Here is a 41,517-nt window from a genome sequence, read left to right on the forward strand (position 1 = left end):
AGATTAGACTCAAAATGTTCTTCTTTTGCAAGGTTGGGAATTAGAAAACATGTAATATTAAATAAATAAGTGTTGAAATTATTCTCAACGAATTTCATTCCTGCAAAAGCATCTCTTGCACAATCCTCACAAATTGCAAAAGATTGATAAGACTTTTTGTTATCTAAATCATTAAAAAAGAGAAAATTAGTTGTTCCAAAAAATTTCATTGGTAAGGGATAGCTGGATTTTAATACAGTTGTTTTTTTATTGCAAACATGGCAGATTTTATTTTCTAATTTATCTTTTGTAAAATGGCTTCCAAGTAAAGCGTAGTATATAATATTAACGTATGATTGAGCAAATTTATTTTCTTTGTGTTCAAGTATATATTGATTATTTATAAGCAGTTTGGTTACATTTGGAAAGCTATTAGTATTTTTGGAGTCCCTATCAAAATAAAGACTGTTTAATAAATATTTATAAATAATTTCATTATTTTTTTCCTGCTTTTCTTCTTTTATTTTATAAAACTTTTCTTTGTTTTTATCACTTAACTTTTCTGGGTTTAAAATATATTTTTTTGTATGTTGATCATAATAATAAAATTTCTTCATTAACTGTTTTAATAAGTTAATATAATCGCTATCTACATTGTTTTTACTCCAGTTTTTCCAATCTTCTGTTAGTGCTTTAATTGAATCAGAAGCTGTACTTGTAATGAGTGTTATAATGGAACTTGTATTAAGAAAAATATTTTTAGTATTGCCTTTTTGGGAATGAGCAAAAAATTTAGATTTATTTTCTGAAGATAAATCGTCATCAGATAAAATAAATTCAGCACAATCTTTATTTAAGTTAAAATTTAAACATATGGCTTTTCCTAAAGCATTTTTGTCATTTTTTATATATGGTGTGATGGCAACCTGCTCTAAAAATCTTTTTTTAGCTTCATATTCTGATGAAGTTTTTTGATTGGTTAATAAAGATTTTCCAATATTCGCAAAACTATTTATCACGAATTCCTCCTTTGATTTACAACCATCTCCACCATACCGTAGCCCTGGGAGTTTCGGTCGCCGAGGCCGGCGTCCAGTGCAAACTGCAAAAGTTGAGGATCTCCTTCGATTTCGAACATTCCCGTCCAACCTTTTATAAGTGTTCCCTTGAAATATCGTATTTTTTCTTTTCTGTTTGTTGCGAACATTGGTTTTATGGAAAAATGATTATATGGACAGTCTTCTCTGTACAGCGACTGCCATTTTTTCTGCAGATTTATTTTTAAAAGCTCTTGGAAATCATCTTCAAACGGACTGTAATAATGAGTTACTTTTTTTCCATCAGGTTTTTCAAAAGTGGAGTGCATTGTGATCGGGGAAAGTGTTTTTACTCTTATTTTATCTGAAGTAATTTTATCTTGCCTTAGAACACTGACTGATGAAATGTATGCATCATTACTGCCGAATCGTATTTTTTCAGATGTTATAAGATTTTGAGCAGATTGCTGAAGTATCCAGTCAACAGGAGATGCCACATAAAAGCTTACTTGTCCGTTTGGAAATGTAAGCCTTTTTTCTTTATGATTTGGAAATCCTCTTTCAATAATGTCGGAAAAAGTAAGCATTTTAAAAGAACGTTTTTCGTACTCGAAACCTTGATTGTGCAGCCACTCGGCGGCTTCTTTTTCCAGAAAATTGTATATCAATCCCTGCTGGACAGGGCTATGGGAAAATGGCAACACAATTTTGTCAGTACTTACAATTTCAAATTTTACCCGCATAATCACCCTATTGATTTAGTTCCAGTTACTTCGGTAGTTACGCTGTTTCAGGGAGGAGACCCCCGCCTCCTTAAAAAATACATCAATATAATTTTACCGGGTGGAATCAGCGGATGCAAGTGAAATGTATGAAAAAATATTATTAAAAGAATTTTGGAATTGGTTGAGTTGTGTATTGGTGATTTTGTTTAGTTGTGTATTAGTTGAGATGGTTTAATTGGTTGATTTTTTATAAAATGGTATGTTTAACGACTCCAGTTCTTTTAATAAAATATTTTCAACTTCTTTCAAGCAGTTTTTCAGCGTTTTACTCAGTGAATCTCCGATAGTCATTGATTCCGGAACGACGCTGATAAGTTTCAGATTTTCAGGAGAGACACCCCTGATATCGCACATGAGAAGCATTTCCTGGACGCCGATTTGATGAGGGGAGAGCTTGGCAGGCATTTTATTCAGCCTTATATCATCGTAGTCATAAATCAAAATTGTACCGGGTTTATCCTTTATCTCGACCACATCGATAATAAAAACATAGTCATAATTTTCAATAAAACCGGATGCAAGCATTCCCATTGTACCTGCATCCACCACATCAATATTTTCCGGGAAGTTGTATCTGCTCTGCAAATATCTTACAAAATGAACACCGAAGCCCTCATCTGAGAGGAGTGTGTTTCCGGCTCCGAATATGCTTATTTTCATAAAACTTTAACTTTTACAATATCTCCGCCATCCGGATCTACGGCATGAACGGCGCATGCAATACAGGGGTCATAAGAGTGTATAGTCCTTAGGATTTCCAGAGGTTTTTCTGTTTCAGCAAGTTGTGTATTGATAAGGGAGTTTTCATAGGGGCCCATTACTCCGTTTTCATCTCTCGGGGAGGCATTCCAGGTTGACGGAACAACGGCCTGATAATTTTCAATCTTTTTGTCCTTTATATGTATAAAGTGGCTCAGCATACCCCTCGGCGCCTCATGAAATCCGACTCCCTTGTATTCTCCCGAGGGAATTTCCGTAGGGTTGGCGTAATCGCTGTCGCCTGCTGCAATATTTTCTATCAGCTTGTCAAGGAAATGTTCGGCAGTCTCAGCTGAAAATTTAGCTCTGTATCCTCTGGCCAGTAATCTGCCCATGGTGGAGTTGTATTTGCTGTTGTCTATGGAGAGAGTTGAGTTGTAAAAATCAATCTCTCTTTTAATAAACTCATTGCCTGTGTGGTATCCGGCTAGAATCTGTGCTACCGGCCCTGTTTCTATCGCTTTTTCTTTAAATCTAGGCGCTTTGCACCATGTGTATTTTGAGTCATAGTCATACCCTGTAAACCGGGGATCTGAACTGCCATCCCATGGATGAAGCGGGGCAGGATTGTTATACCATGCAAACTCGGATGATTCGGTGATATTGTTAATAAGGTAATCGTCTGAATGATCCAGTATTCTGTGGTGAATATTCTGCTCACCGTTAAAAAAGATACCGCCCTGTATGAGAAATTCTTTGCTGTTTGTATCCAAAGGGTATTCCGGAACCGCAATATAATTACCGACGCTCCGTCCGATATCGAACCATTCTCTGTATCTGTTGGCAAGAAGAACAAGATCATTCATATATACTTTGTCTATGAACTTTTTGACTTCTCCCAGTTTTTTCCTGATAAGACTGAGACGCTCCACATTGAGAGTTGCCATATTGTCCATATTAACTGCAGTGGCAACTCCGCCCACAACAAGATTCTGGATATGAGGATTCTTGCCTCCAATTACAGCAACAGCCTGGGCTGCTTTTTTCTGGTAATCCAGTGCTGTAAGATAGTGTGAAAATAACAAAAGATTTTCTTCCGGACTGAGCTTCATCGCCTGATGTCCCCAGTAACCGGATGCGAAAATTCCCAGCCTGCCGCTGTCCACAAAGTGTTTCAGTTTTTCCTGAACATTCTTAAAATCATCGACGCCGTGTCCGCCGAAATCTGACATACTTTCTGCCAGCAGTGAGGTTTTTTTGGGATCAGCCTTCAGACATGATGTGATGTCCACCCAATCAAGTGCTGAGAGATGATAAAAATGAACTATATGATCCTGCATAGAATGCATGGCAATCATGAGATTTCTCAGATACTGCCCATTTAAAGGAACCTGGACATTCAACGCATTTTCAACGGAACGGATGGAGGCTATGGCGTGAACAGTTGTGCAGACACCGCAAAAACGCTGAGCATATGACCAGGCGTCTTCCGGTCTTTTGCCTTTTAATATTGTTTCTATGCCACGGAACATCTGCGCTGAAGACCAGGCGTTTGTAACCCTGTCATTGTCCACTTCAACATCGATTCTCAGATGCCCCTCTATTCTCGTGACCGGATCTATGGTAATTTTTTTAGACATTGCTTCCTCCTATTGCTTTGCTTTTGTGAACTGCCGGCAGTACCGGAAAAATCTTAACAAAAATGCTGTATAAAAGAATTTCAAAGGAAACGATTCCCACTGTTATCATGAACTCACCGAAAGCCGGGAAATAAGAAAATCCCACACCCGGATCAAAACCTATGATGTAAGTATTGAAGCGATACAGCCCGCCTCCAAGAACAATCAGAGAAGCGCTGATGAACAGCTTACGGGGAGAATTAAGGTTGTGTCCGGACATCAGTATTACTGAGCCTAAAATTATCAGAGCGGATTCTATGAGAAACATAACAGAATAGAAGTCGAAACTGAAAGCTTCCATCAGCTGGTTTCTTACAAAGAGGTCTGTAAATCTTATTGCAATCCACCCAAGAGCCAGAAATAGGGCTATTCTGCCGAGTCCCGCAAGTTGGCTGGTTTCGTAAGGTCTGCCAAATTTAAATGATGATGTGATGGATTCAAAAATTACAATTGAATATCCGATGAAAATGCAGTTTATCAGAAATAAAAGCGGCAGAATAGGTGTATGCCAGTTCGGGTGCAGTTTGAATGCGGCGATTATCATCATTGAGCCCAGAGATGACTGATGCATTGTTGGCAGTGTAATTCCCAGAATTATAAAATATATAAGATATTTATCGAGGAATTTTGAGAATTTTTCGGAAAGTCTGGCCATCCCGTAATTTTCCGATTCCTGCAGTTTTTCGAAGATGGCCGGACTGAATTCTAAAAATAATACAAAAGTATATATCATAACACACATTGCAACTTCGAACATAATAGAATTCAGCTGCCAGAACTGCGGTTTTAAAAGGTTAAACATATTCCAGAATCTTCCCAAATCTATAACCACTGAAAAACCGGCCAACCCGTATCCGAAAAGGCTCGTCAGCATAGCTGAGCGCATCAGCGGGTGATAATGATTATTATTCAGGATATATACCAGGATAGCTACTGCATATCCCCCGCAGGCTATGGCAGTTCCTGTGGCTACATCATAAGCAATCCAAATCCCCCAGGGATAAGCATCGCTGAGGTTTGTCACTGCGCCTATTCCTTCGAAAAACCTTACCCCTATAAAATAAAAGCCTATCGCTGTAAGAACAGACAATATTACAAAAGAGGGGGTTAAAATCTTTCTGTTTAAGATTTCATATTCTTTATGACTGCTCATTATCACCATCCTTTTTTGACTTTCTGTTGCGGAAAGCTACAAAGCAGAGTGTTCCGTACAAGGCAACAGGTGCTATAAACCCTTTGTAAATGGTGTGCTGAATATTTTCCGAAAGTGCAGCTGCAGAAGGATTAGGCAGGTTTGGAAAGGAAAGTTTATTGAAATCCACACCGGCCAGGTAAATGCAGTTTGCTCCTCCTACTTCGTGCTCACCGTAAATATGATGTATGTAAATATCCGGATGATCTTTAATACGCTTTTTTGCAATTTTAATCAGATCACCGCGTTTACCGAAAAGAATTGCATCTGTTGGGCAGACTTCCGCACATGCCGTGATTCCTTTCTGTTTAAAGTTCGTGAATTTGCACATATCGCATTTAACAATTTTTGGTATAGGTTTTTCCCATTCAAATTTTGGAATATTGTAAGGGCATGCTATAAGACAGTAACGGCAGCCTATACAAATGTCTTTGTCGTAAAACACTATACCGTTGTCTGATTTTTGCATTGCGGATACCGGACAAGCGGAAACGCAGGATGGCTTTGCACAATGCATGCACTGCTTTTTAACAAAAGCATATTTTTCCGGTGATTCCTTATAGAGTTTGATTATTGTCCGTGTGTTACTGTCCAGTTTCTCAGGGGAATCCCATAAATTGTTCTTATCAAATTTTCCCTGTTCTGTGGCAAGATCGTTAACCTGCTTGCAAGTCGTAACACAGGCTTTGCAGCCCACACATATTGTGGAATCATAAAGCATGGAGAAATCTTTGTTATCTGTGAAAACCTTCGCGCTTGAAGCGTCTGCGGCTGCAGGAACAGCTGTGCCCAAAGCAGCAGCGCCGCAAATTTTAAGAAAATCCCTTCTACTTTTCTTCATTGTCATCTCCCTCGTCGGGAAGCTTTTTTATCATGACTGCTCCTGCTCCGAGAGCGACCCCGGCAAGTCCACTTACAGCTGCAACCGCTCTTAAATCCACCGGTTTATCTTTTTTCTTGGGCGCAACGGATGGGTAAAAGTTGGGAGGTGTTTGATTATGGATTCTGATATGATCAGCAATGTCCCTTTTGAACAGGATGTCTTTTTCAGTGCACCCGATACATGGATGACCTATGGAAACCGGCCAAACTCCAACATCGTTAAACCGCTGGACAGAACAGTTTGCAAATGTTGCAGGACCTTTACAGCCGAGTTTATACAGACAGTATCCCAGTCTGTGACCTTTGTCTCCATATTCTTCTGCAAATCTTCCGGAGTCAAAGTGAGGCCTTCTTTCGCAATGCTCATGTATAACCCTTCCGTATGCGAAAAGAGGGCGCTTTTTATCATCCAGCTTTGGAAGTTTTTCAAACGAGAGCAGATACAGTATTGTGGACAAAAAGTTATAAGGATTGGGGGGACAGCCGGGTATATTTACGATAGGTTTGTCTTTTATAATATCTTCCACACTTTTGGCATTTGTCAGTTCCGGCATAACAGCCGGTATTCCGCCGAAAGAGGAACAGGAGCCTATGGCAATAACAGCTGATGCATATTTGGAAGCCTCTTTAAGTAATTTATAAGCTTCTTTGCCCCCGATTTTGCAGAATCCTTCATTATCAGAAGGTATTGAGCCTTCGATAACCAGCAGATACTCTCCTTTATATTTCTCAAATGCGTGATGCAAAGTTTCTTCAGCCTGGATTCCTGAGGCGGGCATAAGAGTTTCGTGATATTCAAGTGAAATCATTTCAAAAAGGAGTGAGACAACATCAGGATGGGTGGATCTTAAAATACTTTCCGAGCATCCTGTGCATTCCTGAAAGTGCAGCCATATCACAGGTGGTCTTTTTTTATGCTCGGCGGCTTCAGCCATTTTAACACCGCTGGCGTAGGGAAGCCCCATTAATGATGCTGCTGAAACAGAAAATTTGAGGAAACTTCTTCTGGATAACCCTCCGAGTTGTAATGAAAACATATTCATTCCTCCGTAAATAAAAATCCTAATTAAATGATTGAACCGGAGAATCATATTAAAATTACAGAAGTTGTAAATATTTTTTTATTGTATTTTCAATGGTTTGCAGATTAATAACAGGGTTTTGGTAACGGCGGATTTGTGAACAGTGCTGAGCAGAGAATCAATGAAAATAAACTTGTTTTTGAATAGAACAATATTAATTTATGTTATATTTCTTATTGGTATATATGAATATTTATATAATATGATCGTAATATTTTGCAATTCCGGATTAAGGTTGTAGGGTTTTCATCCGGAATTTTTCGTTTATATACTGCATGCTGCGGGATTGTTTTTCCTGCTTGCCATGCATGATATTACATTATCAAGAGAATTCACGCTGGCTTTGTCCGTAAATATCATCGGAATATTGTTTTTTTTGCATGTTTGTTTGGCACTCTGTACCATCTTATGGCTGGCGTTATCCACCATAAAAATTACTGCGTCGCTGTCTTTCAGGCATTTATTGCAGTTTGTGCAGTGGGTGTTCAGCACACGGGTCTTGCATCCGTGTTTTCTGCCTACTTTTTTGTATTCCTTTTCAAGTCTTTTTAAACCGCCCAATATGTATACATTCATAAGAATCCCCCTTGTTAATTATTTAAGACTATTTAAATCTTATTAAGTATGATATTTTATATCATGAAAATGTCAATAAAAAAATTAGGAGAATCTAACTTTTTTATTATTGTTAAAATAATGATTAGAAAATTCATGAAATTGTGTTAATATAAAGTAATTTACGAAAATATTGTTTTTTTGTATACTTATTTTGCGGAGGATTTTTATGAAGAAACTTGGTGAAATCCTGGTGGAAAAGGGACTCATTAGCCATGAGCAGCTTAATAAAGCGCTGAAAAGACAGTCTGAAACCGGTGACAGACTGGGGAAACTTCTCATTAAGATGGATATTGTATCCGAAGAACAGCTTTTCACGTTTTTGTCAAAACAGTATGGTGTTGTAATGTTTAACGAGCAGGAGCTGACAATACCCGCCGATGTGCAAAAGCTGGTTAAATATGATCTGGTGTATAATTACGGAATCATACCCTTCAAAGTGACCGACAAAGGTGTCCATATTGGATTTTCTGATTTCAGGGTTTTGAACGATATAGATGAGATTTCTTTTAAAACCGGAAAAAATGTTATTCCGGTACTATTTCCCGACTCTATGTATGAAAAGATTCTGAGCGATATAAAAGAAATAGATTACGGCGAAGAAGACTATTATTTTCAGTCGTTTAAAAAGAAGATTGAAACAGAGTTCAATAAAAGTGCAGGTGTTGAGGCTCTTTTATCTGCTATAGTATCTTTTGAGCCGAACCTTACAAAGGTTTTCTTTGCGGAAGGCTCTGCCCCGGCAATCAGAAAAATCGGAAGATTTTATAAACTGAACACCGATCCGATGAAGAAAGAGGATATTCTCAATTATATTAAATCGTTAACGGATGAGGCAACGAGAAAGACTTTACTTCACAAGAAAACGGTACGTTTTTATAAAACAATTGCCGGTAAAAACTTTTTCATAAATATAGTGAGACAGAAGAGCAGCTATCTGATCGTTTTAACGATTACATCCAGTGAAATTCCTAAATTTAATAATCTCGGTTTCAAAGATGATGTTTCCAAGTATATACTGGAGCCTACGAAAGGCTTTTATTTTTTCATTGCACCTTTAGGGCATGGCAAAGCCACAACAATGGCTTCTATAGTAAACCATTTTAACAAGTCCAAAACACGGAATATACTTTACCTGGAAAAGAAAGGCATGTACGAGATTGCCTCTGACAAAAGCGTTGTTACTCAGCTTGATTTGGGTATGCGTACTTATAATAAAGAAAACTTTTTCAAAATAATATATGATATCGATCCGGAAATTATATTTCTTATGGATATTGACAGTCTGGAAATACTGGACATGGCTCTGAAATTTGTGGAGTCGGGGAGAACCGTTTATGCATGTTATGAAGCGGGAAGCATCTCCGGAGCTCTGGAAAAACTTTTCCTGCTGGACAACAGTGAGAATAAATATTATGTGAATAAATTCGCAAGCCTCTTGCGGCTTGTTGTGAATTTCAGGCTGGTGCCGGTGGAAACAATAGAAAGGAAGGCTATGATTTATGAGTATATGTACAATTCATTTAAACTCAGAAAAGCCCTTATGGAATCAAATTTTATGTATATAGATACTCAGCTGAGAGGAACAGCGGATTATATGCCTTTTGAAAAAATACTGGCAGAGTTTTACGTAAAAAAACTGATTGATCTGGATACTGCTGAAAACTACTCGCTTAATTTTGAGCTTTTTAAGAACTATGCGGGTATTAAAGAGAGCTGATGGATATAAGAAAATATTTCCTGGAAAGTGAATATTTGCAGCGGTTTATTCCGAACTTTTCATTCAGAGATTACCAGGCTGATTTGGCTGAATATATTATGAATGCACTGGCTGACTATAATACGACTGTCATTGAGGCTCCCACCGGCTCCGGAAAAACACTGGCGTACCTGCTGCCGGTTTTTGAGCTTGGTCGTAAAACGATTGTGTCCACTAAAACCAAGCAGCTGATGAGTCAGATATTGAATAAAGATATTCCGACAGTATCCGCTCTTTTCCCTGAGAAAGATACCGAGGTTGTGTCACTGAAGGGAAGGAAAAATTATTTTTGTTATTACAGGTATTTTAAGTTTATATCCCCTGATGCCGATATGTATCCGGATGTAATACGCTGGTATGAAAGCAATACCCCGGAAATCAGCGAGGTTCCGCAGCATCTTTTTGGTTTCAGCACTACTGAAAAGATGACAGCTGACAGTATGCAGTGTATAGGTGGCAAATGTCCGTATTTTGAAGTCTGTCCTTTTTATCTGAAAAAAGCTGAAGCAGCTGATGCGGATATTGTTGTTACAAATCATTTCATGCTGCTCAGTGATATGGGGATGCGGTATAAAAATGATATGATGTATAATTTTGAGTTTGCTGATAATATTATTTTTGATGAGGCACATTCCTTGCCGGATATTTTTCCTCAGTTTATCGGAGATGATGTTAATTTCGGCTCATTGATGACTTTTCTGAAAGAAAACCGGGTTTTGATGAGTGAATCGACATACTCATTTTTTCAGAATAAGTTTGCAGGGATAAAAGGGGAGCTGGAATCGAAAAAGGTTATCAATGATAGAATACAGGATGAACTTGAAATATTTTTCAGTGAATTGAAAAGTCTTGCGGAATCAGATTTTGATGATGAAAATTATGAGTTGTACAAAAAATACAGGGATAAGTTTAAAAATATTTTCAATACCGAAGGGTTAAGGTTAATTGAGCCTCACAAAAACAGCTTCAGCTTGAAGAACCTCCCCTTAAGTGTTTCTGATTCATTTGGTGAGTCATTGGGAAAGATTTGTGTCAGTTCAATCTTTATAAGTGCAACGTTGTCGGTGAACGGCTCTTTTGATTATTTTTGCAACGAACTGGGTCTGTCTGATGTTGCCACCAAAAAGGTTGAGGGCGGGGGCGATTTTTTGAAAAACGGTGTATGCTGTATCCCCGAAAAAGAGTTTTACGGAGAAAAGAAACTTGAGGCTTATTTTTCCATTATTAAAAAGTTAGAGGGCGGATGCCTGATTATTTTTAACAGCCTGGAGATGATGAATAAGGTGTATAATTATCTGCGCATGAAAAAAACAGGAAGGCAGCTGATACTGCAGACCGAAGTTGATTTGTCACAAATTGACATAACAGCTGAAACTGTTGTTTTGGGGTGTTCGATTGTGCGTGAAGGTATTGATTTTTCGGGAAATAACCTTAAATATGTTATCCTTGATAAGCTCCCATTTGAAAATATTTCTGATGTTTATCTTAATGCACGTAAAGAAGCCTTTGAAAAAGAATATGGGAACGCATTTATGAATTTCTATTTGCCACGTGCAGTAATTTACTTTAAACAGGCTGTGGGAAGATTAATAAGGCATGAAGATGATAACGGTGCCTGGATAATCCTCGATAACAGGGTATTGACAAAAGCCTACGGTAAATATTTTATGGACGTACTAAAAGATGTGCAGGTATGTCACAGATTAAGCGATTTGCCGTCTTTTGCAGGAGGTAACAATGAGTTACATTAAACTGGACTATAATTACACTATGTCTGAGTTTCTGGAAAACGGACTCACGGATGAGGAGCTGGAAGAATCCAAAGATGCTGCTAAAAAAGGGCTGTCGGATTTTATTACCCTTAGTGAAGAAAGCGAAGTGGGGTTTTCTCACCTGCCAGAGTTTGATCTGTCTCAGATAAAGGAGACGGTTAAAGCTTCCAAAGGACAATATAACGATCTGATAATAGTGGGTATAGGCGGTTCATCCCTTGGAGTGGAAGCTGTGACCAATGCACTTCTGCCGCATGGATACAACGCTCTTTCTTTCGGAGAGAGGGGGTGTCTGCCCAGGGTATGGTTTGCCGATAATGTTGATCCTCATAAACTTTACTGGATATTAAAAAAGTGTGAGGCTGAAGATACACTTGTGTGTGTTATTACCAAATCGGGCAGTACAGTTGAGACAATTTCCAATTTTTCAATAATTTACAAGTGGCTTAATGAAAATCTAAAAGACCCTTTTTCCCATATTTATGTTATTACCGACCCTGAAAAAGGCCCTCTGAGAGAATTTGCTGAAATGCATAATATAAAAACATTTTCCATCCCGTCCAATGTTGGGGGGAGATTTTCAGTACTAAGTCCGGTGGGAATTGTGCCGGCGGCGTTGCTCGGTCTTGATATTGACCGTATGATGGAAGGGGCTGAGGAAATTGTTAAGTCGGAAAAGGAAAAAATACTCCATTTATCTGCAATTTATCTCAGTTTTATCAAAAGAGGGTTAAACATAAACGTTATGATGCCTTATACTTCGAGACTGAAATCTTTCTGTGAATGGTTTTCCCAGCTGTGGTCTGAAAGTCTGGGGAAACGATACACTAAAGACGGCTCAGAAATTAATGCAGGTACAACGCCGGTGGGGGCAGTTGGAGCAAATGACCAGCATTCCCAGCTTCAGCTGTATAAAGAAGGACCTTCGGACAAACTGATTACATTTGTGGAGTTGGGCAGTCATGATTTTGATGCAGAAATTCAGGCTGGATTTCATCCTGAATTTTCCTATCTTACGGGTCACTCACTGGGGCAGCTGATGAATTATGAACTTCATGCTACTGAACTGTCTTTACGTAAAGCCGGTAAACCTTCACTAAAACTTGTGATGGACGGTGTCGATGAATGTTCTGTGGGTAAGCTTTTTATGCTTATGCAGTATGTAGTGGCTGTGACCGGGCTTTCTATGGATATAAATCCGTTTGACCAGCCGGGAGTGGAGGAAGGAAAACACTTTGCCTATGGTATGCTTGGCAGAGAAGGTTTTGAAGAAAAGAAAAAAGAGTTTGATGATCAGTATATAAAATCAGATGAATACATCCTTTGAAAGAAAACTGTATGAAAGGCTGAGTGAGTTCAGGAACAAAAAATTTGTTGTTGGTTTTTCCGGCGGCAGAGATTCATCTGCTTTGCTTCATTTTCTGAACCGCTTCAGGGATGAATTTTCTTTTGAACTGTATCCTTGTCATGTAAACCACCGACTCAGAAAGAATGCCGGTGAGGATGAAGGATTTGCGTTAAAAGTGTGCAGAGAGCATTCTCTGAAGCTTGAAGTTATAAGCGGGGACGTGAAGAATATTGCAGAAACACAGGGCATAAGTGCAGAGCAGGCTGCCAGGAAGTTCAGAATCGAAAGTTTTACAAAGCTAAAGGAAAAGTATAATGCCGATTATATAATTACAGCTCACCACATGGATGATTTGATTGAAACGTTCTTTCTGAAAATTTTTCAGGGTACGACTGTGTATAATCTTAAAGGTTTTAACCTTGAAAGCGGAACTTTTCTCAGGCCAATGCTGGAAATCAGCGGAGATGAGATAGATGAATATATTGATAAATACAGGATAATGTATGTTAATGATCCTACAAACAAAGATATAAATATACCAAGGAACTGGATCAGACATAAAATTATTCCGGAAATTAAAGAATATAACCCCGGGTACCTTAAAAATATTCTGAAACTGCAGAATGAGTCGAGTGTACTGGACGGATATCTGAGCTCGAAAGTTGAAAAGGTTCAGGTGAGGAAAAACGGAGCGGTATACACAATCAATCTGAATGATTTTAATACGCTCAGTGAATATGAAAAACGATATCTTGTCAGTGCTGTTATCGCTGATTTTTGCAGACCGGGAAAGCAGATTATAGAGAATATTCTGGGCATTAGTAACAAAAGAGAGTCGAGAAGGATAAATCTTCCGAACGATTTTATATTTGAAAAATCGTATAGTTATATTTACTTTTTTCCTTCATCCGCTGTGGAAAGTTATGAATATTTAAAAAAACCTTCCGAAAAGGTTGTAATTTTGTCAAAAATAGGTAAAATCATAACTTTTGGTAATGATTTAAAAAATAAAAGTCTGAGAGTGCGTAACAGAAGAAAAGGAGACCGTTTCGGAAGAAAAAAATTAAAAGATCTTTTCATAGATGCAGGCAAAGATCTTTTTGTAAGAGACACTTCTGTTATTGTTGAGAAAGAAGGGGAAATTATTTTTGTGGAAGGCTTATCAGACAGTAAAAATATACGAATTGATAAAATCAGTCAGGGGTAAACATGAAGGCAGAAGGTCTTGATATTTTTCTTGGAGAAAAAGAGATAAGAGAAAAAGTGAAAGAACTCGGGCAGAAGATAACAGAAGATTTTAAGGGTGAAGACGTACTTCTCGTTGGGGTTTTAAAAGGCTCGTGGATTTTTTTAGCCGACCTTGCAAGAGAAATTGATACAAATGTTGAAATCAGTTTTATTTCGGTATCCAGTTATGCCGGAAAAAAGACTGTCAGCAGCGGCGTTGTAAGGCTTTTATGCGATATAGACAGGCCGCTGGATAGCCGCAATGTTATTTTGGTGGAGGATATTGTTGATACCGGTCTTACTCTGAGCTATCTGAAAAAGCTTTTATATGTTCGTAATCCCAGCACCATAAAAATCTGTACGCTTCTTGATAAACCGTCCAGAAGGCTTGCTGATATTAATCCTGATTATGCAGGGTTTGAAATACCGGACGAATTTGTTGTGGGGTACGGTCTGGATTATGACGGAAAATATCGGAATTTAAAAAATGTATGCAAATTAAAGGTTAAATAATTGAGGAGGAATGATGAAAAATAACTTTTTCAAAAATATTACACTGTGGTTCGTCATCGCCCTTTTAATGGTGATGATGTTCAACTTTTTTAATACAGGACAGGGGGTCAGGGAAAAGATATCCTATACGGCTTTCCTTGAAAAGGTTCAGAAGGGGAATATAAAAACCGTTGTTATAAAGGAACAACATGTAACAGGTGAATTTGCAGATGGAACTCAGTTTGAGACCTATACTCCCAAAGATTCCGGAATGGTTAGTATTCTCAGGGAAAACAATGTCCAGATTTTTGCCAAACCGCCGGAGCAAAACCCGTGGTATGTTCAGGTTCTTATATCCTGGCTTCCTTTTATACTGCTGATCGGCATATGGATATTTTTTATGCGGCAGATGCAGGGTGGAAGTGGAAAGGCTTTTAATTTCGGCAAAAGCAAAGCAAAGCTTCTGACCAAAGATCAGCAGAAAGTTACTTTTAAAGATGTAGCCGGCGCTGATGAGGCTAAGGAGGAGCTTGAAGAGATAATAGAATTTCTCAAAGAGCCTCAGAAATTTCAGAAACTCGGAGGCAGGATTCCCAAGGGTGTTTTATTGGTGGGGCCTCCCGGAACCGGGAAAACACTGCTTGCAAAAGCTGTGGCCGGTGAGGCGGGTGTTCCTTATTTCAGTATAAGTGGTTCTGATTTTGTGGAAATGTTTGTCGGTGTGGGAGCATCGAGAGTAAGGGATTTGTTCGAGCAGGGAAAGAAAAATGCTCCCTGCATTATTTTCATGGATGAGCTGGATGCCGTTGGCAGGCACAGAGGTGCCGGTCTTGGAGGCGGGCATGATGAAAGGGAACAGACCCTTAATCAGCTTCTTGTTGAAATGGACGGATTTGAGTCCACCGAAGGTGTGATTTTGATAGCGGCAACAAACAGACCGGATGTTCTCGACCCGGCTTTACTGCGTCCGGGACGATTTGACAGACAGGTTGTTGTTCCGCCGCCGGACAGAAAAGGTAGACTGGAAATTCTTCAGGTTCATGCTAAAAAAATACCTTTGTCCGATGATGTTGATCTTGATATTGTGGCAAAAGGTACACCGGGATTTGCAGGTGCGGAACTGGCTAATCTTGTTAACGAAGCTTCCCTGCTTGCTGCACGACAAAACAGAGATAAAGTCACGATGGATGATTTCGAAGAAGCTAAAGACAAGGTAATGATGGGTAAGGAGCGCAGAAGTATTGTGATCTCAGATGAGGAGAAGAAAAATACGGCATATCATGAGGCCGGTCATGCTATTGTGGCAATACTGACCCCGGGAGCGGATCCTTTGCATAAAGTCAGTATTATTCCCAGAGGAATGGCACTTGGTGTTACCCAGCAGCTGCCAGAGGACGACAGATATATGCACACCAAAGAGTATCTTCTCGGAAGGCTGGCTGTTCTTATGGGCGGAAGAGCTGCGGAAGAGCTTGTTTTCGACAGACTTACCACCGGGGCAGGCAATGATATAAGCAGAGCAACGGATATTGCCAGAAAGATGGTTTGTTCCTGGGGGATGAGCAGTAAAATCGGGCCACTGTTTTTCGGCAAAAAAGATGACGCTGTGTTTCTCGGTAAAGAGATTTCATCTTCAAAGGATTACAGTGAAAAAACAGCTGTAATGATAGACGAAGAGATAAAAACTATAGTATCCAACAGTTACAAGAGAGCCACAAATATATTGAAAGAAAATTTTAATCTGCTTGAACAAACTGCTCAGCTTCTTTTGGAAAAAGAAACCATTGAAAATAAAGATATTCAGGATTTAATCAAAAAACTGAATGAAGATGAAGAGGAAAATAAGGAAGCTGAAGACGAGAATGAAGAGAAAAAAGAAGATAGTCAGAAAGGTGGAAATGTAGAAGATGAGCCGGTTCCTCCAACTGATCAGCAATGATGCTGAGCGGTTAAAATATGAATTTAAGCGTATAGGTGTAGATGAATACGCCTTTAAAATGGCAGGAAAGGGGAAATCTCTGAATATAAAAGTCAGGGATCTCATCCCTGCTCAGGCCAATATTATCAAGCAGGAATCGCTGGCTGCAGGTATGGATGCTGCTGTCAGCAGGGGAACCGTTGGTTGTAATGTAAACAAAACAGACCTTCTTTTGATGGGTAACGCAATACAGTATAAACGTTTGATTGACAGACTTAAAGTTCAGCCGTATTCTTTAAAGTTACTTGCTGAAGAACTGTTTAACTTTTTGGGCAAGAAGAAAAATAGGATGTTGATTATTCCATCAGGCGAGTTGGCTCTCGATGAGCCTGAGATTATGGGAATCCTTAATGTTACCCCGGACTCATTCAGTGACGGCGGTGAGTATTTATTGCATACCGACTATAAGCGCCGTATAGATGAAATAAATGCCGCTGGTGTTAAGGTTATCGATATTGGCGGAGAATCATCCCGACCGGGCTCGACCCCTGTGGATGCGGAAACGGAAAAAGAGAGGATTGCCGGTGCTGTTGAATATGCTTTGAGCATCGGTTTAAAGGTATCTGTTGATACGTATAAGTCGGCAGTTGCCGAGGACGTGCTGAAAAAAGGCGCAGATATAATTAACGATATCAGCGGTTTTAAATTTGACCGGGATATGCCGAAAGTTTGCGCGGATTATGGTGCAGCCGTGTGCCTTATGCATACAAGCAGTACACCTGATAAAATGCAGCAAAAAACGGATTATGCTAATTTTCTGGAAGAAGTAAAAGCCTATTTATTCGACTCTGCAGAAATGGCTCTAAAAGCCGGGATAAAGGAAGAGAGTATAATTTTGGATCCAGGGTTCGGATTTGGCAAGAAACTTAATGATAATTATCTTTTGTTGAAATATCTTGATGAGTTTACATCTACGGGGCTGCCGATATTGATTGGTGTTTCCAGAAAATCTATGATAAACAGGGTTGTGGATAAATCTCCCGGTGAAACTGCACTGGCATCAAAAATTGCTGAAACCATTGCTTTGGTTAAGGGTGCAGATATTGTGAGAACCCATGATATATCGGAAACTTTGGATATGGTTAAAATAATACGCGAATACAGGAAGGCAGATCCTGATGGTTGATATATTTTCCGTTGTTTCTTTGATTGACGTTCTGGATATAGCCATTATCAGCTATATTATTTACAGACTTCTTCTCCTTATTAAAGGCACCAGAGCCTTTAATATGTTGTTCGGCATAATTTTTCTGATATTCATGTCTTTTGTTGCGAAGTATCTTGGATTGAAAACCACCAGCTGGGTTTTGAGTAATTTCTCCGGTTATCTGTTTCTGACAATAATAATCCTGTTTCAGCCTGAAATAAGACGGGCGCTTGCCTTTATCGGTGAGACGAAAATGTTCGGTTACCAGGGAGAAAACATTGCCCAAACTATAGATGAGATAGTTAAGGCCGCAACAATTCTTGCTAACAGGCAGATAGGGGCTTTAATTGTTTTACAGCGTGATACAGAGTTGTCACATTATATACAGGCCGGCACAGTGCTGGATTCAGTTGTGGGAAAAGACCTTCTCATAAGTCTTTTTATTCCATATTCGCCGCTGCATGACGGAGCAGTTATTATCTCGGAAGGTAAAATAAAATATGCCGGTTCAATTTTACCTCTCACCAAACATGAAGATATAGACAAAAAATTCGGCACAAGGCACAGAGCGGCCTTGGGAATAACGGAAGAGACAGATGCTGTAAGTATTGTTGTAAGTGAAGAAAGGGGCACAATATCTGTAGCGTATAAAGGCAATATTACCTCAGAACTGGACGCAGATATGCTTAGGGATACATTGTATAATATTTACCAACATCCGGGTAAATCGAAGAGTAAAAAAAATGCTGCTGAATAATATTTTTTTGAAAATTTTGAGTGTACTTTTGGCAATTTCCCTTTGGCTTATTGTTGCTACATCAGACTATGATCAGGTGCAGTTCAATGTACCTGTAAAACTTATTAATGTTCCTGACAAAAAAGTTGCCGTTACTGACGAAAGTTTGATAAATGTTACACTCAACGGGCCGAGACTTGTACTGAATTCCCTTTCTTATAATGATGTGAGTGTTGAAGTAAATGTAAGAAATTTTTCCGCATACCAAACGGATTACCGGATAAAACCTTCCGACGTAAAAGTACCGTCCAGTGTTAATGTTGTCAGAATACAGCCGGCTGAAATTACTGTTACTATAGATAAAATTGTTCATAAAAATATTGAGGTGACTCCAGCTTTTATCGGTGAGCCTGCTGAAGGGTTTAAAGTGGGGAGTCTTCAGATAACACCTTCGGAAGTGGAAGTCACCGGAGCCGCTTCCACATTGAACGACATTGATTATATAGAAACTCTTCCCATTAATTTATCAGGTAAATCGGAGAAGATGAGCTACTCTGTAGGACTGAAAAAATTCAGCGGAATAAAAAGCATTGATCCCTCTCAGGTGGAGGTAACTGTTATTTTTAGTGAAAATATGGTCAAGCGAAAGCTCAGCAATATAGCTGTAACGGTTGTTAAAAAAAATAAGGATTACAATTATAAACTTCTGACAAATGAGGTTGATGCTCAAATTGATGTCAGGAGCGATATTGCTGATAGTAAAGATTTGAAAAAGAGGATAAATATTTACGTTGATGTTTCACAGCTGACCCCGGGTCAGTATTTGCGTAATATTGAATATTCTTCAGGCGAAAATATTAAAATTATTGAAATTATTCCTGGTAAGGCACGTGTGGAGGTAACAAAGTGAGAAAATATTTCGGTACGGACGGAGTCAGAGGGAAGGCCAATGTTTTTCCGATGACTTCTGAATTTGCGCTTTTGCTGGGTAAAGCAGTGGCACAGACATTTAAAAACGGTAACAAAAAACATAAAATTGTTGTGGGAAAAGATACAAGAATCTCCAGTTATATGTTTGAAAATGCAATTGTCTCAGGTATTTGTTCAATGGGTGTTGATGCCATAATGCTTGGAGTTCTTCCCACTCCGGCTATTGCGTTTATTACCAGAAGCCTGCGGGCTGACTCCGGTGTTGTGATTTCTGCATCACATAACCCTTATGAAGATAACGGAATTAAATTTTTCTCCAATACCGGTTTCAAACTGAATGATGATATTGAAGCGAAAATAGAGAATATAATAGACACTGAGGACTTTAATGAAAGTTCAAAAGAAGTGGGAAAAGCTTATCGTATAGAAACGGCAATCGGCCGTTATGTGGAGTATACCAAAGGAACGTTTGATAAAAATTATGATTTAAAAGGCCTGAAAATTGTACTTGATTGTGCCAATGGAGCCACATATAGGGTTGCTCCTATGGCTTTTGAAGAACTGGGTGCCGAGGTTTATGTAATAGGTGACGAGCCGGACGGTTATAATATTAACGATAACTGCGGCGCTGTCCACCCTGAAAGGGTTGCCGAAAAAGTTGTTGAACTCGGGGCTGATTTGGGTATTTCGTTTGACGGCGACGGAGACAGAGTGATTTTTGCCGATGAAAAGGGAAATATAGTCAACGGAGACCATATCCTTGGAATTTGCGCACAGTATATGCATACCAGAGGTTTATTAAACGGTAATACTGTTGTAGCAACGGTGATGAGTAACATTGGTCTGGAGAAGACGCTGCAGGGGATTGGAATAGATTTTATCAGAAGCGGAGTTGGAGACAGATATGTTATTGAGGAAATGCTGAAAGGCGGTTATAATTTAGGAGGTGAGCAGTCCGGGCACATTATTTTCAGCGACTATAACTCAACCGGTGACGGTATGATCAGCGCGTTTCAGCTGCTCAGGGTTATGGTGAACGAAAATAAACCTTTAAGTGAATTGGCTGCTTTTGTAGAGATATGTCCTCAGGTGTTAAAGAATTTTGCCGTCAGCAGCAAAGTTCCTATTGAGAATCTTAAAGAAACAAGACGTATGATAGATGATTATGAAACCAAATTCAACGGAAAAGGGAGAATACTGGTAAGATATTCCGGAACTGAGAATAAACTCAGGGTTATGGTTGAAGGTGAAGATTTAAATTTTATAAAAGGAATTACAGAAGAAGTGGGGCTAAAGGCTGTGGATGAAATAAATAAAAATTTTGCAGGAAAAATCTGATGATAAAGCTTGGTGTAAACGTTGATCATGTGGCTACTCTGAGACAGGCCAGGCTTATAAAAGAGCCGGATCCGGTGGAAGCGGCAGTGTGGGCGGAACATGCAGGTGCTGACGGAATAACGGTGCATCTCAGGGAAGATACAAGGCATATTCAACACAGAGATGTTTCACTGCTGAAAGATATATTAAAGACACGATTAAACCTTGAAATGTCTGTGAATCATGAAATATTGGATTTTGCATGTGATATAAAGCCTTATATGTCAACACTGGTTCCTGAAAAAAGAGAAGAACTGACCACCGAAGGCGGCCTTGATGTTAAAGGTAACGAAAAAGAGGTCTCGGAGGCGGTAAAGCACTTAATGAGTAACAATATAAAGGTGAGTCTTTTTATCGATCCGGATATACAGCAGATAAAGGCAGCAAAAAATCTTGGTGTGAATATTGTTGAGCTGCATACAGGTTCTTATGCCGAAGCTGAAGATGATGAGCAAATTCTGTTTGAACTGCAGAAACTGACAAAGGCGGCAGAATTCGCAAAGGATTCAGGGATGGTGGTTAATGCCGGGCATGGCCTGAACTACAGGAATACAAAGAAGCTTTGCCGGAATATTCCGTTCTTGAATGAGCTTAATATAGGTCATTCAATTGTTGCCAGAAGTGTGTTCACAGGGATATTTGAGGCGGTGAAAGAAATGAAACGTCTTATAGGCGAATAAATGATGATCGGTTGCGATATAGTTGAAATTGAAAGAATTAAAAATGCATACACTAAACTGGGGGATTCGTTCTCCGACAGGGTACTTTCCGAAAGGGAAAGAGAAATTTTTATACAAAAAAAAAGAAGTATGAGCTTTCTCAGCGGACGTTTTGCAGCCAAGGAGGCCGTTTCAAAAAGTTTGAAAACGGGGCTTGGAAAGCTTGGACTTAAAAATATAGAAATCTTGGCCGGTGAAGACGGAGAACCGGTTGTTTATTTAAACGGACAAAAAGCAGACATGGAGGTTTCCATCTCTCATTCGAAAAATATGGCTATGGCTGTTGCCATAGAAAACAGAGGAAATAAATGAGTGCGGTGATTATTCCTGCAAGATACAATTCATCAAGACTTCCGGGAAAACCGCTTGTAAAAATCGGCGGAATTCCTATGATTGCAAGGGTGGCCAACAACTGTCTTAAAAGTGCTGCGGACAGGGTGATTGTTGCAACTGATGATATTAAAATTATGGAGGTCTGTGAAAAGATTGACGGATTAGAGGTTACATTGGGCGATAAAGAATATTTCAGCGGCACGGATAGAATTTCCGATGTTGCCAAATATCTAAGGGAAGATGTAATTATAAATGTTCAGGGGGATGAGCCGTTTTTGTCTCCCAAACTTATCAATGATCTGATAAACAGTTTAAATGAAAATGATAATATCTATATGTCTTCGGCATATGTGAATATGAATGAAACGGAGGCGGATGACCCCGGCAATGTTAAAGTTGTCGTTGACAGAGAGGGGTATGCCCTTTATTTCAGCAGAGCAAAAATGCCTTTCGGAAGAAATAAAAATGCTGCGCAGTATAAGAAACATATCGGGATTTACGGTTTTAAACGGCATTTTTTGTTGAAATATGCAGAGATGGACAGAACTCCGCTGGAGAAGACGGAAGAGCTGGAGCAGCTCAGAGCTCTTGAAAACGGATACAGGATAAAAATGATAGAATCCGACAATGATTCATTGTCTGTTGATACGTATGACGATGTTAAAAAGGCTGAGAAAATTTTGGAAAGGGGGGTCAGTTCGTGACTAAGTATATTTTTGTTACAGGCGGAGTATTATCATCTCTGGGTAAGGGGATTACAGCTTCCTCAATTGGCACACTTCTGGAAGCAAGAGGTTACAGTGTAGTTATCAAGAAATTCGATCCCTATCTGAATGTGGATCCGGGGACTCTCAGTCCTTTCCAACACGGTGAGGTTTTTGTTACCGAGGACGGAGCAGAAACGGATCTGGACCTTGGTCACTATGAGCGGTTTCTCACCTCCAATACAACAAAAGACTGCAATATTACTACCGGGAAAATTTATTACAGTGTCATTCAAAAGGAGCGCAGGGGTGATTATCTTGGAGCAACTGTTCAGGTGATTCCGCATATTACAGATGAGATAAAAGAAAGTATTTTAAAGCTTTCTGAAGATAACGATTTTGTCATTACCGAAATAGGTGGAACTGTTGGTGATATTGAGAGCCTGCCGTTTTTGGAGGCGATAAGGCAGTTCAAATTTGATGTTGGCGAAGAGAATGTTCTTTATGTCCATGTTACCCTTGTTCCTTTTATAAAGAGTGCCGGTGAGCTTAAAACCAAACCAACACAACATTCAGTGAAAGAACTCAGGGAGATAGGTATTCAGCCGGATATCCTGGTATGCAGATCTGAGTACCCCCTTGATGATACTATAAGAAAAAAGATTGCCTTGTTTTGTAATGTTTCCAAAAACAGTGTTATTAACGCCATTGATGCCAGCACAATTTACCAGGTGCCGCTTTATATGAATAAAGAGGGGATAGATAAATTAATTATGAAACGGTTTTCACTTGAGGATAAAAATTACGATTTGGAGAAGTGGGAGGAAATTGTAGAGCGGATAAAAAATCCTGAAGACGAGGTGCAGATAGGTGTTGTGGGTAAATATACGGATTTGAAAGATGCTTATATCAGTCTTAACGAAGCTTTAATACACGGCGGTATTTATAACAAACTAAAAGTAAATGTGAAATGGATTGACGCAGAAGATCTTGAAAAACCTTCTCCGGATGTACTGCTTGATGACCTGGACGGCATACTAATACCGGGTGGATTCGGAGACAGAGGTGTTGAAGGTAAAATAAAATCTGTCAACTTTGCCAGGAATAAAGATGTACCTTTCTTTGGCATCTGTCTTGGGATGCAGTGTGCGGTTATAGAGTTTGCCAGGAATGTCCTCAAATATGAGGATGCTAACAGTGTCGAGTTTGACAAATCCACAAAGCATCCGGTTATAGACTTTATGAATGATCAGAAAAAGATAAAACAGCTGGGCGGCACAATGAGACTTGGTGCTTACAGATGTGATCTGAAGAAGAATTCAAAGTCATACCAGGCTTATAAAAAAGATACGATATATGAACGACACAGACACAGACTGGAGTTTAATAACGATTATCTGCAGGATTTTGTAAAAGAAGGGCTACTTATTTCCGGACACAATCCTGACAGGGATTTGGTGGAGATTGTCGAAATAAAAGCTCACAGATGGTTTGTCGGCTGTCAGTTTCACCCGGAATTTAAATCAAAACCAACAAATCCGCATCCTTTATTCAGCAGATTTGTTGAAGCAGCATATAAATATAAAAAAGAGAAAGCTGAAAAGTCCGCCCATGAAGGTATAGAGGCTGTATGATTTTAATGGCTGGTCCGTGCGTTATTGAGACGGATGAAACAGCATTAAGGACATGTGATTTTTTAAAGAATCTGGCTTTAAAGTATAATCTGGATTTATATTTTAAATCTTCCTTTGATAAAGCCAACAGAAGTTCCGTAGATTCGTATCGGGGTCCCGGTATTGAAAAGGGGATGGAGCTGTTTGAAAAGGTGAAGAGAAAATTTGATGTAAAAATTATTACAGATTTTCATGAGCCAGTTCAGGCTGCTCAGCTTTCCGGAAATGTGGATATGCTCCAGATTCCGGCTTTCTTATGCAGACAGACCGACATGCTTAAAGCAGCCTCTGAATCCGGCCTGCCTGTCAATGTTAAAAAGGGGCAGTTTTTATCCCCCTGGGATATGAGTAATATTGTTCAGAAACTTGAGTCCTTTGGTGTGAAAAAGAGGGATATCTTTTTAACCGAGCGGGGGACAAGTTTCGGCTATAATAATCTTGTTGTGGACTTCAGGTCATTTCCTGTGATGCGAGATACAGGAGCAAATATTATCTTTGATGCCACACATTCACTTCAGCTGCCCGGCGGAATGGGCAAATCTTCCGGAGGACAGCGTGAGTTTGTACCATATCTGGCAAAGGCTGCAGCTGCCTGCGGTGTGGACGGCTTTTTCATGGAAATACATCCTGAACCGTATAAGGCATTATGTGACGGACCCAATATGCTGAATTTTGAAACTGCTGAAAATGTTATTAAAAATATATGCCGTATAAGAGATGTTTTATGAAAATTAAAGAAATTGCTCAGAAAACTTTAAGAATAGAAGCAGATGCCATCTATCGCTTGGCTGACAGGATTAATGATGATTTTGAGAGGGCAGTGGAAATACTGATGAGCTGCAAAAGCCGTGTTGTTGTAACTGGAATGGGCAAGTCCGGTATAATAGGAAAAAAAATTGCCGCCACTTTGTCTTCCACCGGCACCCCATCGCTGTTTCTGCACCCGGCTGAGGGTGTTCACGGAGATTTGGGGATGCTTATGAAGGGTGATGTTGTCATTGCTATCTCCAACAGCGGCGAAACCGAGGAAATTGTTTCAATACTTCCCATTATAAAACGGTTTAACGTTCCAATAGTTTCCCTTGTTGGCAGAATGGATTCCACTTTGGCAAGACGGAGTACCTGTGCAATTGATGCTTCTGTTGAGAAGGAAGCCTGTCCGCTTAACCTTGCTCCCACTGCAAGCACAACTGTTGCTTTGGCAATCGGGGATGCTCTTGCTGTTGCCCTGCTTGAAAAACGAGGATTTAAAGAAGAAGATTTTGCTGTATTCCATCCTTCCGGCTCTCTCGGAAAAAAGCTTCTGTTAAAAGTTGGTGACTTATACCATACTGGGGAGGAAGTCCCGGTTATCAATGAGAATGAACTTATTTCAAAAGCTGTAATCGAGATGAGCAGCAAAGGTTTTGGCTGCACATCAGTGGTTGATAATGACGGGAAACTTGTTGGAATTATTACGGACGGTGATTTAAGGCGTTCTCTGGAAAAGTACCAAAACATTTTCGATAAACCTGTTTACCAGCTGGCAACGAAAAATCCCAAAACGATTTCTCCGGATGCTCTGGCGGCAAGAGCACTGCAGATAATGGAGGAATTTTCAATTACCACAATTTTGTCGGTTGATGATAATAAGCACCCGACGGGTATTATACATTTACACGATATTCTGAGTGCAGGGATTGTGTGATGATAAAGATTCTGATTATGGATGTGGACGGAGTTCTCAGCGACGGGAAAATTATATATGATGAAACCGGCAAAGAGATTAAAAATTTTGATGTAAAAGACGGTTTTGGGATAAATATGGCAAGAAAAGCCGGGTTGCAGTTGTGTATTATTTCCGGCAGGAAATCAAAAGTCACTGAAATAAGAGCCAGAGAGCTGCTGATCGATGATGTCTATCAGGGTGTTGAAGATAAACTGGATACATTTAAAAAAGTAATGCACATAAAAAACTTACTTCCTGAAGAGGCCGCTTTTATAGGTGATGATCTGAACGATATCAGGTTGATGAATGCTGTGGGTTTTTCAGCTGCAGTTGCTGATGCTGCAGAAGAAACCAGGAAAGCTGCGAAAATTGTGTTGGAAAATAAAGGCGGCAGCGGTGCAGTGAGGGAATTCGTTGAAAAAATATTAAAGTTAAATGGTTTATGGGAAAAAACGTTAAGCTTGTATTATTGATTATGTTTTTATTAATTATTCTTTTATCGGTTGTCTATTATTCAACCCGGAATGATAAAAATAAGCTTGAAAAGATTGATATTGCAAAGAATAATTTGGTAATAAAGAATTTCGATCTGAGCAAAAATCTGACAGACAGTCAGGGCTTTTACAGGGTGACAGCAGCCATTGCAAAGTTTGATAAAGATATCGGGAAATCAAAACTTGATAACTGCTCTATAGAATATAAAACAGATAATACATCTGCAACTTTTCATGCTGCAGAATGTACATATTGGGTGGATAAAAAAATTGTGTTAGAAGGTAGTGTAAAGGGTCAAATAAACAGTGTAAAAATAAATACAGATGATAACGGCGTATTTAATTACTACTTTGACAATGCTACAGGAATTATTAAGAACGGTGTGGAAGTTCATGGAAACAATATTATTATTACTTCCGAAAAGGCATTAATGTCCAGGTCTAACCGCATCATTGAATTTATAGACAATGTAGAGGTTGATTATGCATATTAAGAAATTATCTGTATTATTTTTAATTATTGTCTGTATCTCAGTTGCAGGTGCAGCTCAAAACAAGGTTCAGATTGAGTCCGACTCTCTAAAGTATTTCGGCAATAGGAATGTATCATATTTCAGAGGTAATGTGTTTGTAAAAAGTGATAATCTGACAATGCATTCGGATAATATGAGTGTTTACTTCAATGATAACAGAGAACCGGAAAAGATAGTTGCAGAAGGTAATGTAAGTATCACTAAACAGGAGTTGTACGCATTGTCCAATAAAGCTGAAATGCTGATGAATGAGAATGTGATAAAGCTGTCCGGAGATGTCAGGGTCTGGCAGGGGGAAAATTATCTTGAAGGTCAACAGGTAATCATATACAATGATGAAAATCGGATTGAAGTGAAAAAAAGTGATAAGAGCAGAGTAAAAATTATTTTCTATCCGGATCAAAAGGGGAAATCTATTGTCAATACAGGCAAACCATCTGAAAAAGAGCTACAAGAAAAGGACGGTAGTAGATAACGTAACATTAAAAGTCGACAAGGGCGAGATTGTCGGCCTGCTTGGACCGAACGGTGCAGGCAAAACAACCACTTTTTACATGATAGTCGGTATTGTTAAATCTGATGAAGGCAGTGTGGTTCTGAATGACTCCGATATTACCCATGACGCAATTCATACGAGAGCAAAAAGAGGGATAGGATATCTACCCCAGGAACCTTCAGTTTTTCGTAAACTTACGGTATATGAAAATATAGCTGCAGCTATTCAGCTTAAATTTCCTTCAAACACCAAAACAAGATCCGGTAAAAGAATGATCAGAGAAAGAGTTGAGAGACTTATCGAAGACTTCGGTCTTAAAAAAGTGATTGATTCTTACGGGTATTCACTCAGCGGCGGAGAACGCAGAAGAGTTGAAATTGCAAGATGTATGAGTATTGATCCTGAATTTATTTTGCTGGATGAGCCGTTTGCAGGTATTGACCCGATATCTGTAGCTGATATACAGAATATGATATTTAAACTAAAAGAGATGGGAATAGGTGTTCTTATTACTGATCATAATGTAAGAGAAACTTTAAAAATTACAGACAGAGGCTATATTATATATGAAGGGAATGTTCTTACAGAGGGCGTTCCTGAAGAAATAATAAGCCACAGGGAAGTTATTAACAGGTATCTTGGCGAAGGGTTTTATTTATAATATGCAAAACACAAAAATGGGTCTGACGCTTGAAAACAAGCTTTCGCAGAAATTAATGATTACTCCTCAAATGAAGCAGTCATTAAATCTGCTTCAGATGCCTGTTGTGGAGCTTTTGCAGGAAGTTAACAGTATTCTGGAGGATAACCCTGTTATTGAGGAAATGGAAAGCAAACAGGAAGAAGAATATTTTGAAAAAGATGAATTCCTTGAAGACTTGAAAAAGGTTGAATGGGATGATTATTTTCAAAACGATGAATGGTATTATTTGCCACGTGATGATGAAGAGGTAAATTTTGAAAAATTTGTAAGCAGCAATGAAAATCTATATGAGCATTTGTTGTTTCAGCTTACCATTTCGGATGTCAGTAAAGAAGTTAAACGAGCAGGGGAATATATTATAGGGAATATTACGGAAAATGGTTATTTTACTTTGGATCCCTCTGTTATTGCAGATGAGATAAATATTGGTGTTGATGTTGTAAATGAAGCGCTAAGTGTAATCAGGGAGTTTGATCCGGCAGGGATAGCCCAGACAAATCTGAAGGACTGTATTTTGAAGCAACTCCACAGTTTCGGTATTAATCCGAACGATATAGATTTTATTGCTGAGATACTGGACAATTATGAAGAAGAAATAATTATAGGCGATCTTAATAAAGTGGCTGAGACTTTGTCTATTGATATGGAAAGTCTTGAAAAGCTTTTTGGATATATTAAGATGACAGATCCCAAGCCGGGGTTAAAGTTTTCTTCTACTGCAAGATATGTGGTTCCCGATGTGTATATTGTGGAAAGAGACGATTTTTTTGATGTTGTTTTGAATGAAGAGGGGTTTGCTCCCATGAAGCTGAACAGCTATTATGTTAAACTGCTCAAGAATGACAGTCTTGACAGCAATACAAGGGAATATGTGGAAGAGAAGGTAAAAAATGCACTTTGGCTTCTGAAAAGTCTCAATCAGCGTAAAAAAGCTATTCAGAGGGTTGTGGAGGAAATTGTAAAAAAACAGTATGATTTTCTTAAAAAAGGGAAGGAATTTCTGAAACCGCTGAAGCTTAAAGATATTGCAGAAGCCACCGGTTTGCATGAGTCCACAGTCAGCAGAGTCACATCAGGAAAATATGCCATGTGTACACATGGGGTTCTTGAATTGCGCTCTTTTTTTATTAAAGGGATTGAATCGGAAAATGGTGAAATCTCTACAATGAACATAAAAATGCAGATCAGGGAACTTACAGAGAATGAGCCGAAAGAAAAACCGTACAGTGATCAAAAAATTGTGGAAATTTTAACAAAAAAGGGTATAAAGATTGCAAGGAGAACTGTGGCTAAATACAGGGAAAGTATGAGTATCCCTGCTAGATCAGAAAGAAAAAGGAATAGGAGGTAATATGCACATTCAAATTACGGCGAAAAATATTGATCTGACCGATGCCATAAGGTCTTATGTGAATAAGAAGATTGGTAAAGTGAAAAAGTATTTCGATCAGGTTATAGAGGTCCATGTAGTGCTTGAAGTACAGAAAAATCTTCATATTGCTGAAGTACTTGTAAATGCAAAGGGTGTTTTTCTGAAAGGTCTGGAAAAATCGGAAGATCTGTATGCTTCCATCGATCTGGCTGTCGATAAGATTGAAAGACAGCTGGTGAAGTACAAAGAGAAAATTCAAAGTAAAAAGCTAATGAACAAAGACTTTGAAGAACCTTTCAGGCTTAATGTCATAGAAACCGGCAGCCTTGATACTGATAATCCCGTAACTGTGATATCGAAACAGATACCTGTAAAACCCATGGATGTGGAAGAGGCTGTTATGCAGATGGATTTGTTAAATAAAAACTTTTTTGTTTTCAGAAATGCAGACAGCTCTGAAGTAAATGTAGTATACAAAAGAGATGATGGAAATATCGGATTAATTGAGCCATAAGAGGTTGGTATGAATTTGAGTGATTATGTTGATGAGGATCTTGTATGCGAGGTTGACGGGAGTCCTGATAAGAATACCGTTTTGAGTGACCTTGTGGAAATTCTTTATGATAAGGAATTATTGAAAGACAAAGAGGGTGCATATGACGCCCTCGTGGACAGAGAAAAATTAGGAAGCACCGGCGTGGGGGAAGAAGTTGCCATCCCCCATGCAAAACTTGATTCAATAGATGATGTCATTGTCCTTTTAGCAATTTCAAAAAAAGGTATTGACTTTGAGTCTATTGATAAGCAGCCGGTAAAGGTTATTTTTCTGGTGCTGGCTTCTGTTAAGAAAATGAATCTGCATTTAAAAACACTGGCAAGAATTTCCCGCTTGATTAAATCCACCGATTTCAAAACCAAGGTTTTGAGTGCATCAAGTAAAAGTGAAATTTTGAATATTCTGAATGAAGAGGAAGCTAAATTGTAATGAACAAAGTCGCCGTATCCGAATTATTGGGAGATGATGCGAAACATCTCAAACTGGAGTTGCTGTACGGCAAAGCCTGGCTGGATTCGAAATTTATAAGCAGTTTTCGAATTCAAAAGCCCGGGCTTGGCCTGGCAGGCTATACCGATCATATACACGGCGGCAGAGTCCAGATATTAGGTAATACGGAGATATCTTATCTCCAAACGCTCACCAGGGATGACAGATATTTTTCCATATCAGAGCTTTGTAAAAAAGACATTGCCTGTTTTGTAGTCACAAAAAATCTTAAAGTTCCTTCCGAACTTTTAACATGTGTAAAAAAACATAATATTCCGCTTATGAGAACAGCTTTGGTTAGCTCTGAAGCAATAACAAAAATATCTGACTTTTTGGAATATAAACTTGCACCGGAAACAGTAATTCATGGTGTTCTGATGGATGTTTATGGTGTGGGCGTACTTATAATAGGCCGCAGCGGCATAGGTAAAAGTGAATGTGCATTGGAATTAATCAAAAGAGGTCACAGATTAGCGGCGGATGATGCTGTTCATATCATAAGAAAACAGGACTTTTTGATAGGAGCAAGTAACGACCTTTTGCATTACCATATTGAATTAAGAGGTCTGGGTATACTGAACGTAAAGGATATGTACGGTGTGAATGCAATAAGAGTGAGGAAAAAGGTGGAGCTTGTTGTGAATTTTGTAGACTGGAACAGTGAGGAAAGCTATGAAAGAACAGGCCTTGATAATAAATATTTTGAGATTCTGGGTATTCATCTCCCTATAATAATGCTTCCTGTTTCGCCGGGACGTAATATGGCCGTTATTGTTGAATCAGCCGCCAAAAATCAGCTTTTAAAATATATGGGCTATGATGCTGCCAGGGAATTTGAGAATAAACTCAACAAAAAGCTTAAGGAAAGCGAGAATATCGAATCCGACAGTTTTTTTGACAGTAAAGGGGTTGAATAATTGCCGAATATCTCAGTGGTTGTTTTGACAGGACTGTCAGGTGCCGGCAAATCTGTGGCGGCGAATGCCCTTGAAGATATTGGCTTTTATACGATAGATAATCTGCCGTTGGTGATTATAGAAAAGTTTGTTGATATTATTTTTGATTTTAACGTTGAAATAAACAAAATTGCTCTTGTTATTGACTCCAGAAGTAAGAATTTTGAAAAAATATATGAAATCATCAAGCTGCTTAAAGATAAATATTATGCTGAAGTTGTCTTTTTAACTTCGGATAACCAGACAATCATAAATCGTTATAAAGAAACCAGACGAAAGCATCCTATGGGCGATGATTTGCCGGAAGCCATTAAAAGTGAAAAGGAAGGGATGTCAGGTGTTAAAGATATTTCCGATATAGTGCTTGATACTTCAGTTTATAATGTGCATCAGCTCTCAGCTGTTATAGAGGATTATTTTAAAGATGCCACCGCTTCCTCTATTTATATAACCGTTCAATCGTTTGGCTTCAAATACGGGATACCTGCTGAATCCGATCTTGTTCTGGATGTCCGGTTCTTAAAAAACCCTCATTTTGTTAAAGAATTCAGAGATTTGACGGGGGTTGATACCGAGGTCAGAGACTATATCTTCAAAGATAAAAGGACAAAGGAGATGCTGAAGAAAATTAAACCGCTCTTTGATTTTCTTCTGCCAAATTACGTAACGGAAGGTAAAAAATTCTTAACAGTATCTATAGGCTGTACCGGCGGGAAACACAGGTCTGTGGCTATTGTTGAGGAAATTGGGAAATACCTGGAGAAGAAACATAAAAATAAAATTTATATAAAACACAGAGATATTGACAGGAGTTGATATGGTTGGTGTTATACTTTTAACACACGGTTCCTTGGGAATTGAGTTATTGAAAACGAGTGAAATGATAATAGGCAAGCAGGATAAAGTAGATTTCTTATCTGTACAGAGCGGAGCTTCTCTCGGGGACCTGGCAGGAGATCTTGACAGGCTGATTAACAAATATAAAGACGGAGGAGTGCTTATTCTGACGGATATGTTTGGCGGCAGCCCTTCCAATATTGCCATGGCTTACCTGGAGAAAAGCAAAGTGGATGTAGTTACAGGTGTAAACCTGCCTATGCTTATTAAAACTTTCAGTATGAGAAAAGACATCAAAAATCCGCAGGAACTGGGAAGAGCTGCTATACAAACCGGAAAGGAGAGTATAATTCTGGCAGGGGACTTGATGACTAAATGAACAAGAAAATTATATTCAGAGTAGACGACAGACTTATACACGGGCAGGTTATAGAAGGATGGATAAAATATTACAAAATTAATGATATTATAATTGTGAGCGACAGAATATGTTCAGATGATCTTCAAAGAATGATTTATTCAAGTATACTACCTGCCAACTGTACACTTAATTTTTACTGTGTGGATGATTTCACCAAAAATTATAGGGAAATTTCTACCACAAAGAACAGTCTGCTTGTTTTGTTTGAATCGGTGAATGATCTCTACAGAGTGCGTGATATACTTGATGAGAGCATATTTATTAATATAGGGTGTGTTGCTTCTAGAGAGCATAAAATTGAAATTACGGATACAGTTTTTCTCGACAAAAAAGAAGTGTTGAAACTAAGTGAGCTTCGTGACAGGTTCAATATCTTTGTAAAAAAGCTGCCATGGGAGACAGCTGTTGAAATTAAAAATTTTATCAATCTTATAGAGGATTAATGTGAATTATATTGCTTTGCTGCTCCTCGCCGGTTTTTCTTCTGTAGACAGGAATGCGGCATTTCACATTATGCTTTCAAGGCCGCTGGTACTATCAACAATCATAGGTCTGTTGTTCGGCAATGTGTATCTGTGTTTTCTTTCCGGACTGCTTATAGAGTTGTTCGGAAATATTGATGTTCCAGTGGGAACGAAAATATCCAAAGATGACACATTCATGGCATATTCTATGGGCATTCTTGTAAGTTTCGGAATAATTCAGACGTTGAGTGACTATCTTTTGGGCCTATTGTTGGTAATCATTTTTGTTTTTCCTGTAACATACGTGGATATGCTTACGAGAAAGTGGAATCAGCACATGCTTGACAAATATCTTAAATACAGAATCTACAAATCCCCTTTCGGGATTTTAATTAAAGGTATAACTGTAGCTTTTCTAAAAGGTGTGGTGCTTTACAACATTTTTTGTCTCATTGCTGCTTTTATCCTTGTTCGGATTGAAGATTATTTGAGTATACAGGGGGAAATAACGGCCTATATTTTTCTCATAGCATCTTTTCTGGCAGGTTATCTTATAAGATTTTTGAGTTTTAAAAGTGTATATAAATATATTATTTTTTCATCGGGGTTGCTTTTAGGATGGTTGGTCATTTGAACAAAGGTAAAAGCTTTCTGAAAAGTTTTATTTTTACCGGAAACTGGAACTATGAGAATATGCAGGGCTCCGGATTCAGATATCTTTTGGAAGAAATTGACCATGCAAATGACTTGGGTATGGACCATAATCAGCTAAGCAGACAGACAGAATACTTCAATACCCATCCCTTTTTGGTAACCTTTGTTCTTGGGGTATGGTTCAAAGAGTTTATCAGGGAAGGACAGCCGGATTACTTTAAGAAGGTCTACTCATCAGCGCTGGCTGCTCTTGGTGACAGCTTTTTCTGGCACTCACTGCGTCCTATTTCTTTTATAATAGCTGCTTTGTTCGGTTTGATGAATCCTGTTTTAGGCGTTATAATGTATCTTTTGGTTTTTAATTTTTTTCATTTTATTTTTCTATATATCGGTTTTGATATGGGATATGTTTTAGGCAAAGAAGTTATTTCATGGTTTAACAGAATTAAGTTTAACAAATGGTCGGCTTATTCCGACTTCATAACCTCTTTTCTTCTTGGGGTACTTCTTTCGCTGGGGCTTAAGGAATATGGTATGGAGACAGTAACCTACTATTTCTTTGCCACCTGTTTCTTGCTGGTCGGTTTTTTTATTGCTAAAAAACTGGATGTTTTGTTCAGTCTTATAATAGCAATAATAGCTTGTTTAGTTATGCTGTATGTAAAGGGGGGTTGAGTTGGCTATGGCAGACACCAAATTGTCTACAGATGTAGAAATTGTTAATGAGCTGGGTATGCATGCAAGGGCTGCGGCCAATTTCGTGAAAGTGGCCAACAAATACTCGTCCGAGGTTACTGTGGAGAAAGACGGTGTTTTTGCTAACGGTAAAAGTATAATGGGAGTCATGATGCTTGCTGCCTCAAAAGGGTCTAAAATCAAAGTAACCACAGAAGGCGAAGATGCTAAGGAATCTTTGGAGGCGTTGGAGAAACTTATTAAAGATAAATTTGGTGAGGCTAAATGAATATTATAAAAGGAATACCGAGTTCTGAAGGTATAGTCACAGGCAAGTGCCACCTTTTGGATAGATCCAAGATTCATGTGGTTAAATATAGGATTGATAAAAGTGGTGTGCCTGAAGAATACAAAAAGCTTGATGATGCAATAAAAAAGACTGAGGATTATATCAGTCATGTCCGGGAAATTTCTCTGGACAAGCTCGGCGAAGATCATGCTTTTATCTTTGATGTTTATCTTCTCCTTTTGAAAGATGATATGCTAGTGGGGGAAACCAAAAGGTTTATTGAAAAAGAGCTGGTTAATGCCGAATATGCCCTGAAAAAAGTATCCGGCAAAATTCTTAAAGTTTTTAATGAATCTGAAGATGAATATTTTCGGGAAAGAAAGAGTGACGTGGAGCAGGTGGTTCAAAAACTTCTGCGTTTTATGTCGGCAAATGAGTATGAAAGTGTACTTAATATAGATGATGAAAAGATAATTATTGCTCATGATCTCACTCCGTCAGATGCAGCAGCTGCGATAAAGAGAAAGGTGAAAGGCTTTGCCATGGATCTGGGAAGTAAGATATCCCATACTTCAATTCTTGCAAGAGCCATAGGGATTCCGGCTGTTGTCGGATGTGAAGATATCTCCAGTAATGTTACTTCCGGAGAAGAGGTAATTATAGATGGTTTTGAAGGGAAAGTGATAGTTAATCCAGATGAAAAAACGCGTGAAGACTACAGAAACAAAGAGAAACGTTACAATAAATATATCGAGGAACTCTCCAAGCTGAAGGATGCCGAAGCCAGAACCAGAGATGGTGAGAGGGTTACAATATGTTCCAATATCGAAATTAATGAAGAGATTAATATTGCTCGTGAATACAATTCAGAAGGAATAGGTCTTTACAGGACTGAGTATATTTATCTGGACAAAGGAGATATTTTGGAAGATGACCAGTTTGAGATACTTAAAAATGCTGTTTTACTGAATAATTCCTATCCCATAACTGTCAGAACATTTGATTTGGGTGGTGAAAAGCTTTCCGATGTCCTGCCCCATCCTGAAGAGGTGAATCCGGTAATGGGATTGAGAGCTGTACGGTATTCACTTCGCTTTAAAGATTTCTTTAAAAAGCAGCTGAAAGCTATCTTAAGAGCTGCGTATTTCGGTGATGTTCGTATTATGTTTCCGATGATTTCCGGAATAGAAGAGGTGAATATCTGCAAAGAGATGTTAAGAGAATCAGCTGAAGAATTGAAGAGTGAAAATAAGAATTTCAAGAGGGATATACCAGTTGGGGTTATGGTTGAATTACCATCTCTTGCCTTGATTACACATCTTATTGCCCGGGAAGTTGATTTTTTTAGTGTCGGAAGTAACGATTTGATTCAGTATACACTGGGTATAGACCGAAATAACGAATATGTAGCCTATCTTTACCGTCCCACCCATCCTTCAATTCTTATTATGCTGGATAAGATTATAACGGATGCAAAGAGTGCCGGCATAGAAGCCTCAGTCTGCGGAGAGATAGCGGGCGAGCCCAAATATATTCCTGTGCTGCTGGGGCTTGGTTATAGGAACCTGAGTATGAGCCCGGCTTCAATACTTAAAGCTAAGATGGTTATTAACCGTATGGAAATCGATTCGTGTGTTAAACTTGTGCGGGAGTTAAAAGAGTGCAAGTATGCAAGGCTGGCAGAAGAAAAATTGTCAAAATTTATAAATGCATATGCGGGTGATGTTTACTTTCACTGACAAGGTATAGAGATGCACAGTAAAGGTTTTGTTTTTGCGACAGTCCTTTTGGGGTTTATGGCAGTTGTTCTGACAACTCTTGCTTATTTCAGGGGTGACGGGGCACATATTGAGGGTTTGAAGAGTGCTTTCAGACTTACGCTGAATATTCTTCCTCTGATATTTTTTGCAATGATTATAGGCGGAATGATTCAAATCCTTATTCCCAAAGATCTGATTATGAACTGGATAGGTTCCGGATCAGGGATAAGGGGAGTTGTGATCGGAAGTTTGGCTGGTGTAATTACACCGGGTGCGCCCTATGTGAGTTACCCCATTGCCGCGGCATTGATACAATCCGGGGCTGGTATCCCCACCATTATTTCCTTTGTAACCTCATGGTCACTGCTTTCAGCCACCAAAATCCCCATGGAAATGGGGATACTCGGAGTAAATTTTACCTTTTTCAGGCTCATTTGTACTTTTTTATTTCCCTTTATGGCCGGTATAATCGCTTTATTGATAAAGAATTTAATAAGATAATTTTTTATGTTATAATCAGTTATTGTTAAATTCTTTTTAAGAGAGGTTTTTTAATGAGCAGTGAAACAGGTCTTTATAAAATACTTATTATGGATGATCAGGAACTCATTCTGGAGTCTTCCAGCGAACTTCTTACTATACTTGGTTATGAGGCAGAAACTGCAAAAAACGGTGAGGGTGCCGTTGAGTTGTTTGAAAAGGCTTACCATGAGGGAGAGCCTTTTGATTTGGTAATACTGGATCTGACCGTTCCAGGCGGAATGGGCGGAGTGAAAACTTTAGCAGCTATGAAGAAGATTTCTTCGGATTTCAAAGCGATTGTTTCAAGCGGCTATTCAAACGATCCCATTATGTCCGATTTTAAAAATTACGGTTTTGATGGTGTATTGATAAAACCGTTTAAACTGGAAGTGCTTCAGGAAACACTTGATAAATTATTCGGGGATTAATTATTGCTGTATTTTTATGTATAAATAAATTTTAAAAATTTGTTGACAAACGATATAAAAATACTATTATACATATCCGTTTTTGATAGTAAAAACAACCGGCTTTGCCGGTTAATAAAGGGCCAATAGCTCAGTTGGCTAGAGCCACCGGCTCATAACCGGTAGGTCCCAGGTTCGACTCCTGGTTGGCCCATTTTTTTCGCTTTTATGCGGGTTTAACAAAAAAGAGATGTCAGTGCAAATTGATGATATAAAAAGTTTTTTTGAAAAAAGTTTTTCTGATATTTCCCGTCAGTATGACTGGGATAACAGCGGGGCTCAAATCCTATCCGGAAAAAAAGATGTGAAAAAGGTTGGATTTGCTCTCGATCCTACAGAGGAAATCATAGACCAGGCAGTTAATGAGGGGTGTGAGTTACTGATAACTCATCACCCCCTTTTTTTTACACCTTTCCGAAAAATAGATACCCGAAGCAGGATTGGCAGGATAGTTTCTAAAACTTTAAAAGCGGATCTTAGCATACTTTCATATCATACCTCTCTGGATATGGCTGATTACAGCCTGAATGATTATATAGCCGATTTACTTGGCGGTAATGTTGAAGGGTATCTGGACTATTTTAAAACTGAAAATTTTAAGAAGTTTGTAGTATTTGTTCCCAAGGGGTTTGAAGACAGTGTTATCAGTGCTATCGATGAGGCCGGCGGCGGCTGTATCGGCAATTATTCTAAATGCACATTCTATACTGAAGGCACCGGCACGTTTTTACCCGGGGATAACACCGATCCTTTTATCGGTGAAAAAGGGAAACTGGAAAAAGCCGAAGAAGTCCGCCTGGAAACGATAGTCAGTGCAAAAAACATCAATAAAGTCGTGGAGGCTGTTAATAAAGCTCATCCGTATGAAGAGATGGCCTACGATATATACCCCCTTGCTCTTGAAGAGAAGAAAGGTTTGGGGAGAATTTGCACATTTCGTGAGTCTGTTTCATTTAAGGATTTTGTTGAAACAATTTATGAATTACTGGCGCTTAAGGTAATTAAACATAATGCAAGAGACACTCAGTTTGAATTTAGCAAATTCGCCGTTGTTACCGGCAGCGGTTCTTCACTCTGGAAAAAGTGCAAATCGGCAGGTGTTGATGTTTTAGTCACAGGTGATATGAAGCATCATGATGCCTTGGACGCCCGGGCCGAAGGAATTGTAATTGTTGACTGCGGTCATTTTGAAACAGAAAGAATATATATGGAGTATTTATCAACACTTGTAAAAGACAAGTTTGATATAGACACAAAAATATTAAGGGAAACACCGAGCATTAAATACTTTTGGGGGTAACAATGTTAGAATCTGTTGAAAATCTTATAGAATTGCAGAAGATTGACAATCGAATTGCAGAACTGGAGAACTATCTTAATGAAATCCCGGATGAGCTTAAGAATCTGAAAAATGAAAAGGAGAGATTGGCAGTTCAGTATGAAGAACTTGAGACCAGGTTAAATTCGCTGAAGAGTGAAAGAAACGAACTGGAAACCTCTTCATCAGAAAAAAACAGACTTCTTGATAATGCACAAAAGAAGCTGACCACTGTGAAAAACAACAAAGAGTATGAAGCTGTATTGAAAGAGCTGGATACATTAAAAAAAGAAATTTACGAGGAAGAACTGAAAGTTTTGGAACTTAACGATGAGATTGAGACTAATGAGAAAGATTTTAAAGCCTGTAGTGAGAAGAAAGAGCAGGTGGACAAGCAGTACGAAGAATTAATAACAAAAAGGGATGAGGAGAATGTTTCTCACAGGCAGGAGCTTGAAGAATTAAGAGAAAAGCGCAAAGAAGCTGTTAAGAATGTTAAAAAGCAGATTTTGTCCAAATATGAAATGATACGCAAAGCCCGGAATAATCTGGCTATTGTCAGAGTCGAGAATGAAACATGTACGGGTTGTTATATGAAAGTTCCGCCTCAGTTGTATGTTGAAGTGAAAAAAGAGCATGCAATTCAACAGTGTCCCAATTGTCAGCGTTTCCTCTATTTTTATGAGGATGCAGAACAGGAACAGACGGCGAAGAGTTAAATGTATAAGGTTTTTTCAGACGGAGCCTGCAAAGGCAACCCCGGTCCGGCCGGTATAGGTTTCGTTATATATGATGATGACGGAGAGAAGGTTTACGAATGTTCCACTTATATTGGTGAAGGGACAAACAATATTGCCGAATACACAGCAGTCCTTGAAGCAATAAAGGTCATAAAGCAGAGGCTCAGTGAAGACACGGCAAACGGGAATTTAACCGGGAAAAATGAAAAAGTTATTTTTCATCTGGATTCTGAACTTGTCGTCAGACAGCTTAACGGTATTTATAAAGTAAAGGATCCCACTCTAAAAAAAATATTTTTTAAAATATTGGAAGAGCTCAAAGGTATGGAGTATGAGGTTGTTCATGTTCCCAGAGACCTAAACAAAGTAGCAGACAGACTCTCAAAGAGAGCTTTAAATGTCATAAATTCAGCCTATTGACAAATACGGTATATGTCTACTTTAGAGTTTATTTTAAAAAATTAAGTCCTCTGTCCCTAACCTTTTTATTTTATATATCCTTAATAACCTTTGTGGCAACCACCATAGCATAAAAAAAACGTAGGAGAGCTTTGAATATTTCTGGAAGCGCGGCTTAATCCGTACAAAGTTTATTCCGAAACCCAGTATTATCAAGCATGCGGGACTACCAGGGCACTTAATAATTAAGTGCCCTGGCCTAAAACTGGGAAAAACACATTATTCAAAGCTCTCTAAGTATTAAGTTTACAGGACCGAGGAACAAGGAAAAAATTATAAATACCCGTAATACCCTTACAACCTTTTCAACCCTTACTACCTTTCCTCCACGTATCACGGTTTTATTTTGGGTGGGTGCCGAAAATTCTTACTATGGTATTTTTATGTCATGAATGTTAATATTATATAAAAATTGAATTAAATTTGGAGGAGTAGTGTTATGAATTGGTTTTTATCTTTGTCTCCTGTTATGCAGGCTTTTGTTGCAACAATGTTTACATATCTGATGACAGCAGCCGGAGCTGCCATGGTTTTTCCATTCAAATCGATTAATAAAAAAGCTTTAAATGCTATGCTGGGTTTTGCCGCCGGAGTTATGATTGCAGCCAGTTTCTGGTCCTTGCTTGCCCCGGCTATCCAGATGGTTGAAGACAGAGGGGGCATTGCGTGGATTCCAGCTGTTGTCGGATTTATTTCAGGAGGTTTTTTCCTCTGGGTAATTGATAAAATACTGCCGCATCTGCATCTTAATATGAAAAGAGAAGACGCAGAAGGGATTTCCACTTCCTGGCAGCGAAGTGTTTTGCTTGTTCTGGCGATTACCCTGCATAATTTTCCTGAAGGTCTGGCAGTGGGAGTAGCTTTTGGAGCTGTAGCTGCCGGTTTGCCCTCTGCAACTATTGGAGGGGCTGTTGCATTAGCTGTCGGTATTGGTATTCAAAACTTTCCGGAAGGAGCTGCAGTATCTGTCCCGTTAAGAAGAGAAAAACTCAGCAGATGGAAGAGCTTTGTGTACGGACAGTTCTCCGGTGTAGTGGAGCCGGTAGCCGGAGTGATAGGTGCTTTGGCAGTAATTTATATGAGGCCTGTGCTGCCTTATGCGCTTTCTTTTGCTGCCGGCGCTATGATTTATGTAGTAGTGGAAGAGTTAATTCCGGAATCTCAATTTGGGGATGAAGTGGATTTGTCAACCATAGGTGCAATGATGGGATTTGCTGTAATGATGACGCTGGACGTTGCCCTTGGATGATGTTTAGGGATAAAGAGAGATAGGGAAGTGGTGAGAGAGTGAGATAGGGAGATAGTGCTAAGTATTAAGTTTACAGGGCCAGGGAGCAAGGTGATGTGGTACAAAAATAATGGACAAAAAATTAAGCACCTATTATACAAATAAGAGAGAGGTGCAAAATGACATCGAGACGCAGGAGTTATACTGCAGAATTTAAAGAATCTGCAGTAA

The 41,517-nt window shown here is 38.9% G+C and carries 45 protein-coding genes and 1 tRNA gene; 38 read left to right on the top strand and 8 right to left on the bottom strand.

All coding sequences use genetic code 11. The features are described from left to right. From UMU13_RS10160 to UMU13_RS10195, 8 genes are all read right to left on the bottom strand, one after another. On the bottom strand, positions 1–998 hold a 998-nt coding region (locus UMU13_RS10160; RefSeq protein WP_328218874.1), incomplete at its 3' end, for a TM1802 family CRISPR-associated protein. Next, on the bottom strand, positions 995–1,759 hold the full coding sequence (cas6, locus tag UMU13_RS10165) for a CRISPR-associated endoribonuclease Cas6 (RefSeq protein WP_328218876.1): 765 nt from the start codon (positions 1,757–1,759) through the stop codon (positions 995–997). The genes UMU13_RS10160 and cas6, both read right to left, overlap by 4 nt. Before the next feature lie 213 nt (positions 1,760–1,972). Beyond that, positions 1,973–2,461 (bottom strand): HyaD/HybD family hydrogenase maturation endopeptidase, encoded by a 489-nt coding sequence (locus UMU13_RS10170; protein ID WP_328218877.1) that lies wholly within the window; start codon positions 2,459–2,461, stop codon positions 1,973–1,975. Further along, complete coding sequence (locus UMU13_RS10175) at positions 2,458–4,140, bottom strand: nickel-dependent hydrogenase large subunit (protein ID WP_328218878.1); 1,683 nt, start codon at positions 4,138–4,140, stop codon at positions 2,458–2,460. Before UMU13_RS10175 ends, UMU13_RS10170 begins: the two co-directional genes overlap by 4 nt. Next, positions 4,133–5,332 (bottom strand): Ni/Fe-hydrogenase cytochrome b subunit, encoded by a 1,200-nt coding sequence (hybB, locus tag UMU13_RS10180; protein WP_328218879.1) that lies wholly within the window; start codon positions 5,330–5,332, stop codon positions 4,133–4,135. Before hybB ends, UMU13_RS10175 begins: the two co-directional genes overlap by 8 nt. Then, positions 5,319–6,212 (bottom strand): hydrogenase 2 operon protein HybA, encoded by an 894-nt coding sequence (gene hybA / locus UMU13_RS10185; RefSeq protein ID WP_328218880.1) that lies wholly within the window; start codon positions 6,210–6,212, stop codon positions 5,319–5,321. Before hybA ends, hybB begins: the two co-directional genes overlap by 14 nt. Next, positions 6,199–7,290: a hydrogenase small subunit gene (locus UMU13_RS10190; protein WP_328218881.1), complete on the bottom strand. Its 1,092-nt coding sequence runs from the start codon at positions 7,288–7,290 to the stop codon at positions 6,199–6,201. Before UMU13_RS10190 ends, hybA begins: the two co-directional genes overlap by 14 nt. Before the next feature lie 309 nt (positions 7,291–7,599). After that, entirely contained in the window at positions 7,600–7,911 is a 312-nt protein-coding gene (locus tag UMU13_RS10195; protein ID WP_328218882.1) for a DUF2325 domain-containing protein, read from the bottom strand. Positions 7,912–8,119: 208 nt separating this feature from the next. Here UMU13_RS10195 and UMU13_RS10200 point away from each other — a divergent pair, with 208 nt between their 5' ends. From UMU13_RS10200 to UMU13_RS10385, 38 genes are all read left to right on the top strand, one after another. Further along, complete coding sequence (locus tag UMU13_RS10200) at positions 8,120–9,670, top strand: ATPase, T2SS/T4P/T4SS family (RefSeq protein ID WP_328218883.1); 1,551 nt, start codon at positions 8,120–8,122, stop codon at positions 9,668–9,670. Further along, positions 9,670–11,460, top strand: coding sequence for an ATP-dependent DNA helicase (locus UMU13_RS10205; protein ID WP_328218885.1), 1,791 nt, complete (start codon positions 9,670–9,672; stop codon positions 11,458–11,460). Before UMU13_RS10200 ends, UMU13_RS10205 begins: the two co-directional genes overlap by 1 nt. Beyond that, positions 11,447–12,808 (top strand): glucose-6-phosphate isomerase, encoded by a 1,362-nt coding sequence (locus tag UMU13_RS10210; protein WP_328218887.1) that lies wholly within the window; start codon positions 11,447–11,449, stop codon positions 12,806–12,808. The genes UMU13_RS10205 and UMU13_RS10210 overlap by 14 nt, the downstream gene beginning before the upstream one ends. Next, positions 12,792–14,036 carry a tRNA lysidine(34) synthetase TilS gene (tilS, locus tag UMU13_RS10215; RefSeq protein WP_328218889.1) on the top strand — a complete coding sequence of 415 codons (1,245 nt, stop codon included), beginning with the start codon at positions 12,792–12,794 and terminating at the stop codon, positions 14,034–14,036. The genes UMU13_RS10210 and tilS overlap by 17 nt, the downstream gene beginning before the upstream one ends. A 2-nt stretch (positions 14,037–14,038) precedes the next feature. Beyond that, positions 14,039–14,569 carry a hypoxanthine phosphoribosyltransferase gene (hpt, locus tag UMU13_RS10220; RefSeq protein ID WP_328218891.1) on the top strand — a complete coding sequence of 177 codons (531 nt, stop codon included), beginning with the start codon at positions 14,039–14,041 and terminating at the stop codon, positions 14,567–14,569. A 13-nt stretch (positions 14,570–14,582) separates the two neighbouring features. Next, positions 14,583–16,487 carry an ATP-dependent zinc metalloprotease FtsH gene (gene ftsH / locus UMU13_RS10225; protein ID WP_328218893.1) on the top strand — a complete coding sequence of 635 codons (1,905 nt, stop codon included), beginning with the start codon at positions 14,583–14,585 and terminating at the stop codon, positions 16,485–16,487. Then, complete coding sequence (gene folP, locus UMU13_RS10230) at positions 16,456–17,652, top strand: dihydropteroate synthase (protein ID WP_328218895.1); 1,197 nt, start codon at positions 16,456–16,458, stop codon at positions 17,650–17,652. The genes ftsH and folP overlap by 32 nt, the downstream gene beginning before the upstream one ends. Then, entirely contained in the window at positions 17,645–18,430 is a 786-nt protein-coding gene (gene cdaA, locus UMU13_RS10235; RefSeq protein WP_013886120.1) for a diadenylate cyclase CdaA, read from the top strand. Before folP ends, cdaA begins: the two co-directional genes overlap by 8 nt. Then, a complete protein-coding gene (locus UMU13_RS10240) occupies positions 18,417–19,319 on the top strand; it encodes a CdaR family protein (protein ID WP_328218898.1) in 903 nt (300 codons plus the stop codon). The genes cdaA and UMU13_RS10240 overlap by 14 nt, the downstream gene beginning before the upstream one ends. Next, positions 19,316–20,677, top strand: coding sequence for a phosphoglucosamine mutase (glmM, locus tag UMU13_RS10245; protein ID WP_328218899.1), 1,362 nt, complete (start codon positions 19,316–19,318; stop codon positions 20,675–20,677). Before UMU13_RS10240 ends, glmM begins: the two co-directional genes overlap by 4 nt. After that, positions 20,677–21,396, top strand: a complete 720-nt coding sequence (locus UMU13_RS10250; protein ID WP_328218901.1) for a pyridoxine 5'-phosphate synthase — start codon at positions 20,677–20,679, stop codon at positions 21,394–21,396. Before glmM ends, UMU13_RS10250 begins: the two co-directional genes overlap by 1 nt. Next, entirely contained in the window at positions 21,397–21,747 is a 351-nt protein-coding gene (gene acpS / locus UMU13_RS10255; protein WP_328218903.1) for a holo-ACP synthase, read from the top strand. Next, complete coding sequence (kdsB, locus tag UMU13_RS10260; RefSeq protein WP_328218905.1) at positions 21,744–22,472, top strand: 3-deoxy-manno-octulosonate cytidylyltransferase; 729 nt, start codon at positions 21,744–21,746, stop codon at positions 22,470–22,472. The genes acpS and kdsB overlap by 4 nt, the downstream gene beginning before the upstream one ends. Then, positions 22,469–24,106 carry a CTP synthase gene (locus tag UMU13_RS10265; RefSeq protein ID WP_328218908.1) on the top strand — a complete coding sequence of 546 codons (1,638 nt, stop codon included), beginning with the start codon at positions 22,469–22,471 and terminating at the stop codon, positions 24,104–24,106. The genes kdsB and UMU13_RS10265 overlap by 4 nt, the downstream gene beginning before the upstream one ends. Next, positions 24,103–24,873 (top strand): 3-deoxy-8-phosphooctulonate synthase, encoded by a 771-nt coding sequence (gene kdsA / locus UMU13_RS10270; protein WP_328218910.1) that lies wholly within the window; start codon positions 24,103–24,105, stop codon positions 24,871–24,873. Before UMU13_RS10265 ends, kdsA begins: the two co-directional genes overlap by 4 nt. After that, positions 24,870–25,832, top strand: a complete 963-nt coding sequence (locus tag UMU13_RS10275) for a KpsF/GutQ family sugar-phosphate isomerase (protein ID WP_328218912.1) — start codon at positions 24,870–24,872, stop codon at positions 25,830–25,832. The genes kdsA and UMU13_RS10275 overlap by 4 nt, the downstream gene beginning before the upstream one ends. Continuing rightward, positions 25,832–26,326: a KdsC family phosphatase gene (locus UMU13_RS10280; RefSeq protein ID WP_328218914.1), complete on the top strand. Its 495-nt coding sequence runs from the start codon at positions 25,832–25,834 to the stop codon at positions 26,324–26,326. The genes UMU13_RS10275 and UMU13_RS10280 overlap by 1 nt, the downstream gene beginning before the upstream one ends. Beyond that, positions 26,296–26,841: an LPS export ABC transporter periplasmic protein LptC gene (locus UMU13_RS10285; protein WP_328218916.1), complete on the top strand. Its 546-nt coding sequence runs from the start codon at positions 26,296–26,298 to the stop codon at positions 26,839–26,841. The genes UMU13_RS10280 and UMU13_RS10285 overlap by 31 nt, the downstream gene beginning before the upstream one ends. Next, the gene (gene lptA / locus UMU13_RS10290) at positions 26,831–27,355 is read left to right on the top strand and encodes a lipopolysaccharide transport periplasmic protein LptA (RefSeq protein ID WP_328218918.1); all 525 of its coding nucleotides are present in this window, start codon (positions 26,831–26,833) and stop codon (positions 27,353–27,355) included. Before UMU13_RS10285 ends, lptA begins: the two co-directional genes overlap by 11 nt. After that, a complete protein-coding gene (gene lptB / locus UMU13_RS10295; protein WP_328218920.1) occupies positions 27,297–28,037 on the top strand; it encodes an LPS export ABC transporter ATP-binding protein in 741 nt (246 codons plus the stop codon). The genes lptA and lptB overlap by 59 nt, the downstream gene beginning before the upstream one ends. Before the next feature lies 1 nt (position 28,038). Beyond that, complete coding sequence (rpoN, locus tag UMU13_RS10300; protein WP_328218922.1) at positions 28,039–29,430, top strand: RNA polymerase factor sigma-54; 1,392 nt, start codon at positions 28,039–28,041, stop codon at positions 29,428–29,430. A gap of 1 nt (position 29,431) precedes the next feature. Continuing rightward, positions 29,432–29,965, top strand: coding sequence for a ribosome hibernation-promoting factor, HPF/YfiA family (hpf, locus tag UMU13_RS10305; protein ID WP_328218924.1), 534 nt, complete (start codon positions 29,432–29,434; stop codon positions 29,963–29,965). Between the two features lie 9 nt (positions 29,966–29,974). Then, the gene (locus UMU13_RS10310; RefSeq protein WP_328218926.1) at positions 29,975–30,436 is read left to right on the top strand and encodes a PTS sugar transporter subunit IIA; all 462 of its coding nucleotides are present in this window, start codon (positions 29,975–29,977) and stop codon (positions 30,434–30,436) included. Then, positions 30,436–31,413: an HPr(Ser) kinase/phosphatase gene (gene hprK / locus UMU13_RS10315; RefSeq protein WP_328218928.1), complete on the top strand. Its 978-nt coding sequence runs from the start codon at positions 30,436–30,438 to the stop codon at positions 31,411–31,413. The genes UMU13_RS10310 and hprK overlap by 1 nt, the downstream gene beginning before the upstream one ends. Then, the gene (rapZ, locus tag UMU13_RS10320; protein WP_328218930.1) at positions 31,414–32,268 is read left to right on the top strand and encodes an RNase adapter RapZ; all 855 of its coding nucleotides are present in this window, start codon (positions 31,414–31,416) and stop codon (positions 32,266–32,268) included. A 1-nt stretch (position 32,269) separates the two neighbouring features. Continuing rightward, positions 32,270–32,668, top strand: coding sequence for a PTS sugar transporter subunit IIA (locus tag UMU13_RS10325; RefSeq protein WP_013886138.1), 399 nt, complete (start codon positions 32,270–32,272; stop codon positions 32,666–32,668). Further along, entirely contained in the window at positions 32,665–33,153 is a 489-nt protein-coding gene (locus UMU13_RS10330) for a PTS system mannose/fructose/N-acetylgalactosamine-transporter subunit IIB (protein ID WP_328218933.1), read from the top strand. The genes UMU13_RS10325 and UMU13_RS10330 overlap by 4 nt, the downstream gene beginning before the upstream one ends. Before the next feature lies 1 nt (position 33,154). Continuing rightward, complete coding sequence (locus tag UMU13_RS10335; protein WP_328218935.1) at positions 33,155–33,808, top strand: PTS sugar transporter subunit IIC; 654 nt, start codon at positions 33,155–33,157, stop codon at positions 33,806–33,808. Next, positions 33,805–34,503 (top strand): PTS system mannose/fructose/sorbose family transporter subunit IID, encoded by a 699-nt coding sequence (locus tag UMU13_RS10340; RefSeq protein WP_328218937.1) that lies wholly within the window; start codon positions 33,805–33,807, stop codon positions 34,501–34,503. Before UMU13_RS10335 ends, UMU13_RS10340 begins: the two co-directional genes overlap by 4 nt. 7 nt (positions 34,504–34,510) lie before the next feature. Continuing rightward, positions 34,511–34,792: an HPr family phosphocarrier protein gene (locus tag UMU13_RS10345; RefSeq protein ID WP_328218939.1), complete on the top strand. Its 282-nt coding sequence runs from the start codon at positions 34,511–34,513 to the stop codon at positions 34,790–34,792. Beyond that, complete coding sequence (gene ptsP / locus UMU13_RS10350) at positions 34,789–36,531, top strand: phosphoenolpyruvate--protein phosphotransferase (protein WP_328218941.1); 1,743 nt, start codon at positions 34,789–34,791, stop codon at positions 36,529–36,531. The genes UMU13_RS10345 and ptsP overlap by 4 nt, the downstream gene beginning before the upstream one ends. Before the next feature lie 12 nt (positions 36,532–36,543). Beyond that, entirely contained in the window at positions 36,544–37,053 is a 510-nt protein-coding gene (locus UMU13_RS10355) for a permease (protein WP_328218943.1), read from the top strand. A 53-nt stretch (positions 37,054–37,106) separates the two neighbouring features. Continuing rightward, positions 37,107–37,502, top strand: a complete 396-nt coding sequence (locus UMU13_RS10360) for a response regulator (RefSeq protein WP_328218945.1) — start codon at positions 37,107–37,109, stop codon at positions 37,500–37,502. A 119-nt stretch (positions 37,503–37,621) separates the two neighbouring features. Beyond that, positions 37,622–37,695, top strand: a tRNA-Ile gene (locus UMU13_RS10365). A gap of 36 nt (positions 37,696–37,731) precedes the next feature. Then, a complete protein-coding gene (locus UMU13_RS10370) occupies positions 37,732–38,841 on the top strand; it encodes a Nif3-like dinuclear metal center hexameric protein (RefSeq protein ID WP_328218947.1) in 1,110 nt (369 codons plus the stop codon). 2 nt (positions 38,842–38,843) lie between these two features. Continuing rightward, on the top strand, positions 38,844–39,578 hold the full coding sequence (locus UMU13_RS10375; protein ID WP_328218949.1) for a zinc ribbon domain-containing protein: 735 nt from the start codon (positions 38,844–38,846) through the stop codon (positions 39,576–39,578). Further along, the gene (locus UMU13_RS10380; RefSeq protein WP_328218951.1) at positions 39,579–40,019 is read left to right on the top strand and encodes a ribonuclease HI family protein; all 441 of its coding nucleotides are present in this window, start codon (positions 39,579–39,581) and stop codon (positions 40,017–40,019) included. Positions 40,020–40,497: 478 nt separating this feature from the next. After that, on the top strand, positions 40,498–41,307 hold the full coding sequence (locus tag UMU13_RS10385) for a ZIP family metal transporter (protein ID WP_328218953.1): 810 nt from the start codon (positions 40,498–40,500) through the stop codon (positions 41,305–41,307). The last annotated feature ends 210 nt before the right edge of the window (positions 41,308–41,517 follow it).

The sequence above is a fragment of the Flexistipes sp. genome (genome assembly GCF_036172515.1).
Taxonomy (GTDB): domain Bacteria; phylum Chrysiogenota; class Deferribacteres; order Deferribacterales; family Flexistipitaceae; genus Flexistipes.

Coding starts and splice junctions, on each gene's coding strand:
- cas6 (WP_328218876.1), bottom strand. CDS start 1,759: ATGCGGGTAAAATTTGAAATTGTAAGTACTGACAAAATTGTGTTGCCA.
- UMU13_RS10170 (WP_328218877.1), bottom strand. CDS start 2,461: ATGAAAATAAGCATATTCGGAGCCGGAAACACACTCCTCTCAGATGAG.
- UMU13_RS10175 (WP_328218878.1), bottom strand. CDS start 4,140: ATGTCTAAAAAAATTACCATAGATCCGGTCACGAGAATAGAGGGGCAT.
- hybB (WP_328218879.1), bottom strand. CDS start 5,332: ATGAGCAGTCATAAAGAATATGAAATCTTAAACAGAAAGATTTTAACC.
- hybA (WP_328218880.1), bottom strand. CDS start 6,212: ATGAAGAAAAGTAGAAGGGATTTTCTTAAAATTTGCGGCGCTGCTGCT.
- UMU13_RS10190 (WP_328218881.1), bottom strand. CDS start 7,290: ATGTTTTCATTACAACTCGGAGGGTTATCCAGAAGAAGTTTCCTCAAA.
- UMU13_RS10195 (WP_328218882.1), bottom strand. CDS start 7,911: ATGAATGTATACATATTGGGCGGTTTAAAAAGACTTGAAAAGGAATAC.
- UMU13_RS10200 (WP_328218883.1), top strand. CDS start 8,120: ATGAAGAAACTTGGTGAAATCCTGGTGGAAAAGGGACTCATTAGCCAT.
- UMU13_RS10205 (WP_328218885.1), top strand. CDS start 9,670: ATGGATATAAGAAAATATTTCCTGGAAAGTGAATATTTGCAGCGGTTT.
- UMU13_RS10210 (WP_328218887.1), top strand. CDS start 11,447: ATGAGTTACATTAAACTGGACTATAATTACACTATGTCTGAGTTTCTG.
- tilS (WP_328218889.1), top strand. CDS start 12,792: ATGAATACATCCTTTGAAAGAAAACTGTATGAAAGGCTGAGTGAGTTC.
- hpt (WP_328218891.1), top strand. CDS start 14,039: ATGAAGGCAGAAGGTCTTGATATTTTTCTTGGAGAAAAAGAGATAAGA.
- ftsH (WP_328218893.1), top strand. CDS start 14,583: ATGAAAAATAACTTTTTCAAAAATATTACACTGTGGTTCGTCATCGCC.
- folP (WP_328218895.1), top strand. CDS start 16,456: ATGAGCCGGTTCCTCCAACTGATCAGCAATGATGCTGAGCGGTTAAAA.
- cdaA (WP_013886120.1), top strand. CDS start 17,645: ATGGTTGATATATTTTCCGTTGTTTCTTTGATTGACGTTCTGGATATA.
- UMU13_RS10240 (WP_328218898.1), top strand. CDS start 18,417: ATGCTGCTGAATAATATTTTTTTGAAAATTTTGAGTGTACTTTTGGCA.
- UMU13_RS10250 (WP_328218901.1), top strand. CDS start 20,677: ATGATAAAGCTTGGTGTAAACGTTGATCATGTGGCTACTCTGAGACAG.
- acpS (WP_328218903.1), top strand. CDS start 21,397: ATGATGATCGGTTGCGATATAGTTGAAATTGAAAGAATTAAAAATGCA.
- kdsB (WP_328218905.1), top strand. CDS start 21,744: ATGAGTGCGGTGATTATTCCTGCAAGATACAATTCATCAAGACTTCCG.
- kdsA (WP_328218910.1), top strand. CDS start 24,103: ATGATTTTAATGGCTGGTCCGTGCGTTATTGAGACGGATGAAACAGCA.
- UMU13_RS10275 (WP_328218912.1), top strand. CDS start 24,870: ATGAAAATTAAAGAAATTGCTCAGAAAACTTTAAGAATAGAAGCAGAT.
- UMU13_RS10280 (WP_328218914.1), top strand. CDS start 25,832: ATGATAAAGATTCTGATTATGGATGTGGACGGAGTTCTCAGCGACGGG.
- UMU13_RS10285 (WP_328218916.1), top strand. CDS start 26,296: ATGGGAAAAAACGTTAAGCTTGTATTATTGATTATGTTTTTATTAATT.
- lptA (WP_328218918.1), top strand. CDS start 26,831: ATGCATATTAAGAAATTATCTGTATTATTTTTAATTATTGTCTGTATC.
- rpoN (WP_328218922.1), top strand. CDS start 28,039: ATGCAAAACACAAAAATGGGTCTGACGCTTGAAAACAAGCTTTCGCAG.
- hpf (WP_328218924.1), top strand. CDS start 29,432: ATGCACATTCAAATTACGGCGAAAAATATTGATCTGACCGATGCCATA.
- UMU13_RS10310 (WP_328218926.1), top strand. CDS start 29,975: ATGAATTTGAGTGATTATGTTGATGAGGATCTTGTATGCGAGGTTGAC.
- hprK (WP_328218928.1), top strand. CDS start 30,436: ATGAACAAAGTCGCCGTATCCGAATTATTGGGAGATGATGCGAAACAT.
- UMU13_RS10325 (WP_013886138.1), top strand. CDS start 32,270: ATGGTTGGTGTTATACTTTTAACACACGGTTCCTTGGGAATTGAGTTA.
- UMU13_RS10330 (WP_328218933.1), top strand. CDS start 32,665: ATGAACAAGAAAATTATATTCAGAGTAGACGACAGACTTATACACGGG.
- UMU13_RS10345 (WP_328218939.1), top strand. CDS start 34,511: ATGGCAGACACCAAATTGTCTACAGATGTAGAAATTGTTAATGAGCTG.
- ptsP (WP_328218941.1), top strand. CDS start 34,789: ATGAATATTATAAAAGGAATACCGAGTTCTGAAGGTATAGTCACAGGC.
- UMU13_RS10355 (WP_328218943.1), top strand. CDS start 36,544: ATGCACAGTAAAGGTTTTGTTTTTGCGACAGTCCTTTTGGGGTTTATG.
- UMU13_RS10360 (WP_328218945.1), top strand. CDS start 37,107: ATGAGCAGTGAAACAGGTCTTTATAAAATACTTATTATGGATGATCAG.
- UMU13_RS10370 (WP_328218947.1), top strand. CDS start 37,732: ATGTCAGTGCAAATTGATGATATAAAAAGTTTTTTTGAAAAAAGTTTT.
- UMU13_RS10375 (WP_328218949.1), top strand. CDS start 38,844: ATGTTAGAATCTGTTGAAAATCTTATAGAATTGCAGAAGATTGACAAT.
- UMU13_RS10380 (WP_328218951.1), top strand. CDS start 39,579: ATGTATAAGGTTTTTTCAGACGGAGCCTGCAAAGGCAACCCCGGTCCG.
- UMU13_RS10385 (WP_328218953.1), top strand. CDS start 40,498: ATGAATTGGTTTTTATCTTTGTCTCCTGTTATGCAGGCTTTTGTTGCA.